The 57,191-nt window shown below is 43.1% G+C and carries 59 protein-coding genes (1 of these 59 running past the window's edge); 28 read left to right on the forward strand and 31 right to left on the reverse strand.

Going from position 1 to position 57,191, the window contains the following annotated elements; all coding sequences use genetic code 11:
- Positions 1-343: 343 nt before the first annotated feature.
- The 5 genes from VXQ92_RS13040 to rplM form a co-directional block, all read right to left on the reverse strand.
- Positions 344-991, reverse strand: a complete 648-nt coding sequence (locus tag VXQ92_RS13040) for a hypothetical protein (RefSeq protein ID WP_064102544.1) — start codon at positions 989-991, stop codon at positions 344-346.
- Positions 992-1,009: 18 nt separating this feature from the next.
- Positions 1,010-1,438, reverse strand: a complete 429-nt coding sequence (locus VXQ92_RS13045; protein ID WP_416682039.1) for a ClpXP protease specificity-enhancing factor — start codon at positions 1,436-1,438, stop codon at positions 1,010-1,012.
- A 9-nt stretch (positions 1,439-1,447) separates the two neighbouring features.
- Positions 1,448-2,101, reverse strand: a complete 654-nt coding sequence (locus VXQ92_RS13050; RefSeq protein WP_416682041.1) for a glutathione S-transferase N-terminal domain-containing protein — start codon at positions 2,099-2,101, stop codon at positions 1,448-1,450.
- A 332-nt stretch (positions 2,102-2,433) separates the two neighbouring features.
- The gene (rpsI, locus tag VXQ92_RS13055) at positions 2,434-2,820 is read right to left on the reverse strand and encodes a 30S ribosomal protein S9 (protein WP_064097058.1); all 387 of its coding nucleotides are present in this window, start codon (positions 2,818-2,820) and stop codon (positions 2,434-2,436) included.
- A gap of 13 nt (positions 2,821-2,833) precedes the next feature.
- Positions 2,834-3,262, reverse strand: coding sequence for a 50S ribosomal protein L13 (gene rplM / locus VXQ92_RS13060; RefSeq protein ID WP_004281682.1), 429 nt, complete (start codon positions 3,260-3,262; stop codon positions 2,834-2,836).
- Between the two features lie 302 nt (positions 3,263-3,564).
- Here rplM and pdxA point away from each other — a divergent pair, with 302 nt between their 5' ends.
- The 3 genes from pdxA to VXQ92_RS13075 are packed head-to-tail and all read left to right on the forward strand — an operon-like array spanning position 3,565 to position 6,234.
- Entirely contained in the window at positions 3,565-4,536 is a 972-nt protein-coding gene (gene pdxA / locus VXQ92_RS13065; protein WP_416682043.1) for a 4-hydroxythreonine-4-phosphate dehydrogenase PdxA, read from the forward strand.
- A gap of 33 nt (positions 4,537-4,569) precedes the next feature.
- Positions 4,570-5,382 carry a 16S rRNA (adenine(1518)-N(6)/adenine(1519)-N(6))-dimethyltransferase RsmA gene (gene rsmA / locus VXQ92_RS13070; RefSeq protein ID WP_064097060.1) on the forward strand — a complete coding sequence of 271 codons (813 nt, stop codon included), beginning with the start codon at positions 4,570-4,572 and terminating at the stop codon, positions 5,380-5,382.
- Between the two features lie 6 nt (positions 5,383-5,388).
- Positions 5,389-6,234 (forward strand): symmetrical bis(5'-nucleosyl)-tetraphosphatase, encoded by an 846-nt coding sequence (locus VXQ92_RS13075; protein WP_416682044.1) that lies wholly within the window; start codon positions 5,389-5,391, stop codon positions 6,232-6,234.
- Positions 6,235-6,287: 53 nt separating this feature from the next.
- On the opposite strand, the gene VXQ92_RS13080 is transcribed toward VXQ92_RS13075, so the two are convergent.
- From VXQ92_RS13080 to VXQ92_RS13115, 8 genes are all read right to left on the reverse strand, one after another.
- The gene (locus VXQ92_RS13080; protein WP_064102538.1) at positions 6,288-6,734 is read right to left on the reverse strand and encodes a DUF2147 domain-containing protein; all 447 of its coding nucleotides are present in this window, start codon (positions 6,732-6,734) and stop codon (positions 6,288-6,290) included.
- 140 nt (positions 6,735-6,874) lie between these two features.
- Entirely contained in the window at positions 6,875-7,324 is a 450-nt protein-coding gene (locus tag VXQ92_RS13085; protein WP_064102537.1) for a DUF2147 domain-containing protein, read from the reverse strand.
- A gap of 61 nt (positions 7,325-7,385) precedes the next feature.
- Positions 7,386-7,835, reverse strand: coding sequence for a DUF2147 domain-containing protein (locus VXQ92_RS13090; protein WP_416682045.1), 450 nt, complete (start codon positions 7,833-7,835; stop codon positions 7,386-7,388).
- 198 nt (positions 7,836-8,033) lie between these two features.
- Positions 8,034-8,480 carry a DUF2147 domain-containing protein gene (locus VXQ92_RS13095; protein ID WP_064097065.1) on the reverse strand — a complete coding sequence of 149 codons (447 nt, stop codon included), beginning with the start codon at positions 8,478-8,480 and terminating at the stop codon, positions 8,034-8,036.
- 86 nt (positions 8,481-8,566) lie between these two features.
- Positions 8,567-9,241, reverse strand: coding sequence for an LrgB family protein (locus tag VXQ92_RS13100; protein WP_064097066.1), 675 nt, complete (start codon positions 9,239-9,241; stop codon positions 8,567-8,569).
- 9 nt (positions 9,242-9,250) lie between these two features.
- Positions 9,251-9,622 (reverse strand): hypothetical protein, encoded by a 372-nt coding sequence (locus tag VXQ92_RS13105; protein ID WP_064097123.1) that lies wholly within the window; start codon positions 9,620-9,622, stop codon positions 9,251-9,253.
- 34 nt (positions 9,623-9,656) lie between these two features.
- A complete protein-coding gene (hflX, locus tag VXQ92_RS13110) occupies positions 9,657-10,997 on the reverse strand; it encodes a ribosome rescue GTPase HflX (protein ID WP_144725323.1) in 1,341 nt (446 codons plus the stop codon).
- Between the two features lie 77 nt (positions 10,998-11,074).
- Positions 11,075-11,206: a hypothetical protein gene (locus VXQ92_RS13115; protein WP_263600648.1), complete on the reverse strand. Its 132-nt coding sequence runs from the start codon at positions 11,204-11,206 to the stop codon at positions 11,075-11,077.
- A gap of 190 nt (positions 11,207-11,396) precedes the next feature.
- Between VXQ92_RS13115 and VXQ92_RS13120 the strand changes: the two genes are divergently transcribed.
- Positions 11,397-12,206 carry a lysophospholipid acyltransferase family protein gene (locus VXQ92_RS13120; RefSeq protein ID WP_416682047.1) on the forward strand — a complete coding sequence of 270 codons (810 nt, stop codon included), beginning with the start codon at positions 11,397-11,399 and terminating at the stop codon, positions 12,204-12,206.
- Positions 12,207-12,242: 36 nt separating this feature from the next.
- Here VXQ92_RS13120 and VXQ92_RS13125 read toward each other — a convergent pair whose 3' ends face one another.
- Positions 12,243-13,877 (reverse strand): phospholipase D family protein, encoded by a 1,635-nt coding sequence (locus VXQ92_RS13125; protein WP_416682049.1) that lies wholly within the window; start codon positions 13,875-13,877, stop codon positions 12,243-12,245.
- Positions 13,878-13,979: 102 nt separating this feature from the next.
- Between VXQ92_RS13125 and VXQ92_RS13130 the strand changes: the two genes are divergently transcribed.
- Complete coding sequence (locus VXQ92_RS13130; RefSeq protein ID WP_064097069.1) at positions 13,980-14,990, forward strand: metallophosphoesterase; 1,011 nt, start codon at positions 13,980-13,982, stop codon at positions 14,988-14,990.
- 24 nt (positions 14,991-15,014) lie between these two features.
- Here VXQ92_RS13130 and VXQ92_RS13135 read toward each other — a convergent pair whose 3' ends face one another.
- The 3 genes from VXQ92_RS13135 to trhA form a co-directional block, all read right to left on the reverse strand.
- On the reverse strand, positions 15,015-15,416 hold the full coding sequence (locus tag VXQ92_RS13135) for a hypothetical protein (protein WP_064097070.1): 402 nt from the start codon (positions 15,414-15,416) through the stop codon (positions 15,015-15,017).
- A 130-nt stretch (positions 15,417-15,546) separates the two neighbouring features.
- The gene (locus VXQ92_RS13140; protein WP_064097071.1) at positions 15,547-16,854 is read right to left on the reverse strand and encodes an MFS transporter; all 1,308 of its coding nucleotides are present in this window, start codon (positions 16,852-16,854) and stop codon (positions 15,547-15,549) included.
- 142 nt (positions 16,855-16,996) lie between these two features.
- Positions 16,997-17,641 (reverse strand): PAQR family membrane homeostasis protein TrhA, encoded by a 645-nt coding sequence (gene trhA / locus VXQ92_RS13145; RefSeq protein WP_081406389.1) that lies wholly within the window; start codon positions 17,639-17,641, stop codon positions 16,997-16,999.
- 103 nt (positions 17,642-17,744) lie between these two features.
- Here trhA and VXQ92_RS13150 point away from each other — a divergent pair, with 103 nt between their 5' ends.
- Together VXQ92_RS13150 and VXQ92_RS13155 are read left to right on the forward strand one after the other, a co-directional pair.
- Positions 17,745-18,968, forward strand: a complete 1,224-nt coding sequence (locus VXQ92_RS13150) for a class I SAM-dependent methyltransferase (protein WP_064097073.1) — start codon at positions 17,745-17,747, stop codon at positions 18,966-18,968.
- A complete protein-coding gene (locus VXQ92_RS13155) occupies positions 18,962-19,393 on the forward strand; it encodes a GNAT family N-acetyltransferase (protein WP_064097074.1) in 432 nt (143 codons plus the stop codon). Before VXQ92_RS13150 ends, VXQ92_RS13155 begins: the two co-directional genes overlap by 7 nt.
- A gap of 69 nt (positions 19,394-19,462) precedes the next feature.
- On the opposite strand, the gene VXQ92_RS13160 is transcribed toward VXQ92_RS13155, so the two are convergent.
- From VXQ92_RS13160 to VXQ92_RS13175, 4 genes are all read right to left on the reverse strand, one after another.
- Positions 19,463-19,810, reverse strand: a complete 348-nt coding sequence (locus VXQ92_RS13160; RefSeq protein WP_064097075.1) for a hypothetical protein — start codon at positions 19,808-19,810, stop codon at positions 19,463-19,465.
- A 162-nt stretch (positions 19,811-19,972) separates the two neighbouring features.
- Positions 19,973-22,108, reverse strand: a complete 2,136-nt coding sequence (locus VXQ92_RS13165) for a 3-hydroxyacyl-CoA dehydrogenase NAD-binding domain-containing protein (RefSeq protein ID WP_416682052.1) — start codon at positions 22,106-22,108, stop codon at positions 19,973-19,975.
- 11 nt (positions 22,109-22,119) lie between these two features.
- Complete coding sequence (locus VXQ92_RS13170) at positions 22,120-23,325, reverse strand: acetyl-CoA C-acetyltransferase (protein ID WP_064097077.1); 1,206 nt, start codon at positions 23,323-23,325, stop codon at positions 22,120-22,122.
- Positions 23,326-23,520: 195 nt separating this feature from the next.
- The gene (locus VXQ92_RS13175; protein ID WP_064097078.1) at positions 23,521-24,531 is read right to left on the reverse strand and encodes an AraC family transcriptional regulator; all 1,011 of its coding nucleotides are present in this window, start codon (positions 24,529-24,531) and stop codon (positions 23,521-23,523) included.
- Between the two features lie 213 nt (positions 24,532-24,744).
- Between VXQ92_RS13175 and VXQ92_RS13180 the strand changes: the two genes are divergently transcribed.
- The 3 genes from VXQ92_RS13180 to VXQ92_RS13190 all read left to right on the forward strand — a co-directional run bounded on the left by VXQ92_RS13180 (position 24,745) and on the right by VXQ92_RS13190 (position 28,242).
- Positions 24,745-25,866, forward strand: coding sequence for a CaiB/BaiF CoA transferase family protein (locus VXQ92_RS13180; protein WP_416682053.1), 1,122 nt, complete (start codon positions 24,745-24,747; stop codon positions 25,864-25,866).
- 254 nt (positions 25,867-26,120) lie between these two features.
- A complete protein-coding gene (locus VXQ92_RS13185; protein WP_416682055.1) occupies positions 26,121-27,764 on the forward strand; it encodes a nitrite/sulfite reductase in 1,644 nt (547 codons plus the stop codon).
- Positions 27,757-28,242, forward strand: coding sequence for a DUF934 domain-containing protein (locus tag VXQ92_RS13190; protein ID WP_416682057.1), 486 nt, complete (start codon positions 27,757-27,759; stop codon positions 28,240-28,242). The genes VXQ92_RS13185 and VXQ92_RS13190 overlap by 8 nt, the downstream gene beginning before the upstream one ends.
- A 64-nt stretch (positions 28,243-28,306) precedes the next feature.
- On the opposite strand, the gene VXQ92_RS13195 is transcribed toward VXQ92_RS13190, so the two are convergent.
- From VXQ92_RS13195 to VXQ92_RS13205, 3 genes are all read right to left on the reverse strand, one after another.
- The gene (locus VXQ92_RS13195; RefSeq protein WP_416682059.1) at positions 28,307-28,756 is read right to left on the reverse strand and encodes a VOC family protein; all 450 of its coding nucleotides are present in this window, start codon (positions 28,754-28,756) and stop codon (positions 28,307-28,309) included.
- Positions 28,757-28,913: 157 nt separating this feature from the next.
- Positions 28,914-30,089, reverse strand: a complete 1,176-nt coding sequence (locus VXQ92_RS13200) for a thiolase family protein (protein ID WP_416682060.1) — start codon at positions 30,087-30,089, stop codon at positions 28,914-28,916.
- Between the two features lie 112 nt (positions 30,090-30,201).
- The gene (locus VXQ92_RS13205) at positions 30,202-30,723 is read right to left on the reverse strand and encodes a GspH/FimT family pseudopilin (RefSeq protein WP_064097082.1); all 522 of its coding nucleotides are present in this window, start codon (positions 30,721-30,723) and stop codon (positions 30,202-30,204) included.
- A gap of 376 nt (positions 30,724-31,099) precedes the next feature.
- Between VXQ92_RS13205 and omp38 the strand changes: the two genes are divergently transcribed.
- Both omp38 and VXQ92_RS13215 read left to right on the forward strand, forming a co-directional pair.
- A complete protein-coding gene (gene omp38, locus VXQ92_RS13210) occupies positions 31,100-32,227 on the forward strand; it encodes an outer membrane protein Omp38 (protein WP_064097083.1) in 1,128 nt (375 codons plus the stop codon).
- 103 nt (positions 32,228-32,330) lie between these two features.
- Positions 32,331-32,864 (forward strand): peptidase C39, encoded by a 534-nt coding sequence (locus tag VXQ92_RS13215; RefSeq protein ID WP_416682062.1) that lies wholly within the window; start codon positions 32,331-32,333, stop codon positions 32,862-32,864.
- 55 nt (positions 32,865-32,919) lie between these two features.
- Here the strand turns inward: VXQ92_RS13215 and VXQ92_RS13220 are convergent, their stop codons facing one another.
- From VXQ92_RS13220 to VXQ92_RS13230, 3 genes are all read right to left on the reverse strand, one after another.
- Positions 32,920-34,383, reverse strand: a complete 1,464-nt coding sequence (locus tag VXQ92_RS13220) for an amino acid permease (protein ID WP_416682064.1) — start codon at positions 34,381-34,383, stop codon at positions 32,920-32,922.
- Positions 34,383-35,417: a methyltransferase gene (locus VXQ92_RS13225; RefSeq protein WP_144725347.1), complete on the reverse strand. Its 1,035-nt coding sequence runs from the start codon at positions 35,415-35,417 to the stop codon at positions 34,383-34,385. The genes VXQ92_RS13220 and VXQ92_RS13225 overlap by 1 nt, the downstream gene beginning before the upstream one ends.
- A gap of 66 nt (positions 35,418-35,483) precedes the next feature.
- Complete coding sequence (locus VXQ92_RS13230; protein ID WP_416682066.1) at positions 35,484-36,854, reverse strand: uracil-xanthine permease family protein; 1,371 nt, start codon at positions 36,852-36,854, stop codon at positions 35,484-35,486.
- Positions 36,855-37,028: 174 nt separating this feature from the next.
- On the opposite strand from VXQ92_RS13230, the gene typA reads away from it, so the two are divergent.
- The gene (gene typA, locus VXQ92_RS13235) at positions 37,029-38,867 is read left to right on the forward strand and encodes a translational GTPase TypA (protein ID WP_416682068.1); all 1,839 of its coding nucleotides are present in this window, start codon (positions 37,029-37,031) and stop codon (positions 38,865-38,867) included.
- Between the two features lie 179 nt (positions 38,868-39,046).
- Positions 39,047-39,490 carry a large conductance mechanosensitive channel protein MscL gene (gene mscL / locus VXQ92_RS13240; protein WP_416682070.1) on the forward strand — a complete coding sequence of 148 codons (444 nt, stop codon included), beginning with the start codon at positions 39,047-39,049 and terminating at the stop codon, positions 39,488-39,490.
- A gap of 178 nt (positions 39,491-39,668) precedes the next feature.
- Here mscL and VXQ92_RS13245 read toward each other — a convergent pair whose 3' ends face one another.
- Positions 39,669-39,953, reverse strand: coding sequence for a peptidylprolyl isomerase (locus VXQ92_RS13245; protein WP_064097089.1), 285 nt, complete (start codon positions 39,951-39,953; stop codon positions 39,669-39,671).
- Entirely contained in the window at positions 39,950-40,810 is an 861-nt protein-coding gene (gene mutM / locus VXQ92_RS13250) for a bifunctional DNA-formamidopyrimidine glycosylase/DNA-(apurinic or apyrimidinic site) lyase (RefSeq protein WP_416682071.1), read from the reverse strand. Before mutM ends, VXQ92_RS13245 begins: the two co-directional genes overlap by 4 nt.
- Positions 40,811-41,207: 397 nt before the next feature.
- On the opposite strand from mutM, the gene VXQ92_RS13255 reads away from it, so the two are divergent.
- From VXQ92_RS13255 to VXQ92_RS13265, 3 genes are all read left to right on the forward strand, one after another.
- The gene (locus VXQ92_RS13255; RefSeq protein WP_416682073.1) at positions 41,208-42,476 is read left to right on the forward strand and encodes a carbohydrate porin; all 1,269 of its coding nucleotides are present in this window, start codon (positions 41,208-41,210) and stop codon (positions 42,474-42,476) included.
- A 93-nt stretch (positions 42,477-42,569) separates the two neighbouring features.
- Positions 42,570-43,679 carry an NADH:flavin oxidoreductase/NADH oxidase gene (locus tag VXQ92_RS13260; RefSeq protein WP_416682074.1) on the forward strand — a complete coding sequence of 370 codons (1,110 nt, stop codon included), beginning with the start codon at positions 42,570-42,572 and terminating at the stop codon, positions 43,677-43,679.
- 60 nt (positions 43,680-43,739) lie between these two features.
- Positions 43,740-44,666 carry an AEC family transporter gene (locus VXQ92_RS13265; protein ID WP_144725341.1) on the forward strand — a complete coding sequence of 309 codons (927 nt, stop codon included), beginning with the start codon at positions 43,740-43,742 and terminating at the stop codon, positions 44,664-44,666.
- A gap of 80 nt (positions 44,667-44,746) precedes the next feature.
- On the opposite strand, the gene VXQ92_RS13270 is transcribed toward VXQ92_RS13265, so the two are convergent.
- Positions 44,747-45,544: a tetratricopeptide repeat protein gene (locus tag VXQ92_RS13270; protein ID WP_191731276.1), complete on the reverse strand. Its 798-nt coding sequence runs from the start codon at positions 45,542-45,544 to the stop codon at positions 44,747-44,749.
- Between the two features lie 266 nt (positions 45,545-45,810).
- Here VXQ92_RS13270 and VXQ92_RS13275 point away from each other — a divergent pair, with 266 nt between their 5' ends.
- On the forward strand, positions 45,811-46,056 hold the full coding sequence (locus VXQ92_RS13275) for a hypothetical protein (protein WP_064097127.1): 246 nt from the start codon (positions 45,811-45,813) through the stop codon (positions 46,054-46,056).
- A gap of 63 nt (positions 46,057-46,119) precedes the next feature.
- Here VXQ92_RS13275 and VXQ92_RS13280 read toward each other — a convergent pair whose 3' ends face one another.
- Entirely contained in the window at positions 46,120-46,845 is a 726-nt protein-coding gene (locus VXQ92_RS13280) for a YgfZ/GcvT domain-containing protein (RefSeq protein WP_416682076.1), read from the reverse strand.
- A gap of 505 nt (positions 46,846-47,350) precedes the next feature.
- On the opposite strand from VXQ92_RS13280, the gene acnD reads away from it, so the two are divergent.
- The 10 genes from acnD to VXQ92_RS13330 all read left to right on the forward strand — a co-directional run.
- Positions 47,351-49,969 carry a Fe/S-dependent 2-methylisocitrate dehydratase AcnD gene (gene acnD, locus VXQ92_RS13285; protein WP_416682077.1) on the forward strand — a complete coding sequence of 873 codons (2,619 nt, stop codon included), beginning with the start codon at positions 47,351-47,353 and terminating at the stop codon, positions 49,967-49,969.
- A 76-nt stretch (positions 49,970-50,045) separates the two neighbouring features.
- Positions 50,046-51,650: an AAA family ATPase gene (locus VXQ92_RS13290; RefSeq protein WP_416682079.1), complete on the forward strand. Its 1,605-nt coding sequence runs from the start codon at positions 50,046-50,048 to the stop codon at positions 51,648-51,650.
- Positions 51,651-51,783: 133 nt separating this feature from the next.
- Positions 51,784-51,927 (forward strand): zinc ribbon-containing protein, encoded by a 144-nt coding sequence (locus VXQ92_RS13295; RefSeq protein WP_004645925.1) that lies wholly within the window; start codon positions 51,784-51,786, stop codon positions 51,925-51,927.
- 164 nt (positions 51,928-52,091) lie between these two features.
- Entirely contained in the window at positions 52,092-52,313 is a 222-nt protein-coding gene (locus VXQ92_RS13300; RefSeq protein ID WP_004785142.1) for a hypothetical protein, read from the forward strand.
- A gap of 111 nt (positions 52,314-52,424) precedes the next feature.
- Positions 52,425-52,688 carry a hypothetical protein gene (locus VXQ92_RS13305; RefSeq protein ID WP_416682082.1) on the forward strand — a complete coding sequence of 88 codons (264 nt, stop codon included), beginning with the start codon at positions 52,425-52,427 and terminating at the stop codon, positions 52,686-52,688.
- Positions 52,689-53,214: 526 nt separating this feature from the next.
- On the forward strand, positions 53,215-53,463 hold the full coding sequence (locus VXQ92_RS13310; protein WP_416682083.1) for a DUF6868 family protein: 249 nt from the start codon (positions 53,215-53,217) through the stop codon (positions 53,461-53,463).
- A 121-nt stretch (positions 53,464-53,584) separates the two neighbouring features.
- Positions 53,585-54,298, forward strand: a complete 714-nt coding sequence (locus VXQ92_RS13315) for an SIMPL domain-containing protein (RefSeq protein WP_064102518.1) — start codon at positions 53,585-53,587, stop codon at positions 54,296-54,298.
- 82 nt (positions 54,299-54,380) lie between these two features.
- Complete coding sequence (locus VXQ92_RS13320) at positions 54,381-55,046, forward strand: pseudouridine synthase (protein WP_416682085.1); 666 nt, start codon at positions 54,381-54,383, stop codon at positions 55,044-55,046.
- Positions 55,047-55,630: 584 nt separating this feature from the next.
- Entirely contained in the window at positions 55,631-56,563 is a 933-nt protein-coding gene (locus VXQ92_RS13325) for a DUF4041 domain-containing protein (protein ID WP_064097102.1), read from the forward strand.
- Positions 56,564-56,809: 246 nt separating this feature from the next.
- Positions 56,810-57,191, forward strand: partial view of a ribonuclease E inhibitor RraB gene (locus VXQ92_RS13330; protein WP_064097103.1) — the 5' portion only. 8 nt of this gene lie beyond the right edge of the window; 382 of the gene's 390 nt are visible here — the first part of the coding sequence; it begins with the start codon at positions 56,810-56,812; the stop codon falls past the right edge of the window.

Consider the following 57,191-nt stretch of genomic DNA (forward strand, 5'->3'; position numbering starts at 1 on the left):
ACCCATGTGAGAGTAAGTCATCGCCAGCTCATTATTCGAAACACCCCCGGTCTAAAGGCCGGGGGTGTTTTTTTATGGGGGGAATTTAGTCGAAAGCTTAGACACTTTTTAGATGTATAAAAGGTACTGGAGCGGCTAGAGCTTCCTGAAAGGAATAATCTAAGGGAGAGAGCGTGTTTCAAAACCCGATAACATGGCTTTGGGCACATGATTACGGGGCTGGTCCTAAGTTGAAATGATTTGGCTTATAAGAGCCTACCAAGCCTGCAAAGTATAGATGCCGCTGTTGAAATGCAGGAAATAAAAAAACCAGCGATTCGCTGGTTTTTTACTGCTGGCTATTTTAGCCAAATACACGCATAACGGCTGCAATCAACACCCAGAGAATTGCAATGGCTACGATTGGTTCAACAATCTTTGCCCATGTTGGGGTTTCTACAAGAATAACATCTTCGACATCTTGATGCTGCTGATTCTGGCTTACCATTTGATTAAACTCCTTCATTGATGCTTCCAATGATAGCTCTTCTTGTACAATTGGTTTAGAGCCTTTTAGTTCTATTAGCTTATTTGTTGTCCAAATCCAGTCATCTGCTTGACCGGATAAATGTTCAATTTGTCCTTTAAGAAGTTCTTGAATACTATTCAGATTATGATTGCCGGTATCATTTAACTGTTTCAGCTCATTGAGCTGGAAATGAAAGATTTCTGAGGTGACCTGCTCAAGTTGCGGTCGTGGCAAGGCTGACTTGTTTTCAACTTGGGTCGTCAGGTGGCGGGCAATTTCCAGTATATATAATTCATCTGGATGCTTGATTTCATTATAAATTTTTTGCGGATTGTGACGCCACTCAGTAATAAGTTTACCTAAAGTTAAAGCATTGATTTCGCAGATATATTTTCGCCTTTCTTCTTTTGTATACTCTTTTAGAAGCTCAGGCTTTTGAGTTTCTATCTGTTCAACAAAATATTGTACTAAATCAAAAGCCATTCACTTACTCCATTATTTTTAATCTAATAGTCTTAAAGTTGTTTTTTTCTTTGGTGGTTCAGCTGGTTCTTCAGTGCTTGATTTTAAAGCATCTTCATCATTTTGTGTATGCTCATATTCACTTGGATCAAAGAATAAACCTTGTCCATTTTCACGTGCATAAATACCCAGTACTGCTTCTATAGGTACATAGATATCCCGAGATACACCGCCAAATCGGGCCGAGAAGCTAATCGCATCATTGCTTATATGCAGCGCATAGACGGCATGGGGTACGATATTCAGAACAATTTGTCCATCTTTAACAAACTGCTCCGGAACCATTGTATTTGGACGTGTAGCATCCACCAATAGATAAGGCGTCATATTGTTGTCGCAAACCCACTCATAGATTGCACGTGCCATATAGGGACGGGTAGGGCTAAGGTTGAATTCTTGTTCGGACATGAGGTTTCTCTACAGATGCTTGAGTTGCGCTGAATAACGGTTCTTTTCCTGCAATGTCATGGATTTTACAAAAGCAGGACGACTGAATATTCGCTGGCAATACAGGTGAAATGGACGGCATTGCTGCTGTGGTAATTCGACACCCATGTGTTTCAGACGGATAAAAATTGGTGCCAGCATGCAATCTAGGATACTAAATTGTTCGGACATAAAATAGGGAAAATGCTGGAATAAGGGTATAAGTGAAATCAGAATGTCCTGTAGCTGTTTCTGTGCCTTAACTTTGGCTTTCTTATCCAGGGTATCAGGATGACATAGCATGATATCAGCCAGTTTCAACCAGTCATTTTCAAAGCGCCAGATATATTGGCGTTGTTCTGCACGTGGCATTGGAGCATCGGCATAGAGTTTATTCTGGCGATAACGATCATCTATATATTCAGAAATAATCGGCGTATTGAATAATTTGAGCTCATTTTCAATCAGCATCGGCAATTGATTATAAGGATTGAGACTGGCCAAATCCTCATCATCAGTATCTACCAAAATCAGGTTATATTTAATCTGTTTTTCGGCAAGTACGTAGCGAATCCAATGGGAACGAAAGTCATCGGCATGACTATAGAGAGTAATTCCTTGAAGAGGCGCGCTTTCGACTGACATAAATCCTGATAAGCTTCTAATGAATAGACTAGGATACTAAAATTCAACCCAAAAAGCACTAATCATCAAAAGTCACTCCTTTTGAGTCGGGGTAGATTATAAGAAAAACAACTGGAGGAAAATAAAATGCTGATCAAGCTTCCTATCATTTTGCTGTTTATCTGTATTGGGATTGCAAATTATTATTTAATGAAGTCATTCTGGTGCCATGAAGGGGTATGGGGTAAAGATGTGCATGAACAATAAAGAGAAAATCTTTCCATCTACTCGACTAATATACCCATAAAAAACCCTGGAAAATCCAGGGTTTTTTGTCCGATTCGGTAAACGAATTAACGTTTAGAGAATTGAGGACGTTTACGAGCTTTACGTAAACCAAGTTTCTTACGTTCAACTTCACGAGCATCACGAGTAACGAAACCAGCTTGACGAAGAGCAGGTTTTAAAGTTTCGTCAGAAGCGATCAGTGCACGAGTAATACCGTGACGGATAGCGCCTGCTTGACCACCGATACCACCACCAGCAACAGTGATGTAAAGGTCATATTTGTTAGTCGCTTCAAGAAGCTCAAGTGGTTGGTTAACAACCATACGAGCAGTTTCACGACCGAAATACTGTTCAAGAGTGCGGTTGTTAATTACGAGTTTACCAGTACCAGCTGATAGGAAAACACGTGCAGTTGCGGTCTTACGGCGACCTGTACCATAATTAGTAGCCATGTGCTGTTATCCCTTAGATGTCCAAAACTTGTGGCTGTTGAGCAGCGTGTGGATGCTCAGTACCTGCATACACTTTCATTTTCTTGATCATTGCATAACCAAGAGGACCTTTAGGTAACATACCTTTAACAGCTTTTTCTAGAACTGCTTCTGGTTTGTGAGCGATTAACTTTTCAAAGTTAGTCTCACGGATACCACCAGGGAAACCAGTGTGGCGATAGTATTTCTTATCTTGTGACTTTTTACCAGTCACAGTGATTTCTTCAGCATTGATAACTACGATGTAGTCGCCAGTGTCAACGTGAGGAGTATAAGAAGTTTTATGCTTACCGCGTAAACGACGAGCGATTTCAGTCGCAAGGCGACCTAAAGTTTTGCCAGAAGCATCAACAACGTACCAGTCGTGTTGAACTTCAGCTGGCTTAGCGCTGAGAGTTTTCATTAAACCACTACCTATTATAGTTGGTTTGGACTATGGAATCTGTCCAAACTAAAGGAGACGCGATTCTAAACGAATACGTGAAGAATCACAAATGAAAATTAAAATTTCAAGCGCTGTATTTTATCTAATCTCCTTGGTGAAAGAAAGACCTAAGCCCTTATATGCTGCAAAAACTGCAACTATATTTGTAACCACAGTTTCAATCGTATCAAAATATTGATTTATAAGTACTCTTTGCAATGATCACTACAGCGTAGTCGTGATCGGGTTATAATATTTCTCAGCTTTGCCAAATTGAGAAGATGATGCTTCCTTTATATGTCACCAGTGGAGAACCTGCCGGAATTGGTCCTGATATTTGCCTGAGTCTTGCAGAGCGTGTTGATGAGCGCCCAATTGTGGTATTAGCAGATATGGATATGCTCAAGCAACGTGCTCAGACACTTAAATTGCCGGTTGAGCTGATTCCGTATCACGGGCAGGATGCATCTTCAGGTATCGGTGAGCTTTTTGTAGAGCATGTACCTTTGCAGCAAGAGGTGGTATTGGGTGAATTGAATCCGAACAATGCTGCTTATGTACTGGAGCAACTGCGTCGATCCGCAGACTACGCCATGTCAGGAAAAAGTGTCGGCGTTGCGACTGCGCCTGTACAAAAATCTGTAATTAATGAAGCAGGTATTTCTTTTAGTGGCCATACCGAGTATTACCAGGAATTTGCTGGTGTTCCACGTGTGGTCATGATGCTGGCCACCAAAACCTTACGTGTGGCTTTGGCTACCACACATCTTCCTTTACGTGCCGTGGCAGATGCAATTACCCCTGAACGCTTGCATCAGGTAATTGATATTCTGATTCACGATCTGAAATCCAAATTCAAGATTGAACAGCCGAAGATACTGGTTTGCGGTTTAAATCCGCATGCGGGTGAGGGTGGTTACTTGGGGATGGAAGAAATTGAAGTGATCAATCCGGTACTCGAAAGCTATCGTGCGCAGGGTATCAACATGAGTTTAAGCCTACCTGCTGATACTTTGTTTACCCCGGAAAACCTAAAAGATGCTGATGCTGTTCTGGCGATGTATCACGATCAGGGTTTACCTGTGTTAAAATCACAGGGCTTTGGTGAAGCCATTAATATTACCCTGGGCTTACCGTTTATTCGAACTTCTGTTGATCATGGCACAGCACTCTCCCTTGCGGGAACGGGACTTGCGAAAAGTTCCAGCCTGCACGTTGCTGTCGATTTAGCCCTCGATCTGGCGCGCCACTGATTATTGTTCATCACTCACGTTGGAAATGTTTTTATGTATCAAATTAATGCCTTAAACCCAAAAGATGAAGGGCATCAGGCTCGAAAAAGATTTGGTCAAAACTTTTTACATGACCAGCGTGTCATTGCCAAAATTGTACGCTCAGTCAATCCGCGTCCAGGTCAGAACATTCTGGAAATTGGCCCGGGTCTGGCCGCTTTGACTTCACCTTTAATTGGTGAATGTGATGCCTTAACTGTACTTGAGCTGGATCGTGATCTGGCTGCTGGTCTGCCGGGCCGTGTACCGCATCCCGAACGTTTAACCATTATTGAAGCCGATGCCTTGAGATATGATTATTCTCAATTGTTTCAGGAAGGTCGTCCATTACGTGTCGTTGGTAACTTGCCCTATAATATTTCAACGCCACTGTTATTCCATCTCCTGGAATTTGGTGACAAAGTGCAAGACATGCATTTCATGCTGCAAAAAGAAGTCGTGGATCGCATTACCGCATCACCGAATACCAAAGAATATGGCCGTCTGTCGGTGATGATTCAATATTTCTGTAAACCGACTTTCCTGTTCGAAGTACCACCAGGCTCTTTTAATCCGCCTCCAAAAGTAACTTCAGCGGTATTCCGTTTAGAGCCTTATAAAGTTAAACCGATTGTGGCGAAGAATGAAAAAGCGCTGGCACGTCTGGTATCTCATGTCTTTACCCAGCGTCGTAAAACCTTGCGTAACAGCTTGAAGGGTATGCTGGTAGAAGATGGTTTTGAAAAAGCGGGTGTTGACCCGATGGCGCGTCCAGAAACCCTGACCCTTGAACAGTTTGTTGCACTTTCAGATCAAATGGTGGCTTAAATTACGATGAACCGTACTGCTCGATATAATTATGTGATTGGTGATGTTCAAGGCTGTTTTGAGGCTTTGAAAGCTTTACTTAAAGAAATCAAGTTTGATGCAGATCAGGATTTTATCTGGTTTGCCGGAGATTTGGTGGCACGGGGTGAAAACTCAATTGGCGCACTGCGGTTTATCAAGAAACTGGCTGAGCAGGGTGCGGCTGCAACTGTCTTGGGAAATCATGATTTAACGTTGCTGGCCTATGCCCGCGGCATCAAGCCAGTAAAAGCAAAAGACAATGTTCAGGATGTCATTGATGCGATCGACAGCGATGAACTGATTGACTGGTTACGTAAACAGCCACTTTGTTTATTTCCCAATGAGCAGACTATTCTGACCCATGCCGGGATTCCGAGTCTCTGGAGTGCAGAAAAAACTGCACAGCTGGCACAGGAAGTAGAAGCAATTATTGCTCATGATGACTTTGATGTGCTGGATAATTTTCTAAAAGAGATGTTTGGGAAAGAGCCGGCACTTTGGTCAGATCAACTGCAAGGTCAAGAACGTATCCGCTGTATCGTAAACTATCTCACCCGAATGCGTTTAACCGATGTAGAAGGACGTCTGGAATACAGTTTTAAAGATGGGCTGGATGATCCGATGCCGGAAGGCTTTAAACCCTGGTTTGATTTTGAGTCCCAGGCTGCGAAAAGTCATCAGATCCTGTTTGGTCACTGGGCAGCTTTAAATGGTAAAACCATTTCAGACAGGATTCAGAATGTCGATGGTGGCTGTGTTTGGGGCAATCAGCTGATGGCATTTCGTCTGGAAGACCAGCAGATGTTTGCAGTTAACAATCCGGTGATGTAAGTAAAGCTATTAAAAAAGCCACGTGATTACACGTGGCTTTTTTAATTTTAAATTTAGTCTGCCCGAATCCAGGTCTGGTTTCGGCCCAATACAGAAACACCAATACTGGCACGTAAAGTTAAGCGTTTCCCCGTGTTGTTCAGACGCATTTTTGCATCATAAATTTTACCTACCAAGGGATCAATAACTTTACCTTTTTCATAGTTATTGGTGCCTTCTACATGTTTTAGGCCCCTGATAATGGTCATTCCCAGAATAGGCTGATTGGTATAGGGCGCGGGGCAATTATTGCATTTTTCACGTGGCGTATAACCCGGGCGAGGAGTGATCTTTACAATTTTGCCTGAATAGGTGTTGTTGTCCTCTTTGAAAATGACAATGATGGCTTTTGCTGCACCACTTTTATCATCAATCTGTTGCCAGATCCCGGTAATATCTTTTGCCCAAAGGTTGGTCATGCATGCTGCTAGCAGTATGACAAGCAATATTTTTCTAAACATAGAGGCTTATTCCACAGAATTTTTATCAGCGCCGCTCATGTTAGAAATCTTACTAAAATAGTCAATAATTATTTGAAAAAATCTAGAATGAATGCACTAAAAAGCTGCCAATTCGGCAGCTTTTGTATACTCAGAATTTATTAGTCCTGACGGATCCAGGTCTGGCTACGGCCTAAAGCGGAAACCCCAACATAACCACGCAAGGTTAAACGTTTGCCATTCGCACTCAAGCGTACCTTGGCATCATAAATTTTACCTGATAGTGGATCAATCACTCTACCTTTCTCGTAGTTATTGGTGCCTTCCACATTTTTTAAACCAGTCAAAACGTCCATGCCTAAAATAGGTTGATTGGTATAAGGGGCCGGACATTTATTGCAGGTTTTCTGAGGCGTATAGCCTGGACGTGGAGTCACTTTGACAATTTTTCCAGCAAAAGTCCCATTGTCATTTTGACGAATTTCAATAATCGCTTTTGGTGAGCCGGTTTTGTCATCAATTTGCTGCCAGGTGCCAGTTAAATCCTGTGCATAAATCATCCCGCTCATCATTGTCACGAAGAACATTAATACTAATTTAAATTGTTTCATTATATTTATCTCTTTTTTTATGGATGAAATAAAAGATCCCCAACACCGAAGTGCTATTTTATTAATCCTGACGGATCCAGGTTTGTGTACGCCCGATAGCAGATATCCCAATATATCCACGTAAGGTCAGTCGTTTCCCATTGGCGGAAATCCGCCCCTTTAAATCATAAATTTTGCCGGTGAGTGGATCGAGTACCTGGCCATGTGCAAAGTTATTTCTGGTGGTGGGCTTCAATCCTTTAATGACATCTAAACCCAAAATCGGTTTATCTGTATAAGGTGCCGGACATTTGATGCATTTTTCCCGTGGTGTATAACCCTGGCGGGGTGTGACTTTAGTAATCGTTCCTGTATAGGAGCCATCTGCTTCAGTTTTCATTTCAATCAATGCTTTAGGTGAGCCAGTTTTATCATCAATCTGTTGCCATAGGCCAGACAGTTCCTGAGCAAACGCCATAGAGCCAGTAAATAAAGAAGCTGAAATAATAGTTAAAGCTGCAATTTTATGCATGTTATATCCTTATTTTTTTAATTAACGTTCACCCAATTCCATGTGGTGAACGTTGCTGCACATTACCCTAATACATTTTCATAATCTTTATTGCATGAAAAAGCATGTGTCTAATATTCATACAACTTAATGTATAAAAATGCAAGCTTCTATCTACTAAAGCATAAATTAATCACATTTTATGTGATTAAACCTGACTTATTCATATTTGATCCAGGTCTGACTACGGCCCAGTGCTGAAACCCCTACATAGCCACGCAATGTCAGACGTTTACCATTGGCACTCAATTTCGCTTTGGTATTGTAAATGTTGCCTGATAATGGATCGAGAAGTTTGCCCTGACTGAAACTGTTATTGCCTGTGTATTTCAGGCCTGTCAGTACATCCAGTCCTAGAATTGGCTTATTGGTATATGGAGCGGGACAGGATACACAGGTTTCTTTTGCTGTATAACCAGGGCGCGGAGTGATTTTCGTAATTTTAGCTGTATAGACGCCTTCTGATGTCTCACGAATCTCCAGGAATGCTTTAGACGAGCCGGTCTTGTCATCAATGCTTCGCCATGTCCCTGAAAGGTCAGAGGCCAAAGCCAGATGGCTGAAAGAGGCTAAAAGTAAAGTTGAAAAAAATTGAACCTTTTTCATATATCTGTTCCTAGGTGAGATTAGTGTTCTTACTCTATAGTAAGAACGGTTACCACATAAAACAAACAATTAATTTGATTCACTAGTCACATTTTTTGCAGATACAGTATAAAAGTTGGCAACCAGATTGCAGTAAAGACTGCATTTACCGCCATGCCAAAAGCAGCATAACGTCCCGCAACACTGCCACGCTGCCAGGCCTGTGCTGTGCCGATGGCATGTGCTGCCAGTCCCAAGGCGAGTCCGGATGCACGTTCATCATTAATATGTCTCAGAATAAACGGAGAAAAAGCCGCACCAATCACACCAGAGAGAATCACAATCAGAATAACCATACTGATAGGTGCATCCAGCAGGGTGGCAATATTAATTGCAATTGGCGTAGTGACGGCACGAGTAGCAAAAGCCAAAATGTCGGCAGAAGCCATATGTAGCAGATAAGCCAGACCCATCGGTAAGGCAACCGCACTGATACTGGCAAAGACCAAAATGCCGATAATGGCTTTGAGCGGCAAATCATCATAGCGCATGGCAGCCAGAGGAATAGCCAATGCGACTGTCACATAGCCGAGTAAATGGTTGAAAAGTGGATTTACTTCATCCATGTAATTTTCATAGGGAATTCCGAGTGCAAATAAAAGTGCCAGCACAAAAAACATGCTAAACACGATGACGGGAATTTGCGGAATGATCCGGTTACAGGGTTTGGCAATCAGATAGGCGATGAGTGTGACCGCGAAGCCATACAAAATAGATAACATGCGGAACTCCTATAACCAGCGCTTGGCCATTTTGGCATACACCCATAAAGGAATTAGGGTGCTAAAAAACATGATGAACAGAAAAGCCGGAATTTTCTGGCCCATATGTACCAGCATCATTAGGGCACCTGCACTGACAGGAAGGAAAGCAAAGGCACTTTCCTTCATCAGTTTGTTATTGGTATCCACCAGGCGAGCGGGGAGTTTGCCGAAATAGCGCCAAGTAAAAAGTGCAATTAATAGGCTTAATAACCCGACCAGATTACCCAGTTCAGGATGATTCAGCTGGGTCATTAACCAGACCGAAGCTTCCCGAAAGATAACAATAAGTAACAGGGTGCCGATCCATGCTGGCCAGTCAATTTGTTTTATCCAGTTCATTACTCTGATCATTAATAAGTTTACTTATCAAGTTTTACTCGATCTTTGACTGGATTTCAAACGCTTCCAGTGGACGTTGAAACTGCTGCGCCTGTTTTCCCAAAATTTCGTCTAAAGGTAAATGCGCCTGTTTAATCAATTGTTCCAGTTTTTGTGGTGCAATTCGAATGTGCAGATGCAGTTGGCCTTCATCATCATAATGTTCAGACTGAATCACATTCAAGCTGTACAGCTGGTTGCGCAGCTTGCCATAGGCGGGTTTAAGAATTAAATCGAAGGACTGCAGTTGCCCCATCAAGGATTCATGTACCGCTTTACGCAGCAGGTCGATACCTTCGCCAGTATGTGCCGAGACATAGACCCGTTCCGGTTCACCCGGGCGTCGATAAATAATTTTGGCTTCTTCACCGCTACAGTCAATTTTATTGTAAACCTGAAGGATGGGAACATCGGCCCCAATTTCTTTCAGCACTTTTTCAACGGCTTCAATCTGTTCCAGCATCTCTGGACTACTTGAATCAATCACATGCAGTAACAGTGTGGCTTCAACGGTTTCTTCCAGCGTTGCCTTAAAGGATTCCACCAGTGAATGGGAAAGATTACGGACAAAACCGACCGTATCGGCCAATACCAGATTGCCGATACCATCCCATTCCAGACGCCGTAAGGTAGGGTCCAAAGTGGCAAACAGCTGATCGGCTGCATAAACATCGCTGTTGGCGAGTAAGTTAAACAGGGTCGACTTGCCGGCATTGGTATAACCGACTAAAGATACTGTTGGAACAGCCGCTTTTTGACGGGCTACACGACCTTGCATCCGGGTCTGGCGGACTTTATCAATACGTGCCTTGAGTTGCCCCATACGGATACGTAGCAAGCGCCGATCTGTTTCCAGCAGGGTTTCACCCGGACCACGCAAACCGATCCCGCCTTTCTGGCTGTCAAGATTGCCACGACTACGAATCAAGCGCGAAGATAAATGCTGTAATTGTGCCAGTTCAACTTGCAGCTTGCCTTCGTAGGTACGTGCACGCTGGGCAAAAATATCCAGAATCAGTTCGGTACGATCTACCACGCGGCATTTGATTACCTGTTCCAGGTTCCGGGCTTGAGCAGGGGTTAAGGCATGATCAAAAATGACCAGATTGGCATCTAGTTCTTTTACACGTTCGGCAATTTCTTCTGCCTTGCCGGAGCCGATAAAAAATTTGGCATCAGGTTTAACCCGCTGAGCATGAATATGTTCCAGAATTTCGGCATCTGCAGACTGTGCCAGCAAACGAAACTCTTCAGCATCAAGGTCATCCAGCATTTGTACGCTGACACTCACCAGAATGACGCGCTCTTTCCCTCGATGTTGTTGTAAATACTCCACTCAGGCCGATCTCCACTTAAAAACTTAAGTGTAGTAGAAAACGGACTATACAGATACTGAATTAGTGCGGCTTAGGTTTAAAGTGCGCTAATAAATAGTTGTGCAAGTGTTACCAGTACTACGGCATAGATAAGGGTACCACCCAAAATATATTTGAGCACTTGTAGAGGCTGAAGTGTTTCTTTCGCGGGCTGTATTTGATCTGGCATGGCTGCGATCCTTCTCAATCTAATATTTCGATAGTTTTATTTTGAATGATTTTTTAATCCAATTAAAATTGTAGATATAGATGTTATTGGCCGATTTTTATTATCAATGCAAGTTGCGAATGAACAGTATAGAATGAGTTTAATTCGTGGATATTCCCTGTATCTAGCTTAGGATTTTAGTGACGTTTTTATGAACCCGACTGTACAAGATCAAACATCCGACATACATGGCTTGTCAAAATTCTTCCTCTATACAAGAAAAATTGGTGCCTTGCTGGCAGCCATTAGTAACGGATTTTATCTGGTTTTTCGTCATGGCTTATATAAAAATCCGAATAATCCCTCCAATACCCGTTATGTACAATATTTTTGCCGCCAATTGTGTCAGGTTTTTAATATTAAAGTGCAGGTGCATGGGGAGATTCCACGGGAACCCGCCTTATGGGTAAGCAATCATATCTCTTGGCTAGACATTGCAGTGCTGGGATCAGGAGCACGCGTATTTTTCTTGGCCAAGGCCGAGATTGAAAACTGGCCTGTTTTTGGAAAATTGGCCAAAGGCGGCGGTACCTTGTTTATTAAACGTGGTTCTGGAGATTCTGTCAGAATTCGTGAACAAATTACTGATTTTCTCAAGCAGGATATTCCGGTGCTGTTTTTTCCTGAAGCCACGACTTCAGATGGCCGTTTTATTAAAAAGGTTCATGGCCGGATTCTAGGGGCTGCGATTGAAGCTAACCGTCCAGTGCAAATCTGTTTGATCTGTTATGTGAATCAGCAGGGTGAGCTGGATCTGGTCGCGCCGTATGTCAATGATCTCAGTTTTGCTGCCCATGTCAAAAAAGTACTGGAAATGCCACAAGTTACTGCACATTTAATGGCTTTGCCTGCAATTTCTTCCGAGGGGCATACGGTAGACAGTCTGACTCGTGAGGTACAGGAAAAAATGCAGGAAGGCTTACATGAGTTGCAATCCCGAGTATTAAAAAAGCCTCGGTAAACGTAGTTTTTTAGAAATAAAATTTATGCGTCGGCCTTACATAAAGCCTTCAATTGGCAACCACGACAACAGTTTTAATCCGGTTTTCTGATACCATTTTATTCCTGGCTCTTTGCTAAAGGTTTTTATTTCGCCATTGGCTTTCCTGATTTTCCAGTTAATGTTCTGGTTCGCATCCAAGACCAGTTTATAGGCATATTTACTCAAATTCTGATCCATGGTTTCGTGTACGGCTTTTGCCAGAGCAGGGCTGTTTAGCAACACACCAATTTCAGTATTCAGATAAGCTGAACGCGGATCAAAGTTAAATGAACCGATGAAAACCTGTTTCTGGTCCAGTGCCATCAGTTTGGCATGCAGACTGGAGCGACTCAGGCCTTTCAGGCTAACTTTCGCTTTTTTGGCAATCTCTTCTGTATTGACGTTTAAGTTGTGTGAATCCGGGGCAGCCAGAAATTCATATAGCTGTACATCATTTTCCAGCAAGTCCTTTCGATATTTGGCATAAAAGGCATGTACTACAGAAACGTCATTGGCTTTAAATGAGTTGGTTAATACCCGAACCTTGATATTCTCATTCACCAGTTTTTTCAGACGGTCTGCACCGGTTTTTTCCGGCACGAAATAGGCAGAGACAATGTCTACACTCTGTTCAGGCTTTTCCAGATGCTGTAATAACTGGAAATTGAGATGTTCTTCAGTTTTGGCTTTGGCCTTGATTTTACTGGGTGGATCTTTGACGACTTCTGCTTCAACCCAGTCTAGCTGAATCTTCTGTTCTAACCATTGATCAAAGGCCAGAGAACGATTCGCCAGATCCAGATAATTCTTTGTGGCTGGATCCTGACTATGGGCTTCAAGCTGTTGCCTCAGGCTCGGGAAACGTAACCCGTGATGGTGCGGATTGACAATTTTTTGTACCGGATAAGCATAATCATCATTCCAGTACTCATCGAAGGAATGGATGATTTCATCCGAAGCCGCACCGACCAGCATGACATCGACATCCGAGAACTGATAGTTTTCACTGACATTATAATACTGGTTGCTCATATTACGCCCGCCAATCAGTGCAATCTGGTTGTCAGCAATAAAGCTTTTATTGTGCATGCGGCGATTGATTCGCTTTAAATCCAGCACCATGTCCATGGCGCGATATTTACGAAAGCGATAAGGGTTGTACAGTTTCACATCGATATTCTGATGCTGGTTCAAGGCCAGATAAATCCCTTCCATTTTCTTGGCATTGTTATCATCCATCAACAGGCGTACTTTTACACCACGGTCCGCTGCCTGAATAATGGCATGCAGGGCGAGGGCGCCAATGCGGTCGTTATCCCAGATGTAATATTGCAGATCCAGACTGCGTTCTGCTTTATGGATCAGCTGCATACGTGCAGCCAGTGCTTCCAGTGGATCATAAAGCACGCGATAACCGGTCAGACCGATATTCTGTTCACGTAAAGGTTCAATAATTTGAGCCAGACTGGTTTGCGAGGTATCAGTTTCAAATGCCATCTGGCTTGGCTGTTCAGTTTGCTTGGGTAAGGTGCTACATGCAGGAAGTCCCAGTACCAGACTACAGCTTAGTAAAATGCCGGCTTTATAACGATGGGTGCGGATAAAACCTGAGGATTGAAGATAGATTTGATCGCTGGAAGCATTGGCCATATAAGTCGCAGAATGAAAAATTAGAATTGAGTATAATTGCCAGCTATGAAAAGATAAATATAAAGCCAGTGATATACTGCTTGACTGAAACAAGGCGAATATATGTGGGATTCAAATTCCGTACTTTTTTATTGTTATCTCGGCATGGCCATTCTCGCTATCTGGGCTGTGTATCAGGCCTGGTCGAGTCAAACCCGCACCGAGACCATTCACCCATTTAAAGCATTCTGTCATTTACTGGCTTTTTATCTTTCCTATTTATTAATCCCATTGGTGTTCTTCAGTATTTTTGCTGGATGGACGGGTCATTATTCGCTACATGAAGCTGTTTTTGTATTTCTACTCAGTGCGGTTTTAAGTTATGCACGCTTTATTGAGCCGCATCTAATTCAAGTGAAAACGACACAGTATCAGATCAATGCGGATAAACGTTTACAGAAACCGGTCAAAATCGCCCTGATTGCAGACTTGCATATCGGTCTGTTTTCAGGACATGAGCGGCAGTTACGACAAATTGTACATAAATTAAATCATATTCAGCCTGATTTGGTGGTGGTCGCCGGCGACTGGACCTACGAACCGGAAAATAAACTGGCTCAAGAGCTGGCAGTTCTAAAAGAGATTCACGCTCCGGTCTATTCAGTCAATGGTAACCATGACGAGCAATATCCTGGCCCCCCGATTCAGGAATTGTTGCATTATGCACTGCAAGTCAATCAGGTCATGGATATTGAAGGTCAAATTGTCGAATTTGATGAGTTCCGTCTCTTGGGCGTAGGCGACCTCTGGGCTGGAAAAGCTGATATGCGCAGTTTGCCTGATCTCCCTCAGGACAAGCCCTGGATCATTCTTTCGCATAACCCGGATACGGTCGATATGGTTCCAAAACTGCCAACGCGTCCTTTGATGCTGTCCGGGCATACCCATGGCGGGCAGGTGGAGCTGCCTTGGCTGACCGATTATGTGATGAAAAGAGTGTCCATTTTGGGACATAAGAAAGGCATGTACCGTCATGAACATGCAGATGTGTTCGTGACAGTTGGAACGGGGCTGGTTGGTGTACCTTTTCGCTTCCGGGTACCACCTACCATTGATATTATCGAACTGATTTAAAGTCAGTTCGCCTTCTGTGCAGGATTAACTGATCAGCCAGATCAGAATCAGCAAGATGACAGCGACTGTTGCTATTATCCAGATTTTCTTTTCGATTTTTCGGGGCGGTACATTTTCACGTAATTGTTGTGCAGTGATTTCAGCTTCTGTAGGTGCACTCAAACTAGGATGATTGGGAATTTCCAAGGGAGGCGTGACCAGGTCAATATCATCAGCATCATCACTAAAACGTGGGCCGGTACTTTCATGTTTCATGACGATGTCGTGTTCACGCACAATCTCTTCAATTACTTGCAGCGCCTGAACTTCATCTAAAGGGGTATTCCCGGTGATATAGCCAACAGCTTCTTTTTTCTTATCATCTTCCAGTAAAATAATGATATTGACCAGCTGTTCCTGTGATAAGGATTCGATGAAATCTTGCATACCCGTGCCTCATTTTTTGAATTGAGTCCATTTGATTGTTGAGCAAATTTAACGAGATAAGTAGCAGAGTTTTGTTGTGAAATCATAAAAAAGCCAGCATCGAATGCTGGCTTTTCATCCATCTAAAATCTTAGATCTGGTTATTTACATCATCATTCTTGGTTTCACGAATCATCAGAAACGCGACTAGGGACAGGATCGATGCTGCGGTCAGGTAGTAACCGACTGCAGACAAACCATAAGTAGTCGCCAGTTTGGTGGCGATTAACGGAGCAAATGATGCACCGAAGATACCTGCCAGGTTAAAAGTCAATGCAGAACCGGTATAGCGGACTGAAGTCGGGAAGATTTCAGATAATACGGTACCGATAGGCCCATAGGTTAAGCCCATGATTGACAGACCAATACACAAAAACAGGAACACCACCAGGGTACTGCCAGATTCAAGCATATCTGCAAAGAAAATACCGAAGATCGCAGAAACGACACATACCGCAATCGAAGTAGTCTTACGGCCAAATTTCTCTGCCAAAACTGCTGAAAGCGGGATGAATGCAGCAAAACACAGGGTTGCAACTAACTGCAATTGCAGGAATTCTTCACGAGAATAACCAAGTTGTTTGGTTCCCCATTGCAGCGCAAATACCGTAGTCAGGTAGAACACGACAAAGGTGCAGATTGCAGCAATCGTACCCAGAACCAGCATGCGGGAATGCTTTTTGAATACCTGAACAAAAGGAACATTCACTTCTTTTTGTTTATCCAGTACTTTCTGGAAAGCAGGGGTCTCATGCAATTTTAAACGGATCCATAAACCCATAATTACCAACAAGGCACTTGAGATAAACGGAATACGCCAGCCCCACGCCATAAAGTCAGCTTCAGACATGAAAGCGCCAAGCGTCAGGAAGGAACCTGTCGCCAGAATAAAGCCGATTGGGGCACCCAGTTGCGGGAACATGCCATACCAGGCACGTTTACCTTCAGGCGCATTTTCGGTCGCAAGCAGTACCGCACCTGACCATTCACCACCCAGACCCAAGCCCTGACCTAAACGGCACAGTGCAAGCAGGAGTGGCGCAGCAATCCCGATTTGTGCATAAGTTGGCAGCAAGCCAATCGCAACGGTTGAAATTCCCATGGTCAGCAAAGCCGCGACCAATGTCGCTTTTCGTCCGATCCGGTCACCTAAATGACCAAATAATGCAGCACCAATCGGGCGGGCAATAAAGGCAATGGCAAAAGTCGCAAGAGACTGAATGGTTGCGGTCATCGGATCTGTACTTGCAGGGAAGAACAGATACGGGAAAATAATAACAGCAGCGGTGGCATAAATATAAAAATCGAAGAACTCGATTGTGGTACCTACCAAGCTCGCTGTTAAAACGCGAAATTTTGAATTTTGTGCTGGCTGAGCAGCAGAATTAGACGACGCCATGGAAAACCTTACACTTACTAAAAATAAAAAAACTTAGTTTTAAAAGCGTAATCTTTTTAAAAAAGGCGTAATTTTTTAAAAAAACAACTGCAATCTTCTCGCTTAAACTCGCTCAGGGTCACTGAAATGAAAAAGGAGATGATTAAATCACGTAAAGATAGATAGCCAGAAAATGTGATCCTGCGCCTATCAATACAAATATGTGCCAGATAGCGTGGGTATATCTTACTCTTTTTAAAGCGTAAAACAATGCACCCACGGTATAAGCCAATCCGCCAATGATGAGAAAGGTTAAAGATTGAGCACTTAGATATTGCTGCATATCATCCATGACCAGCAGTGCCAGCCAGCCCATGGCCAGATAAGCAGCCAAAGAAAGTTTCTGGAAACGATGAATGAAAACGAACTTGAAAAGTGTACCAAGGATGGCAATCACCCACAGCGCAATCAATAAATAATGGGCTTTAGGGGTGGGAATGGCGATTGACAGAAACGGGGTATAGGTTCCGGCAATCAAATAATAAATCGCGGTATGATCGACTTTTTTGTAAAAATAACGACGGTCTGCTGTGGTGGCCATATGGTAAAGCATGGAAGCAGAAAACAGCAAAATCATGCTGAGCGCATAGACCCAAAGCCCAATCCATTGTCCGGTACTTAGATAAGAACCTTTAATAATTAAAAGAATACCGGCAACAACGGAGAGTCCGGCACCTATACCATGACTGACATAGTTAATCCGTTCCTCATTCTGATCATAATCTGGAACCAGTGGAGCATTCTGCATCATTGTCATTCTTTCTTCAAATATACACTTGTATAGTAATTCAATTTTGCTTTTAGGTTAAGAAGATTTAAACTTAATATGCAATTCATTTCAGGTTTTATCTATGTCAACATTGGCAACTCTCTCGGACCAGGAACAGCAATTCCTGGATACATTTCAGCAAACTGTTGAAAGGAATCAGTTTGATCGTCTGATCTTAAGCCAGTATAAGGGTGAGCTGCAGGATTTAGAGAAAATGACCTGGCGAGTCATTACATTAAATGAACAACGGGTATTGAGCTGCCTGTATCGCTACAAGACGCAGGATGTCACTAAAAACTATCCTTTGGAAGAAGCGTTATCGCAGGTGACTACATTGCTAGCATGTTGCAAGCAGGCCAATCTGATGACAGTAGATGAAGAATTACAGCTGAAAAAAAACAAGAAAAAAGCCATGTTGACACGCAACAAACATACAGGATCTGCTACTCAGGCAAAGCCCGCTGAACAAAGTCATGACCGGATGAAACAGCGGTTTGTGGATCAGGACAGTATTTTTCTCCAGCATCTTGGCATTACCGATCAAAAAGGGCAAATCATTCCGAGCATGGCGCGCAAATGGAAACAGATTAACAAGTTTGTGGAAATTTTCTCAGGCGCGCTGACGCAGATCAAGCCACAGGCTGAAGGCCTGCGCGTGGTAGATTTTGGTTCGGGCAAAGGCTATCTGACCTGTGCTTTATATGACTATATGCAAAAACATGGTCAAACGCCGTATGTCACGGGGGTAGAGCTTAATCCAAAAATGGTCGAGTTCTGCCAGAATGTCGCGCAGCAATCTGGTTTTGATCAACTGGACTTTTTCCAGGGGGATGTGCGTACTTATGCGCCAGAAAGACTGGATGTAATGATTGCCTTGCATGCCTGTGATGTAGCAACAGATTTTGCGATTCATAGTGGCATTCGCCTGAATGCACAGATAATCATGTGTGCGCCATGTTGTCATAAGGAGTTACGTCCACAGTTACAAGCACCGAAAGTTCTGAGTCCGATGTTGCAATTCGGTATTCATGCGGGACAGCAGGCCGAAATGCTGACTGATACCATTCGTGCTTTATTGCTCAAAGCTTATGGTTATGAAACCAAAGTTTTTGAATTTGTGGCGCTAGAACATACCAGTAAAAATAAAATGATTCTGGCAACAAAACGCAAAGACTATCAACAACCTGATCAGGCGGTTCTGGCAGAAATTCAGGCCTTAAAAGAGATGTATGGAATCCAGAAACATTCACTGGAATTGTTGCTCAATGATCAATGGGATCAGCAGGGAATTGGTTCTAAATGCTAAATAATCCAGAATTGAAAATAGTGTCCGGCAGCTGGAAAGATTTGGGAGTGTATGCCAAAGTGATTCGTGAAGCCGTATTTATTCAAGAACAGTATATTGCAGCTGAAGATGAATGGGATGCTGAAGATGCGGTTGCTGTACATTTCATTGTTTTTCAGCAGGATCAGGCGATAGCCACTGCAAGATTGCTGACAAATAACAGTGTAGGTCGCATTGCAGTTTTAAAGTCACATCGTGGTTTGAAGATCGGGCAGCGCCTGATGCAGGCCGTGATTGACTATGCGCGTGCCGAGCAGCGCGAGTTGGTCAAGCTGTCTTCGCAAGTGCATGCCATTGGCTTCTATCAAGCGCTCGGGTTCGAAGCTCAGGGCGAGGAATATCTGGATTGTAGCATTCCCCATATTGATATGTATTTAAAGCTTTAATTTTCAGCCATTCAAATATAAAAAAGCGAGGCATTGACCTCGCTTTTTTATGCATAGACTGAATCTGGATCAGTGGCCATGTGCTGGATTTGAGCTGTGCTCGGCATTATCCATGTTGGCATGTTCTTCAGCTGACATATGATGCTCAGTGGCTGTCGTATCTGTAGGAGCCACATTGGCAGCTTCACGTGCTTCACGATCTGCCTGAGCTTTGGCAAGCGCTTCTGGAGACATCGTTGGTGCATTTTTAAAAGCGTGTTGCTGGGTGTTCTGTTTATTTTGCTGGCTTGGCATATAATCCGGTTCATTACTTACTGCAAGCCAAAAAATAAGCATGAATAATCCACCTAAAATACAGAAGATAATAAGTGCTTTCCAACCCCAAGGAGATTTTTCAGGTGAACTGTGATCAGTCATAGGTCTTACCCACGTGGATACCAAACTTATGTAACTTTATAACATAAATTAATCAAAAAGCAGATCGAAATCTGTCATCACATAACTCTGTTCCGTGCTTGAAGCAAATCTGAAAGATAAAAAAGAGGAAACACGTTCCTCTTTTTTATTTAAGTGGCCACACTATTGAATCGGCTGGGCATGTGCTGCGCGATCTTTGAGGAGTTGCGGAGCTTTGAAGCGTTCGCCATACTTATTTTCAAGTACTTTGGCACGGGTCACAGCTTTGGCCAGTCCATACTGATTCAAGAATTGTACAGCACCGCCCGTCCAGGCAGCAAAGCCAATACCAAAAATAGAACCCACATTGGCATCGACTACAGATTCAAGGACACCTTCTTCCAGACAGCGTACGGTATCCAGTGCCTGTACAAACAGGAAGCGGTCAATCATTTCCTGTTCAGAAATATCGTTGTCTTTTTTCCAGTGGCTGAGACCAGACCAGAGCTGCTTTTTGGCATCAGCCGGATAATCATAAAAACCTGCGCCTGCAGCCTTACCTTTACGGTTAAATTCGTGAATCATGCTGTGAATCACGTCATCCGCAGGTGAACGAGAAATTGACTGTCCCTGTGCCTGCAAGGCTTTATATCTTTCATTGGCCACATGTTCAGACAGGGTCAAGGACACTTCATCCTGAATCGCCAACGGACCCACCGGCATACCGGCTTTGAGTGCAGCCATTTCAATTCGCGCCGGGTGTACACCTTCTGCCAGCAGGCATAAACCTTCCTGTACAAAGGTACCAAACACGCGGCTGGTAAAGAAGCCACGGCTGTCATTTACCACAACCGGTAATTTGCCAATTTGCTGCACGAAATCGAAAGCTTTGGCCAGCGTTTCTGCCGAGGTATTTTTACCTTTGATAATTTCCACCAGCTGCATTTTATCGACCGGACTGAAGAAATGCAGGCCGATAAAGTTCTGATCATTTTTTGAAGCCTGGGCTAATTCTGTGATCGGCAGGGTCGAGGTATTCGAAGCCATTACGCCGTTGCTGGCAAGATATTGCTCTGCCTCTTGCGTGACTTGAGCCTTGAGCGCGGGATTTTCAAAAACTGCTTCAATGATCAGGTCGCAACCGGCTAGATCTGCATTAGATGCAGTTGTTTGAATCAGGCTTAAAACCTGATCTCGTTTCTCGGCTGATAAACGCCCTTGAGCGACTTTTTTATCCAGCAGTTTCTGGCTATAGGCTTTGCCTTTTTCAGCCGCTTCGATTGAAATATCTTTTAATACCACAGGAATGCCTGTGCTGGCAGTCGCGTAGGCGATCCCAGCCCCCATCATGCCCGCACCTAGAATACCGACTTTCGTGGCTTTCCATCTTTCAATACCTTGAGGGCGACTGGCACCGGACTTGATCGTATTCAGGCCATGCCAGAAGGTGCTAATCATATTTTTAGAAATTTGACCGATGGCAAGATAAGTAAAGTAACGTGATTCAATGGTCAGGGCTGTATCGACATCGACCTGTGCACCTTCTACCGCAGCCGACATGATCGCTTCAGGTGCAGGGTAGCAGCCTTTGGTTTTATCGCGCAGCATCGCCGGAGCAATAGCCAGCATCTGGGCAACTGCTGGTGTCGAAGGGCTACCACCTGGAATTTTATAGCCTTTTACATCGAATGGCTGCTGAGATTTTGGATTGGCTTTGATCCAGGCAATGGCCTTTTCCAGCAATTCATCGGTACTGTCTGCGACCTCATGAATCAAGCCTAAAGATCTGGCTTTATCCACACCAAACTGTTTGCCTTCCATCAATAAAGGAAGGGAATTTTGCAGACCGAGCAGGCGGACGCTGCGGACGATACCACCGCCACCTGGTAATAAACCCAGTGTGACTTCAGGCAGGCCAAATTTGCTTTTAGGGTCATTCAGGGCAATACGATGATGGGCACACAGGGCAATTTCCCAGCCACCGCCAAGCGCCGTACCATTCAGAGCAGCAACCACAGGAATACCGCGAGTTTCGATATAGCGTAGTTTGACTTTCATCTCTTCAATCATATTGAAGAATTCAGTTGCATGTTCCGGAGTGGCTTGAATCAGTTCGTCCAGATCACCACCAGCAAAGAAAGTTTTTTTCGCTGAACGGAAAATAATCCCGGCAATATCTTCATCTGCTTGTAACTGGGCAACGACTTCATCCAGTGCCGTGCGAAAGTCGGCATTCATGGTATTGGCAGACTGGTTTGGAGAATCAAACGTTAAAATAACAATATTATCTTCATTTTTTTGATATTGAATTGCGCTCATTATTTTTCTCCTTATACCAGTTCAATAATGGTTGCGATGCCCATACCGCCACCCACACAAAGTGTAGCCAGACCCCGCTTTTTGCCCTGGCGTTCTAGCTCGTCCAGTAATGTCCCTAAAATCATCGCACCAGTCGCACCGAGTGGATGTCCCATGGCAATTGCGCCCCCGTTAACATTCACCTTGGCAGGATCAACCTTCATCTCATTAATAAAGCGCATCACCACGGCAGCAAAGGCTTCATTAACTTCAAACAGGTCAATATCATCAATTGTTAAACCGGCTTTCGCCAAGGCCTTACGAGCAGCCGGGGCAGGGCCGGTCAGCATAATGGTCGGATCTGCACCGACCAGTGCCGTCGCCAGTACTTTGGCACGTGGCTTGAGACCTTGTTCTTTTACTGCTTGTTCCGATGCGATCAAAACCACAGCCGCGCCATCGACAATGCCTGAAGAATTCCCGGCATGATGCACATGATGGACAGCACCCACTTCAGGATATTTTTGCAGGGCAATCGCATCAAAGCCCATTTGCCCCATAGTGGCGAAACTTGGATTGAGTTTGCCCAAGCCTTCTGCAGTCGTTGTCGGTTTGATAAATTCGTCTTTGTCCAGAATTACTACACCAGCTTTGTCTTTTACCGGGATAACAGAGGCGTTGAAATAACCATTGGCTTGAGCGGCAGCTGCTTTCTTTTGTGATTGTTCGGCAAACTGATCTACATCTGCACGGCTATAACCGTCAATGGTAGCAATCAAATCTGCACCAATACCTTGTGGAATAAAGTCACAGGCCATATTGGTTTCAGGGTCCAGTGCCCAAGGACCGCCGTCTGAACCCATCGGCACGCGGGACATGGATTCGACTCCACCTGCAACAACCAGATCTTCCCAGCCTGAACGGACTTTTTGTGCGGCCAGATTGACAGCTTCCAGACCGGAAGCACAAAAACGGTTAATTTGCACACCCGCTACATCATTGTCCCAGCCGGCAGCGATGGCAGCCGTTTTGGCAATATCGGCACCCTGATCACCAATCGGGGTGACACAGCCGAGCACGATATCATCCACTTTTGCGGTATCAAACTGATGACGCGCCTGAAGTTCGTTGAGTAAGCCAGTCAGTAAGGAAATGGGTTTTACCTGATATAAAGATCCATCTTTTTTGCCTTTTCCGCGTGGGGTACGAATGGCGTCAATAATATATGCCTCGCTCATAGCTTGTCCCTTTTATTGATTTGATGAAATTTATTCTAATGACTCGAGTGTAATACTTAATTTTTGAAGTGCAATGACGAGAACGGGCCAGATCATTTGAGCGATTTAGCCAATTTTAACTATAAAAAAAGCCTAAGCTAGGGAGCTTAGGCGGAGAGAAACGATTTTAATTTTTATCGGTTCGGGAGTATCAGCTTAATGATAACCGTGTAATTGACGATACAGACCCGGAGTCACACCTGTCCATTTTTTGAAAGCACGGTGGAAGGTACTGGTTTCACTGAAACCGACCTGTTGCGCGACATCTTCAAGGGTAAGATCAGGGTTAAGTAACAGGTGAATTGCGGCATCACGGCGCAAGGCATCTTTCACACCTTGATAGCTTTTGCCTTCGGCTGCCAGACGGCGACGCAAGGTTTGCGGTGATAGATATAACATCGATGCCACATCATTCAAGGTTGGCATTTCTTCACCAATCTGGCTCTTCAGCACATCACGGATTCTGGAGGTCAGTGAATTGGTATTTTTGAATTTCACCAGCAGTTGGGCCGGCGCTGCTTTCAAAAACTCTTCCAGAGTTTCTTCATTCTGGCGAACGGGCAGGTCCAGATAGTCTGCAGCAAAGGTAATTTCAGTGCGTGGCATGTCAAACTGCATCACTGGTGCAAAGAATAAAGCATCATATTCATCGGCATGGGCTGGACGCGGATAGCTAAAGTGTACGCGTTCCAGCGGTACACGACGCTCAATAAGCCAGGAAGCCAGACCGTGCCAGATCATTAGCATACTTTCGGTAATAAAATGATCCGGATCCATTGCATTTGGAATCAATGGCACCAGACGTGCTTCATGCTTGTCACGTTCTAGGGTCACCGACCAGTCATCACCGAAGAGTTTGTAGAACTGGGAAGAAAGTTCCAGTGCATCACCGAGGGTTTTGGCATGAATAATCAGCTGGCACATGATCGCAAACGTACCCAGACGGCGTTGCTGTTTGTCAAAACCGACATGCTCGTCCTGAGTCACCATCCACAACATTTTTATAAAGCGGGTATATTGTTCAGGTGAAATACGCGCTTTGGGTTGATGCAGCAGTTCTGCTTCAATCCCGACGTGAGACAATAAAGTATCGACATCCATGCCCAGACGTTTAACGCCAGATAGAGCTGCGTTGACGAAATGGATACTGATCGTATCACGACTCATGTTTAATCCTTCAGTCTCTTTAATGTTCACTAATAATTGACCTAAATGACGAAAAATAATAAAGCAATGGCAATTTACAAGAATACCTTTGCCATTTTCTTACATATTAGATTGCCGAAACTATCAAGGTAAATGGCTGAACATGACATTGTTTTTGTGCATTTATATTCTTATGATGCTAAAAAAAGCAATAGAAGTAGAGCAAATACTCCAATGTCATATGCATTAAAAGGATTGAAAATCCTAGACTTTTCTACACTTTTACCCGGCCCGTTTGCCACCTTGTATCTTGCTGATTTAGGTGCAGAAGTTGTGCATATTGAATCACCAACCCGACCGGACCTGCTACGGTTAATGCCACCTTTTGCCAATGGGCAGGCCACCTCACAGAGTTATCTGAACCGTAACAAGCAATCGGTTGCTCTGGATCTGAAAGATTCTGCAAATATCGAACTGATCAAAGCCAGGATTGCAGATTATGACATTGTGATTGAGCAATTTCGTCCCGGTGTGATGCAACGTCTAGGGCTAGACTATCAAACCTTAAGCGAAATTAATCCTAAACTGATTTACTGTTCCATTACCGGTTATGGTCAAACTGGCACATATAAAGATAAGGCAGGCCACGACATTAACTATCTGGCTTTGTCCGGAATTGCCGGACACAGTGGCCGGATTGAAAATGGTCCACCAGCTTTGGGAATTCAGGTTGCCGATGTTGCAGGTGGTTCCATGCATGCCGTAATTGCAATTTTGGCTGCCGTAATTGAACGTCAGCAAAGTGGCAAAGGGCAATATATTGATATATCCATGACCGATTGCGTGGTGACGATGAATAATCTGGCCGCATCTGCCAGTCTGGCTGGCAATCAGCATCAACGACCGGAATCGGGCTATCTGAATGGCGGGACTTTTTACGACTATTATGAAACTCAGGATGGACGTTATTTGTCGATTGGCAGTCTGGAACCACAATTTATGCAGGGGCTGGCACAGGCCTTAGAGCTGCCAATTATTCTGGAAAAGGGCAATTCTTTTGCTGAAGAAGATCGTGCTGAGGTGAAGCAGGCGATTCAAAATAAAATCAAGACCAAGCCTTTATCTGAATGGCAAACACAGTTTGCCGCGCTGGATGTCTGCGTCGAACCGGTACTCAAACTTGAAGAAGCCTTGCATTCTGATCTGGCCCAGCAGCGAGGCTGGATGGTACAGGTGCCACTTAAAGCCCGCAGTCAGCAAACTGAAGCACAACTGGCTTGTCCGATTAAATTTTCACGTTCCACGATACGTTATGAATTTGTAGGGCAGCAATTGGGAGAGAGCCAAAATTGGTAGCATTTTTCAAGTGTTAATAGATTAGATAACGAAAGTAGAGATAAATCTTTCTATATGAAAATAAGTAATAATGATTGAAGATTTTCATCATTATTACTTTAAATTTAATCCAATGCTGTAAATACAGAGATCCGTGAAATTTTGTCAGGCTTATCAATAAAACCGCTATGAAATATGTATAAAAAGCATTTTATTGATAGGTTCAATCTCGCTATCCTTGCCGGCGATATAATAGAAACTACTAGCTGTACGCCATGTATTTATATACTGATTTTGATCAGCAACTGATTAATGAACGTGTTGCACAGTTCCGAGACCAGACGGAACGTTATTTAGCCGGTAAACTCACTGAAGATGAGTATCGTCCGCTTCGTCTGCAAAATGGTTTGTACGTACAGCGTTATGCGCCAATGTTACGTATTGCCGTGCCATATGGTTTGATGAATTCAAAACAACTTCGTAAAGTGGCTGATTTGGCAAAAGAATATGACCGTGGCTACGCGCATATTTCGACTCGCCAAAATATCCAGTTTAACTGGCCTGCACTGGAAAATGTGCCGGATATGCTGGCTGAACTGGCGACGGTGCAAATGCATGCGATCCAGACCTCAGGGAACTGTATCCGTAATACCACGACGGACCAGTATGCAGGTGTGGTTGCCGGTGAAGTTGCCGATCCGCGTCCGACCTGTGAATTGATCCGTCAATGGTCTACCTTTCATCCGGAATTTGCTTTCTTGCCACGTAAATTCAAGATCGCAGTTTCTGCGCTGGAAGAGATTGACCGTGCAGCCACTGCATTCCACGATATTGGTGTATATATCGTGCGTAATGAAGCAGGCGAAATAGGCTATAAAATCAAAGTGGGTGGGGGTCTCGGCCGTACGCCAGTGATTGGTAGCTTTATCCGTGAGTTCTTGCCGCGTGAAGACCTGATTGCTTATCTGGAAGCAGTACTTCGTGTATATAACCTGCACGGCCGTCGCGACAACAAATATAAAGCGCGGATCAAGATTCTGGTAAAAGCCTTAACACCAGCTGTATTTGCCGAGAAAGTTGAAGCTGAATTTGAGCATACGATTAAAACACTGAAAATCGATGCAGACACCTTGGCAAAAATGGATGAGAACTTTACGCCATTCGATTACCAAGATTATGCAGATGAAGATTTCACTGAATTGTTCGCGCAATATCCAAAATTCAAACAGTGGTTCAACATCAATACCAATGCACATAAAGTGAAAGGTTATCGCATCGTGACGATTTCACTGAAACGTGCCGGAATTGCACCGGGTGATGTCAGCACTGAAGAAATGAACCTGATTGCAGAGCTTGCAGACAAGTATACTTTTGGTGAGCTGCGTACTACACATGAGCAAAATATTGCGCTTGTGGATGTACCGCAAAAAAACCTGTTTGAGTTATGGCAGATCCTTGATCAGCATAACCTGGCACGTGCACACATTGGTTTCTTGACCGACATTATTTGCTGCCCGGGCGGTGATTTCTGTTCATTGGCCAATGCCAAATCCATTCCAATTTCGGAAGCAATTTCACGCCGTTTTGATGACCTTGATACCATTTACAATTTAGGCAAACTGGATCTGAATATTTCAGGTTGTATGAATGCCTGTGGTCATCACCACGTGGGTAACATCGGTATTTTAGGTGTAGACAAGAAAGGTGCAGAATTCTACCAGATCACTTTAGGCGGTAATGCCGATCATGATGCTTCGATTGGTGACATTCTTGGCCCATCATTTGCAGCCGAAGTAGTGCCGGATATTGTAGAAGAAATTCTGAATACCTATCTTGACCTGCGTCAGGAAGGTGAAGAGTTTATCGATACTTATCGCCGTGTCGGCATTCAACCATTCAAGGAGCGTGCATATGCTTAATACCGCACTACAAGTGCTCTCTAAAGATGGCACGATTGCAGACAATACATACCAATTAATTGGTGAAGACGGCATTTTACCAGAGGGCGATGTCGTTCTGACTGTTGAACAGTTAGACCAGATTGCCAATGTGGTAGGTAAAAAAGCATTGTACTTAACTGTAGATGCTTCGCCGGAAAACCATGAATTTCCACTGGACCAGCTAGACACAATCTTTATCGAGTTTGCAGGTTTTAATGATGGCCGTGGCTATTCATTTGCAGCGCTGCTTCGTCGTCAAGGTTTCCAAGGTGAACTGCGTGCGACAGGTGATGTATTCAAAGACGTATTGAACTACATGAAGCGTTCTGGTTTCGACACTTTCGTGATTAAAGAAGGTAAAGATATTCAGGAAGCTGCTGCCGGTTTGAATGATTTCAAAAATCCGTATCAGGCATCGACTGCGGTTGCACAGGCACATTATCAAACAGGTGCATAATTTAAATTATGCTGCTGTAAAAAGCCGGATTGAGTCCGGCTTTTTTATGTCTTGATTAAGATACTCAACTTTCTTCAAGTTGACAGTTGATCATCCAGTGAATTCCAAACTGATCGCTAAAGGCAGCATAAAGTGCGCCCCAAAAGGTCTTTTCTAGCGGCATCTCAATTTGACCATTCACCGATAAAGCATCAAAGAGTCGTTGTGCTTCAGCTTGTTCGCTGGCGTCTAAGTTAATGGAAATATAGTGGTTATTACCTTGCATGAACACGGTATTGGTTTGCGTGCAAAATTGATCATTCGTATCGGATGCCATCAGTTCTGTAAAATCGTTAATGGGAAGTGAGATATGCAGGATTTTATTTTTATCCGCTTCCGACAGTGTGACACCTTCTTCAACTGGCATTTCACCATAACGACTCAGACTTGAAAATTCGCCTCCAAAAACTGATTTATAAAAGTTAAAGGCTGCTTCAGCCTGACCTTGGAAATTGAGGTAATGATTCAGTTGCATGGGAGAACTCCCTTTTTATTTTGCTTGCTTTAATCTACGCCACTTTGTGATATTTTGCGCGAACACGCTTTATCAAGATGTAAGCGAAAAAATCCTCCAGATCAGGAGGATTTTTAACTCCCTCTCCTTATGGGAGAGGGATGGGATGAGGGAAGAATTAAAGTAATTCAATCGCTACAGCAGTCGCTTCACCCCCACCAATACACAGAGCTGCAATACCTTTCTTGCCACCGGTACGTTTTAGTGCATGAATCAAAGTCAGGATAATACGTGAACCGGTAGAACCCACAGGATGGCCGAGAGCACATGCACCACCGTTGATGTTGACTTTTTCAGGGTCTAGCTTGAACTCATCCATTGGGCACATGGTCACCATGGCAAAGGCTTCATTGATTTCCCAAAGGTCGACATCAGAAGCGGCCCATCCAGTTTTATCGAACACTTTCTGGATTGCACCGACTGGAGCAATTGTAAACTCAGATGGATGTTGAGAATTCGATGCATAGGCAACAATTTTAGCCAAAGGATTCAACCCTTTTGCTGCTGCATTGTCAGCCGAGGTAATTACTAAAGCTGATGCACCATCCGAAATCGAGCTGGCATTAGCCGCCGTAATCGTACCGTCTTTAGCGAAAGCAGGACGCAAAGTTGGAATTTTATCGATGTTGGCATTGAACGGCTGTTCGTCTTTATCAACGACCACATCACCTTTACGGGTTTTAACTGTTACAGGCACGATTTCATCAGCAAAGTAGCCTTCATTGACCGCAGTTTGCGCACGCTTTAATGAGCGAATCGCAAAATCATCCATCTGCTCGCGGGTATAACCTCTGGTATTTGCCATATCTTGGGCAAATGAACCCATCAAACGACCTGTTTCAGCATCTTCCAAGCCATCCAGGAACATATGATCCTTGATTTCACCATGGCCCATACGGAAACCACCCCGTGCTTTTGGCAATACATAAGGCGCATTGGTCATGGATTCCATACCGCCGGCAACCACGATATTTGCAGAACCAGCTTTAATCATGTCAGCCGCTTGCATGACGGCTTTCATGCCTGAACCACATAATTTATTAATGGTTACCGCACCAGTAGAATCTGGAAGACCAGCTTGACGCATCGCTTGACGTGCAGGACCCTGCTTTAAGCCTGCAGGGAGTACACAACCCATAATGACTTCTTCAATATCCGTTGGTTGCAGACCCGCACGGGCAATTGCTTCCTTAATAGTGACAGCACCCAGTTCCGGTGCAGTTACACTGGCCAGACTGCCCTGAAAGCCACCCATGGCTGTACGTGCACCATTTACAATTACGATGTCAGTCATTGTTGTATCTCCCTATCAGTTTTGATCGTTTTATCTTGAACTTAAGCAGTATATTGAAAAAAACTGACGATTGAAGCTTTAATCGTACCGAAGCATAAACTGGATAGTTCTATTAACATGAGGGAAGACTTTCCCTCCGGATATGCCCCATTTTGCTAAGTACAATACGCTGTTGGCTAGAAAACTGGGCAGAACAGTAGTAGAAACTGCCATTTGAACCAATTGGCAGACCTGTTTGTGCCTGATAAGTGACACTCGGTAAGCTTAAAGCTCCTCGCCAACTCAGGTTACCGTATTTGAGATTAACTACATCAATATGTAAAATGGTCTCGCCTGTATCCACTTGCCTGTTTTTATTTTTATCAATGAAAACCAGCATAGTCTTGTTCCATTGATTGGCTTGGCAAGTGAGAGAATCCTGGCTTGGGCAGATCACTACATTCTGTCGCAAAATTGCAGCCTGACTGCGTGCATAACGATTAATTGTAGATAACTTGATCGGTATGTTTTGAGCTTCCTGTCTGGCTCGGTACTCGTGATAGTAGGGAAGTGCGATACTTGCGAGAATTGCAATCATTGCAATACAGATAATTAACTCAACAATAGTAAACGCTCTTGTTATTTTTTTATACATAGAGTTACCTGATTTATATATTATTTTTCTTATAAGGGTGCTATTAATTATATGTTTTTTATGCTTTATTGAGCGTGTAATTCATTGCTTACTTAAGTTTAAAGAAAGCTGTTAAAAATAATTGGCAATCACAATAGGTCATTCAGAATAAAAAATTGAGTAAAAAGTTACCGAATTACAACGGAAATTGTAAGTAATTTTGTCAATAATTTACTTGATTAGATTAATCAAGCACTTGGAAAAATAATAAAGTGTTTGTATGATGCCATGTGAATAGCTTAAGAATAATACTGGGGTAATAAAAAGCCTATCTCAGGATGGCCTATTTATAAGGCTTGAGCTTGAACAACAATTGTTATCTCTGGAGGATAAATCCATGAAAATGAGTCGTATTGCTTTAGCTATGCTTGTAGTTGCACCTTTTGCTGCTGCAAACGCAGGCGTAACTGTTACTCCATTAATGCTAGGTTATACTTGGCAAGACACCAAACATAACAATGGTCAGTCCCACTTGTTATCTGCACAACTCGGTCAAGGCGAAATGCAAAACGACTTGTTCGTTGGTGCAGCACTTGGTGTAGAACTAACTCCATGGTTAGGTTTCGAGGCTGAATATAACCAGGTGAAAGGTGATGTTAACCAATCACTTCGTTACATTACTGATGGTCGTCCATCACAAGTTGAACCAGGCGCTGAGTATAAGCAAACTCAAATCAACGGTAACTTCTATGTTACTTCTGATTTAATCACTGGTAATTATGACAGCAAAGTTAAGCCTTACCTATTGGCGGGTGCGGGTCACTACAAATATAAATTTGATGGTTTAACTCGTCTTAACAGCCCAACAGCTCCAGTACGTCGTGACCGTGGTAATACTTCAGAAGGTACTTTAGCAAATACAGGTATCGGTGCTTTCTGGCAGTTAAATGACGCGTTATCACTACGTACTGAAGCTCGTGCTACGTATAACTTTGATCACGAGTTCTGGAACTATACAGCACTTGCTGGTCTTAACGTAGTTCTAGGTGGTCACCTGAAGCCAGCTGCTCCAGTAGTTGAAGTTGCTCCAGTTGAGCCAGTTGCTCCAGCTCCACAAGAGTTGACTGAAGACCTGAACATGGAACTTCGTGTGTTCTTTGATACTAACAAGTCAAACATCAAAGATCAGTACAAACCAGAAATCGCGAAAGTTGCTGAGAAGCTAGTTGAATATCCAAACGCTACTGCTCGCATCGAAGGTCATACTGATAACACTGGTCCACGTGCATTGAACGAACGTTTGTCTCTAGCTCGTGCTAACTCTGTTAAGTCTTCACTTGTGAACGAATACAACGTAGATGCATCTCGTTTGTCTACTCAAGGTTTCGCTTGGGATCAACCGATTGCTGATAACACTACTAAAGAAGGTCGTGCTATGAACCGTCGTGTATTCGCGACAATTACTGGTAGCCGTACTGTTCTAGCTGAACCAGTTATGCAACAACAAGCTCCTGCTGCTCAATAATTCGTTATTGAACACAGACTGAAAAAGCGACTCTAAGGAGTCGCTTTTTTTATAGCTGTTTTTTGCATACACTTGCTGCTCTAAAATGATTTTGAGTAAAGGCATGAGCATAGAACTTCCTCAAGACTTGCTGAGTCTGGAAGCCAATAGTGGTATTTATGCAATTTGGATGATCTTTCATCATTATGGTATCGATCTACATATTCCTGATCTGGTGCAATTGACACGGCACAATGATGAGATGGGAACTTCAACTATTGCGCTCGCAGTTGCGCTCAAAACCTTGGGGCTAGATGCTGAATTTTTTACAGAAGTTGATCCTGATAAACAGCCTGTTGAAGTGGAATATTATCAAAAGGCCCAAGAACTCAAATTACCTGTTTATGAATCTCCTCTTTCATATGCAGAAATTCAAAAAAAGGCAGGTGAAGGTCGTTTTGTGATTGTGTTCTATGACACTTTAGACAGGGTAGGGAATCACTCGTTAATTTATACTATTGATGAGCAGGAAATCAGTTTCTTTGATAGCTTTGAGGCAATGCCGGCGCATGTGTTTGAGCAGCAACGTCGGGTAGATGGAATCTGTCAGCAAGCGATTGTGATTGATGACCGTAACTTTGTAATGCGAAATAGCTAAAATAGAGAGATTAAAAAAGCAGTCCTGAGACTGCTTTTTTTGATTATTGACTGGGTTATTCCTGATCAAGCTTCATGGGCTGTACATCCATTTCCTGATAAGACACCAGTTTGGTTTTTTTCTTCCATTTGTAGCCGAACCAGATGGCCAGGAATAGCGGAATACTGATATAGGTCGATAATACGCCCATCCAGTGACCGGCCAAAACATCCTGATAGTTCTGACCCAGAACGACAATCGTACACAGAATAAATGCAAACCAGGGAGCAAAAGGAAAAAATTTGGCACGATAAGCCAGATCTTCGAGTTTATATCCTTGTGCCAGATAACCTTTACGGAAGCGGTAATGGGAAATGGCAATACCGAGCCAGACGATAAAGCCGCACATTCCTGACATGTTCAGCAGCCAGTTAAAGACTTCCTGCTCACCAAAGAAAGTGGTCAGAAAGCACAGAGCTGCGATTACAGTCGTGGCATAGAGTGCATTCATTGGCACACCACGCGGGTCTAGACGCGCAAACATTTTAGGTGCACTACCTTTACGTGCCATATCAAACAGCATACGGGTAGATGAATACATGCCCGAGTTACCTGCAGATAGAATAGCGGTCAAGATCACCGCATTCATGATGCTGGCAGCAAAGGCAAAACCAGCTTTTTCATACAATAAGGTAAATGGAGAAAGCGCAATATCATCGGTTGCAGCTGCCTGTAACAAACGCGGGTCATTATAGGCAATCAATGTGCCGATAATAAAAATACACACGATATAAAACAACAGGATACGCCAGAATATCTGTTTAATGGCTACCGGAATGGTTTTCTTTGGATCTTTCGATTCACCTGCCGCGACACCGACCATTTCGGTACCCTGAAAGGAGAATCCGGCAATCATCGCCACACCAATTAATGCCTGAAAACCACCGACAAAAGGTGCATCGCCAATGCTCCAGTTGGCAAATGCTTCTACACCCGGAGTCAGCATGATCTTCACGATCATCCAGATTCCGATGATAATAAAGGCAATGATCGCAAGGACTTTAATCAGCGAAAAGAAAAATTCAGATTCGCCAAAGCCTTTTACTGTCAGGGCATTAATCCCAAAAATAATAGCAAGAAAAATTGCGCTCCAGTACACGCCCGGTATATCGGGAAACCAGAATTTCATAATGAACTGAACGGCAACCAGTTCAAAAGCCACGGTAATGGCCCAGTTGTACCAGTAATTCCAGCCTAAAGCGAAACCAAAACCACCTTCGACATATTTGGTGCCGTAAGTGAAAAATGCACCTGAAGTCGGATTGTGCGTGGCAAGCTCCCCCAAGCTGGTCATCAGGAAATAAATCATGATCCCAATCAGTACATATGCAAGCAGTGCACCACCTGGTCCAGCATTGGCAATGGTCGCACCTGAGGCCAAAAATAAACCTGTACCAATGGATCCGCCAATGGCGATCATATTCAGATGACGAGCACCCAGCTTACGCTGCAGCTGCATCGTATTTTGCGTTTCGCTCATCATGATTCCTTAACATTTTTTTGAGTGCTGGCGAAGAGCACTTTAAAGCCTTGTTGATCCGCTTTCACTGTGCAGCGACCAAAGTTTTGTTCAATCAGGGTAGGATAGTTCAAGAAACGGTTGGCCACGATCCAAAGCTCGCCGCCTGATTTTAAATGACGACGCGAGGTTTTACATAAGGTTTCACTTGCCGTGTAATCGGTCTCGATTCCCATATGAAAAGGCGGATTACTGACAATGGCATGCAGGAACAAGGGTGCATCCTCAATGCCTGTAACCGCTTTGATTTCAATCTGTTCAGGAGTAAGCTGGTTTTCTTCAAATGTCATTTGTGTAGAAGCCAGTGCAAAGGCATCAACATCCATGGCAAAAATCCGGTTTTTCGGATTCAACTTTGCCAGATACGCGCTAATCACCCCCGCACCACACCCAAAGTCGGCAATTTTACCTGAAGTGACTTGTGACAAATAAGGTAATAGTGTGGCAGTTCCTACATCCAAACGGTTTTGACTAAAGACGCCTGGAAGTGCACAAATATTCAGATCACCATTTGGTGTAGATACGGTATAACGCTGTGCCCAGTCTGCAAGTGCTTTTTTCTCGACCGTATGGTCTAGAACCAATTGCCAAAGCTGGCAATGACGTGCGCTGTCAAGTTTGAGAGTTTTACCAAAAGGCTGCAACTGTTTGGCTGCGCGTTCTATCCCGCCTTTCTTTTCACCGACCAAAAAAATACTGCTGCCCGGTTTAAGCTGCGCTGCCACAGTGTGCAGTAAATAATTCAACAGTTCTTTAGACTTGGGTACAAAAATAACTGCCTGATCAAATTCAGCTTCAGGCATTTCTGCACCAAAATGCACATCTGCTTGTTGTGACTGGAAATATTGAAAATCGTTAAAATTCCATGTCCAGACAGCCGGATTGATAGAGGCATCGAATTCAGCGAGCAGATTATCTGTCGGTGCATTAATCAGTAAGATGCGACCCGACAAAAAATCATATTGTCTTAATAAAACTTCGCTTTTAGGATCCATAGGTATCTCTCCAATATAAAGAACACTGCCTAAGCCTGACCTAGACAGTGTTCTTTGGACATGAAATTACTTCTTTGTTTCAGGAAGTACCACATTCAGAATAAGGGCAGCGATACCACCAGTGGCAACGCCTGAGCTAAAGATATTACGGAATAACTCAGGAAGATGCTCAAGAATTTGTGGAACTTGTGCAACACCTAAACCCAGTGCCAGTGAAATCGCAATAATCAGCAGGGCGCGACGGTCCAGATGGACACCAGACAGAATGTTAATACCAGAGGCTGCGACTGCGCCAAACATGACCATGACTGCGCCGCCCAGTACCGCTTGTGGAACGGCCTGAATAATACCAGCAACTGCAGGCAACAAACCAAGAATAACCAGCAAAGCAGCAATCCAGATGCCGACATAACGACTTGCTACGCCCGTCAACTGGATTACACCATTATTTTGTGCAAATACTGAACTTGGGAAGGTATTAAAAATACCGGCAAGGAATGAATTCGCGCCATTGACCAGTACACCGCCTTTAATGCGCTGCATCCATTTTGGACCATCAACTGGCTGGTTGGAAAGCTTTGAAGTCGCAGTGATATCACCAATCGCTTCTAAAGAGGTCACCAGGTAAATAAATGCCATCGGAATAAACAGGCTCCAGGAGAAGCTTAAACCGAAATGCATGGGAGTCGGAATCTGTACCAGAGGTGCATCTTTTAAGCCGGAAAAATCCAGATGGCCCATAAAGCCCGCCAGGATATAACCACAAACCAGAGCGATCAAAATGGCAGAACTTTTTACCCAGGTAATCCGGATACGGTTCAGAATAATAATCAGTGCCAGGACGGTACAAGACATGATCAGGTTGTCGGCATTGGCAAAAGTTTTATCGCTCATGGCCTGATAACCACCACCCATGCTGATTAAACCTTCTTTAATCAGGGTCAAGCCAATCAGAAGTACGACAATTCCGGTGACCAAAGGGGTAATCAGTTTTTTGATCCAAGGCAGAATTTGTGACACGCCCATTTCAATGAATGCACCTGCAATCACTACACCAAAGATAGACGCCATGACTGCTTCTACAGGTGTACCCGCAGCCACCATGGCTGACCCAATACCAATAATTGGACCGATGAAGTTGAAACTGGTTCCCTGAACGATCAGCAGACCGGCACCAAATGGCCCTACTTTTTTAGACTGTAAAAAAGTCGCGATACCCGAGATCACCAGAGACATGGATAAAATCATGTTGGTGTCTTCTTTGGAAACACCAAGCGCCAGACAAATCAGTAGGCCAGGGGTCACAATCGGGACAATAATCGCTAATAAATGCTGGAAAGCAGCTAGAAAAGCAATCAGGGGTTTTGGACGATCATCCAGACCATATATCAGGTCAAGTTGATCTTTAGAAGGAGGAGATTGATTAAAATCAGACATGTGTCAATGCAAAATAAGGCTGGATGGCGCTATTCTAATCGAGTTACACGTCTTTACAAAATCAAAAAAGCCTCGACCAGACAAAAAAAGTTGAGGAGTAGGGCTACAGTGACTATAAAAGTTTTGTATTTTTCTGTATAATTTGCCCTCAAATTACACACGCATTGAATTTACATGTCAGATATTAAAACTCTCCGTAACATCGCCATTATTGCGCACGTCGATCATGGTAAAACCACTCTTGTAGACAAACTTTTGCAACAATCAGGTGCTCTCGGTGATCGCGCGGGTGAGATCGAGCGTGTCATGGATTCCGGTGCTATTGAAAGTGAACGTGGTATTACCATTCTTGCAAAAAATACTGCAATCAAATGGTTAGATGAACGTACCAATACTGAATACCGCATTAACATCGTGGACACCCCGGGACACGCCGACTTCGGTGGTGAAGTTGAACGTGTAATGTCGATGGTTGACTGCGTACTTCTTCTTGTAGATTCACAAGAAGGCCCGATGCCACAAACACGTTTCGTAACGCAAAAAGCATTCGCACGTGGTTTAAAACCAATCGTAATTATTAACAAAGTTGACAAGCCAAGCGCGCGTCCAGACTGGGTAATTGACCAAGTATTTGATTTGTTTGATAACTTGGGTGCTTCTGACGAACAGTTAGACTTCCCGGTTGTTTATGCTTCAGGCCTTCGTGGTGTTGCTGGTCCTTCTCCAGAAGAACTTGCTGAAGACATGACTCCGTTGTTCCAAACGATTGTAGATATCGTTGAACCACCAAAAGTTGACGTTGATGGTCCATTCCAAATGCAAGTGTCTTCACTTGACTATAACAGCTTCGTTGGTGTTATCGGTATTGGTCGTATTCAACGTGGTTCAGTAAAATTGAATACACAAGTCACTGTAATCGATAAAGAGGGCAAAACACGTAACGGCCGTATCTTAAAAATCATGGGTTATCATGGTCTAGATCGCGTTGACGTTGAAGAAGCTTCTGCAGGTGATATCGTTTGTGTAACTGGTATCGATGCACTGAACATTTCAGATACAATCTGTGATCCTAAAAATGTTGAAGCGCTTCCAGCACTCTCTGTAGATGAACCTACAGTGTCTATGACTTTCCAGGTGAACAACTCTCCGTTCGCTGGTAAAGAAGGTAAATTCGTAACTTCACGTAATATCCGTGAACGTCTAGACCGCGAATTGATTCACAACGTAGCACTTCGCGTTGAAGATACTGACAGTCCGGACCGTTTTAAAGTGTCTGGTCGTGGTGAACTTCACCTTTCAGTTCTGATTGAAAACATGCGCCGTGAAGGCTTCGAGATGGGTGTATCCCGTCCGCAAGTAATCATCAAAGAAATTGATGGTGAAAAACAAGAGCCATACGAAAACGTAACGTTTGACGTTGAAGAACAGCATCAAGGTGCTGTAATGGAACAAATGGGTTTCCGTAAAGGTGAAATGACCAATATGGAAGTTGACGGTAAAGGCCGTATCCGTATTGAAGCAACTGTTCCTTCACGTGGCTTGATTGGTTTCCGTTCTGAATTCCTGACCATGACTTCTGGTACAGGGATCATGACGTCAAGCTTCTCGCATTACGGTCCAATGAAACAAGGTACTGTTGCGAAACGTCAAAACGGTGTATTGATTTCTATGGTTCAAGGTACTTGCCTGGGCTATGCATTGTTCACGCTTCAAGACCGCGGTCGTCTATTCGCTAAACCTCAGTTAGAAGTTTACGAAGGTATGATCATCGGTATTAACTCTCGTTCAGACGACATGACAGTTAACCCGACTAAAGCGAAACAGTTAACGAACGTACGTGCCTCTGGTACAGATGAAGCGTTGACCCTTGTTCCAGCAATTGAATATACGCTTGAACAAGCGCTTGAATTCATTGAAGATGATGAGTTAGTAGAAGTAACACCTAAGTCAATCCGTATCCGTAAGCGTTTCTTGACTGAAAACGAACGTAAACGTAACCGTTCAGGTAAATAATCTGTAGATTATTGGCCCGCTTACTAAAAACCGTAATCTTTTCGAAGATTACGGTTTTTTTATATTTACGCTATGCTCACATCGTAATTTATTAAATCGTATTAAACTAAGTCAAAATTAGAAGTTTCTAGTCAGGTATAATTTAGCCCAAAACTTGAAAATAAAATATGGGAGCAGACATGAGTATTATTCAAGAATTTAAAGAGTTTGCCATCAAAGGCAATGTGATGGATCTGGCGATTGGTGTCATCATTGGTGGTGCATTCAATAAAATCATCGACTCGATGGTCAAAGACATTGTTATGCCGGTAATCAGCTGGATTTTAGGCGGAGATGTTGACTATTCCAACTGGTTCTTGGTACTGGGGGATAATCCGAATAATGTCACCACACTCGCTCAGGCCCAAGCGGCTGGCCTAAACGTTTTTGCTTATGGTAACTTTTTGACTATTCTGATCAATTTCTTGTTATTGGCTTGGGTGGTATTCCTGTTAGTTAAAGCGATGAACAAGTTGCGCCGTAAGCAGGAAGCAGAACCTACTACGGAAGAGACACCGGAAGATGTCGCATTGTTACGTGAAATTCGTGACGAGTTAAAAAAACATCCTGATCCTGAAGCTTAAGTTCCAGGGATTAAAAAACGGCGCCTATTGCGCCGTTTTTTTAATTTCCCTCTGCGGCCAAGAGATGAGACACATTGTTTCGCAAAGGGAGAGCTTAAATATAATCTAATTTATTTAAATATCTCGTTACCCTTGCGGATTATATTCCTCACCGCTTAAAAGAAGAAAAGAAAAATATTTAGAAATCTGCCCGAAACTTAATTTCGACTAAATGGAAACCAAACTGGCTTTTGACCGGGCCATGCAATACCCGTTCTGCTGCAGTAAAAACCAGTTTATCAATCACTGGAACCAGCTGGCCTTTTTTGATTTCACCCAGCTCACCACCACGTTTGGCAGAATTACAGGTCGAATACTGTTTGGCGATTTTATTAAAGTCTGCGCCACTTAAAATCTTCTTTTTAAGCTGTTCTGCAGTTTCTTTGTCTTTGACCAGAATATGACGCACAATGGCTGTTTTCATGACTTTTTCCCTCGTACAGTTGCCATTTTTTTGACAGGGAGCTGGCGCTTTTTCAAAGGTTGGCATTCAGGACAAAAAACGGAAGCCCGTTGCCCCAATTTAATATTTTCAAGCGTAGTTTCACAGTTCACGCACATTTCACCAGCGCGGCCATAAGCCAGCAAGGTTTGCTGGAAATAGCCATTTTCGCCCATGGCATTGGTGTAGTCTCTTAGGGTTGAGCCACCCAGATCAATTGCCTGTTTTAAAATGCGCTTAATTTCAACGACCAGTTTTTCAATCTGCTCAAAACTCAATGTAGAGGCAGGTTGTGCTGGATGAATGCCCATATTAAACAGGCTTTCAGTCGCATAAATATTGCCTACGCCCACCACCACATGGTTATCCATAATTGCAACTTTGGTGCCAACATTTTTATTCTTCAGTTTTTCAAACAAATACTCGGCATTAAAGCTCTCACTTAAGGGTTCTGGTCCCAAGGTATCAATCAGTTTGCTTTGGGATTGGGCATCTAGCCAAAGAATACAGCCAAAACGGCGCGGGTCGTGATAACGCAGTTCGATATCTTCAAACTGGATAATCAGATGGTCATGTTTGCGTAATTCTTCCGTGCTCTCGCATAGACGGAAACTCCCAGACATGCCCAAATGCCAGAGCATCGTCTCATGTTCAAACTCTGCCAGAATATATTTGGAACGGCGACTAAGCTTGAGCAATTTCTGTCCCACCAGCCTGTCTATATTTTCCGGAATAGGCCAACGTAAACTTGACTGGCGCACTTCAACACGTTTCACGCGTTGTTCCAATAAGGGTAATAAACTGATTTTAGTGGTTTCAACTTCTGGTAATTCAGGCATAACACATCGCTGGCGAGGGAGATGCAGCTAATATTGGGTGAATCGGCCAGGATTGCAAGCATTAATCTAAAGGAAATAATTGGAAAATGACTGGATATTCCATATTTATTTAAGCTGTATTTTGTTTGAAAAATGAACTTTATTTTTAGGCCTTTCTAGCAGAATTTTAGTTGAATAAACCTCACGATAAAATTGAGTAAATTATAAAATTTTGAAAAATATATAAATAATTTAAAGTATCAAAATAAAAATTATATTTTTATATTTAAAGCATAACTAAAAGTTTAATCAATAATAAAAAAAATGCTGAGAATTTATATGAAAATTTATGTAACTTCATGTGCCTGAAAGCAATTTTAAAACCTTGCTTGTTTTTCTCCTTATGTTCGGGTTTTACATGAAATATTTAGGTCTAGCTCTATTGCCTTTGTTGGCTGCCATGACAACCGCACAAGCGGAAACTGCATTTGATCCACAAGGTCAGTATTTACTGGGGGACTGGAATGGTCAACGTACAAAACTGGCCCAACAGGGGATCAAATTTGAAGCCAATCTGTTAACCGATACCGCATATCTTGCTGATGGTGGCCGTAATGAGGGTGCAGATCCATTAACTTCTGCCCAATTATGGCTGGGTAGTCAACTGGACATGGAAAAACTGGCAGGATGGGAAGGTATCACTATACGTGCCGCGATGACTGCACGTCAGGGGCAAAGTACCTCTATTCGTGATCTGCAGGATACTAATGCCCCACAGTTGGCAAATGTACAAGGCACTTTTGGACGCGGTAATCAGGATAGCCGCCTGAGCGAGCTGTCCATTGAGAAGAATTTTAAAGACCAGGGGCTCAGTATTAAGGCAGGCCGTCTTGGTCTGGGCATGGATTTTAATGTCATGGCCTGCGATTTTGCCAGTACGGCATTCTGTGCAGCGCAAATGGGCAAATGGCAGGGCAATATCTGGATGAATACGCCAGTTGCACAATGGGGTGCACGGGTGAAGCAGCAAGTGGCCCCTGAACTCGCGATACAAGTTGGTGTCTACGAGTTTAATCCAGATAATGGTAATGGTGCCAAAGAAGGTCAAGGCTGGAGTCTGGATACCGACCATGCCGATGGCGTAACCATTCCTGCAGAAATCGTATGGACACCGAAATCATTGGTGAATGGCTTGCCGGGCAGCTACCGTATTGGCGGGATGTACAATACTGCCGATGAAGTTGCCAACCAGAAAGATATTGCCCATCCTGCAGATGCCAAAAACCGTACCTTTGCAGGCTGGTTAGCAGTGGAACAACAGCTCACTTCAACAGGCGCAGGTCGCAAAGGTTTACACAGTTTTGCCAACTTTACCTGGCATGACCGCGATACTAACAAAGTGGATAATTCACAACAAATTGGTGTGAAATATATCGGTTTGGTTGACACTCAGTCAAATGATATTCTGGGCTTGGCGGTTAACCGTGTGCATGTCAATCATCGCTTCGCAGATTCGCGTCCAGCTTTGAATGCAGATGCAGAATACAATATCGAACTCAACTATAGCTATAATGCAACAAAGTGGCTGATGTTACGTCCAAACCTGCAATATGTGGTGAATCCAGGGTCAAGCAATAACGTAGATAATGCGCTCGTGCTCGGTTTAACCAGTCGCCTGATCTTCTAAAAAGTGATGCTTCACGTTATAACTAAACAGGCTTATTAAAGCCTGTTTTTTATTGCCCGATCATACTTGACATGAAGAAAGAGGGAATGCCACGTGACATTATTATTTCAACCGCTACAGTTTGGTTCATTATCACTCAGCAATAAAATTATTATTGCACCGATGTGTCAGTATTCAGCCACAGATCAGGGTGAAATCACCTATTGGCATGAGCAGCAATGGGCAAGTTATGCGCTCTCTGGTGCTGGTCTATGTATTGTGGAAGCGACTGCGGTACAGCCAGAAGGCCGGATCAGTTATGCCGACTTAGGCTTATGGAATGATCAGCAAGCTGCCCAAATAAAAGCATTACTGACCAAGGTCAAATCTATATCGCCAATGCCATTTTCGATTCAGCTCGCACATGCCGGACGTAAGGCTTCTACAGATAAACCCTGGTCAGGCAAAGGGCAGATCGCGCCAGATCAGCCCCATGGCTGGCAAACCGTTTCTGCAAGCAATCTGCCGTTTCAGGCAGACGAACATCCACCCAAAGCCCTAAGCCATTCAGAAATTGAGCAAGTCATTGCCGACTTTGCAAAAAGTGCCAAACGTGCAGTGGATGCCGGCTTTGACATGATTGAGTTGCATGCAGCACATGGTTATTTATTGCATCAGTTTATGTCACCGCTTTCAAATAAACGCGATGATCAGTATGGTGGTTCACTGGAAAACCGGATTCGTCTGACACTGGAAGTATTGCAAGCCATGAAGGCCGCAGTTCCGGAAGGCTATCCGATCGGGGTACGTATTTCGGCCAGCGACTGGATGGATCAGCCAGACAGCTGGACTATTGATTCTTCAATTGAATTGTCTAAAGCACTGGAAGCTGCTGGGGCTGCCTATATTCATATTTCCAGTGCCGGTCTGCATGTCAAACAGCACATTGATGTGAAACCGAATTATCAGGTGCCTTTTGCAGATGCGATCAAGAAAGTGGTGAGTATCCCTGTAATTGCTGTGGGATTGATCACTGAAGCAGAACAGGCAGAAGATATTCTGCAAAAAGGCCAGGCCGATGCCATCGCCATTGCCCGTGCCATTCTGTACGATCCACATTGGCCTTGGCATGCAGCCGCAGCACTTGAGGAAAAAATCAAAATTTCACCGCAATATCTGCGCAGTGCCCCACATGGGTTGAATCATTTATTTGAGCCTTTTTAACACTGCTTTAGTGTCAGAAATTCTTATAATAGGAAATCGATGGCAAGAGGATAGTGTATTATGATTTTTGCGGTCATTGTGCCCATATTTTTATTATTGGCACTGGGTTATCTGACTGTAAAGAGTCAAGTATTAAGCAAGGAACAGGTAGGTACGGTCGGTGCTTTTGTCATTAAAGTGGCCTTACCCTTGCTGTTCTTTCAATCCCTTGCCTCCAAAGACCTGCATGAAATCTGGTATTTTGAATACTTTGCAGTGTATAGCAGCGTGACCTTAGTGCTCTATGGCAGTGGCTTCTGGATCATGCGCCAGTATTTTCAGAATACGCATTCGCAAAGTGCTGTCCTGTCTCTAGGCGCCGCAATGTCAAATACCGGTCTGATTGGTACGGCTGTGCTGAGTCTATTGATGGGACAGCAGGCGATGACCTATACCTCTCTGGTGGTGATCATTGAAAGTGTATTGCTGATTCCGCTGGTGCTGGTACTCGCGGCAATGGGAACACAACATCAGGCGAATCTGGGTTCCATTTTAAAAAGTGCATTGCTCACCTTGCTAAAAAATCCCCTGTTTATGGGGGTGATGCTCGGGATGGCCTGTGCTGTATTCCAGATTAGAATTCCGGTCTATCTCGATCAGATGTTTGCCTTGATTGGTCAGACTGCCTCACCGCTGGCCCTGTTCGCAATTGGCGGTGGTATCGTGGGAATGAGCCTGAGATATGTCAACCTGCAAAGTTTTTATCTGGTATTTTCCAGCAATATTATCATGCCACTCTTGATGTATCTGGGGCTAAGCCAGTTGACGGACTTAAATCAGGAAATGGTTCGTGCCGGTACATTGATTGCAGCTTTGCCAATGCCCACGATTTTTGGCATGTTGGGGCAGGCGTATGGGCTGAATGATCGAGCCTTAACCCCATTGTTGATGAGTACTATTGCCGGTTTTATGGTGACCAGTGGTTTAATTGCTTTATGGTGGGGATAATCTTTTAGAAGATGAATGCTCTGTCATTAAAAAAAGCCCCCGATGTGTGGGGCTTTTTTATTTAAATTTATTGATTCAACTTAACTTTTTTTCGCAGGTGCTTTTTTCTGCTCAGCCAGCATTTTATCTACTGCTGCCAAAGATTCTTTGGCCTGCGGAATATTTTGCTGCGCCAGTGCGGCAAAGATTTTTTTCGCTTCTGGCAGGTTTTGCGGCACGATACTGCCATTCGCAAACATATTACCTACTGCCATCAGCGCCGGAATATAGCCTTTTTTTGCCAGTTCCTGAATGCTGCTTAGGCCTTGCTGAATCGGTTTTTCATCTTTGTTTTTGAAACCGCTGCTGATGTCATATAAGGCTTTTGCATGAATGGCCTGCATATTGCCTTTGCTGATTAGCGGTTGCAGTTTTTGCAGACCGGCTTTATTGGAGGCTGGCGTATTTTCAGAAAATAGCAGTACCGCCAGATCTACGCTGGCATCTTCAAAATTGGCTGCCGAGGCACGTTCCAGATGCTGTTTGGCTTTGGTCAAATCCTGTTTGAGACCGAGCGTGCCAGCTGCGTAGTTTTTACCCAATACATAATTGGCCACCGGATAGCCTTTGCTGGCAGACTGCTCATAGAGCTGAATGGCTTTTTTCTCGTCTTTGACGGTACCTTGGCCAGTCTGGGTTAAATAGCCTAAGTTATATAAAGCCTGGGCATTGCCTTGGCTGGCTAGCTTGTTTAAAGCTTCATAGGCGCCTTTAAAATTATTGGCTTTCACCATAGCTTCAATTTTTTCAAATTGCGGATCGATTTGATCTTGTGCAGTATTTGCCAGAGCGAATGATGCAGAAGCGGCGAGAGCTACCGCGAGGATTAACTTTTTCATGGTTCCTATAACCTTATTATTGCTGGCACCTTATTCCTTGGTGCGGTTTTAATCATTTTTACTTACATCATCATAAAAGGATTTTATGCTTTGTAAATATGTAATTTGTCACTAAATACAAATCATCAGGACATAATTCACTGGTTTAATCGATGCATGATAGGGACAGGTTTTCGCTCAATTCCAAAGATATTGAAAGGATTACTTTAATTCAGCTATTTTCTCTGATTAAATCTCGCTTTATATCAGACTCCCAGGATTTCCCCATGTTTGTCAAAACCATTAGACGTCACTATGACAGAATCAACGCAGATGACTCGATTGCCGATGAGGACAAGATTGATGCGTTATTGATGAAACTTGGGGCAGAGTTTTTGATTAGCCAGGAAGACCGGGTATATATCTTTCAAAAAGGCGAACTCACGGCAAAGTTTGATGCCAAGCATGCGCGAGCCTATCATTTCAAAGACTATGTCGTGAAAGACATGAACAAACTGTTCCACGGTTTCTAAAATTCCAAAATAAAAAAGCCAAGAATTTCATCTTGGCTTTTTTTTTCATGGGCGGAACCTGAATTATTGCGGACGCGCGACATCACCACTCAATGCTTCCGGAAGTTCCAGCACTTCTAGGCCCAATTCGGTTAATGCCTCAGGCTTTGCGACCACCAGCGCTTTGTAACCGGCATCCGTCGTGATGCTATTGACGACTTCTACATCATTATTCAGTTTTGTCGCCACAGCAGGGGTGACACCTGTACCTTGAACCAGATGTAACCAGTGTTTTGGCTTGGCTTTAAACCATAAGCGCGCAATCACTTCCTGCCCCAGATAGCAGCCTTTATCATAGTGAATGCCGTCGCGTTGATGTAAACGCAATTCCTGAGGTTGAAACAGATTGGCGGTAGCTGCCTGAATCCAGGCCTGACCTGATTCAATGGCTTGCTGCTCCCACAGGGCGACATTGGTTTCAGTCGCAACAAAGTCAGTATAAATACCATTGATGACCGGATATACCGGACCGACCAGTTCCAGTTTCATTTTTGAAAAAGCACCAAATTTCTTAATATGATTCGCCAGTTCTGTTGCCTGATCTTCAGTGCTTACGATTTCAAAGCTTTCCTGACTGATCTTTTTAAGCCATAAGCCAAATTGAATCCGTCCTTTCAGGTTACAGATCGCAGTATAGCGGGTCTGGTTTTCTGCCAAAGTTTCAGTATTCAAAGTCACCTGACCTTGAAGGAATTTTTGTGCATCGACACCATTTAGACTAAACAATGTGAAAGCAGGAGACGTTGCCATAATAAGCCCCAGTTTGAATACTATAAATCAATGCAGTTATTGTGCAGCATGCATCAGACAGAGGCAAACAAAAAAGCCAACAATCTAAATCAAGAGGTTTTTGGGGTAATTGGGAGGTAGAGATGATATGTTTCTAATGCAGATCAATGACAATGAGCTTACCTTCAAAAATACTTACTGTTTTTCTCAAGCACTGATTTTTGGGGGCGGGGATAGAACAAAGATTCTGCCTGAAATTTGATGGTTTTTTATGCTTTCATTAATTTCTCATACTAAAGAATGAGAAAAATTCAGGTCAATTTTTAAGAAAAATCACAATTTAGAGTCAAAATTCTAAAGTGTGAAGCGTAAATTACTGTAAAAAGGCTATATTTCATATTTAAAGCTTTGAAAATTATAAGATTTGGGAAATGGACTTTCGACAGCGTACAATGCCTTGATTAAAAAACAAGTCATCAAGAAAATTTGATGAATAAAAAGAGTAATGAATGAGGGCAGGTAAGCTATGAATAACAACTACCGTAAACCACTACAAGGCACCCAGTTAGAATACTATGACGTGCGTCAGGCCGTTGAAGATATCCAGCCAGGCGCATATGCCAAACTCCCCTATACCTCCAAAGTGCTGGCTGAACAGCTGGTCCGTCGTTGTGATTCTGCCATTTTAGAACAGTCTTTACGTCAGCTCATCGAACGTAAACAGGACCATGATTTTCCCTGGTATCCGGCACGTGTAGTCTGTCATGACATCTTGGGTCAAACTGCACTGGTTGACCTTGCAGGCCTGCGTGATGCCATTGCCGACCAGGGCGGTGATCCTTCTAAAGTCAATCCGGTGGTGCCGACCCAGCTCATTGTCGATCACTCTTTGGCTGTAGAATATGGCGGCTTTGATCCTGATGCTTTTGAGAAAAACCGTGCCATTGAAGACCGCCGTAATGAAGACCGTTTCCATTTTATTGAATGGACCAAAACGGCATTTGAAAATGTCGATGTGATTCCGGCAGGTAACGGCATCATGCACCAGATCAATCTGGAAAAAATGTCACCGGTGATTCAGAATCGTGATGGTGTGGCATTTCCTGATACCTGTATCGGTACAGATTCGCATACACCACATACCGATGCCTTGGGCGTAATCTCGATTGGTGTCGGTGGTTTGGAAGCTGAAAATGTGATGCTGGGCCGTGCCTCGTGGATGCGTCTGCCAGATATCATTGGGGTAGAGCTGGTCGGGCAACGTCAGCCGGGCATTACTGCAACGGATATCGTCTTGGCATTAACCGAATTCCTGCGTAAGGAACGTGTGGTTGGCGCATATTTAGAATTCTTCGGTGAAGGCGCAGACAGCATGTCAGTCGGTGATCGTGCCACGATTTCTAATATGACCCCGGAATATGGTGCAACGGCAGCCATGTTCTATATCGATCAGAACACCATTGACTATCTGACTTTGACCGGCCGTGAGCCTGAGCAAGTCAAACTGGTTGAAACTTATGCCAAAGAGATCGGACTTTGGGCATCGGAGATGACTCAGGCTGAATATCCGCGTGTGCTGCGTTTCGATTTATCCACCGTAACACGCAACATTGCCGGCCCATCCAATCCGCATGCACGTGTATCTACGGCAGATCTGAAAGAAAAAGGCATTGCCGGTAATCTGGAAGCTGCACGTGCACAAGAAGCAGAAGGTTTAATGCCGGATGGTGCGGTGATTATCGCTGCGATTACCTCATGTACCAATACCTCCAACCCGCGTAATACCGTAGCAGCCGGTTTGCTGGCACGTAAAGCCAATGAACTTGGTCTGACCCGTAAGCCTTGGGTGAAATCATCTTTCGCGCCGGGTTCTAAAGCGGCAGCCCTGTATCTGAAAGAAGCAGGGGTTTTAAAAGATTTAGAAAAGCTGGGCTTTGGTATTGTGGCCTATGCATGTACCACCTGTAACGGTATGTCGGGCGCATTAGATCCAAACATCCAGCAAGAAATTATTGACCGTGATCTATACACGACTGCAGTATTATCAGGTAACCGGAACTTCGATGGCCGTATCCATCCCTATGCGAAACAGGCTTTTCTGGCATCTCCACCGCTAGTAGTTGCTTATGCGATTGCCGGAACCATCCGTTTTGACATCGAAAAAGATGCTCTGGGCACAGACAAAGACGGTAATCCGATTTACTTAAAAGATATCTGGCCTTCGGATGAAGAAATTGATGCCTTGGTCAAAGAGTCGGTCAAGCCGGAACAGTTCAAGAAAGTGTATATTCCGATGTTTGATCTGGGTGAACGTAAAAAGGCAATAAGTCCGCTGTATGACTGGCGTCTGCAAAGTACCTATATCCGCCGTCCGCCGTATTGGGAAGGTGCACTGGCTGCACCGCGTACCCTCACCAACATGCGTCCATTGGCTATTCTTGGCGATAACATCACCACCGATCATTTATCCCCATCGAATGCGATTGTGCGTGACTCGGCAGCAGGTGAATATCTGGCGAAAATGGGTGTGCCTGAGGAAGACTTTAACTCTTATGCGACGCATCGTGGTGATCACCTGACTGCACAGCGTGCAACCTTGGCGAATCCAAAGCTGTATAACGAAATGGTGGTACGTTCTGACGGCACCATCAAGCAGGGTTCAAAAGCACGTGTGGAGCCGGAAGGCGAAGTGATGCGCATGTGGGAGGCGATTGAAACCTACATGAACCGCAAGCAGCCGTTGATTATTATTGCCGGTAAGGATTATGGTCAGGGTTCTAGCCGTGACTGGGCTGCTAAAGGTGTGCGTCTGGCTGGTGTGGAAGCGATTGTAGCAGAAGGTTTTGAACGTATTCATCGTACTAATTTGGTGGGTATGGGCGTGTTGCCGCTTGAGTTTAAGCCGGGTACAGATCGTAAGACTTTAGGTCTTGATGGTACTGAGCTGTATAGCGTGATTGGTAATATCGCGCCACGTTCGACGTTGACTTTGGTGGTTGAGCGTTCAACCGATGATGGCAAGAACCAGATTATTGAAGTGCCAGTCACTTGCCGTCTGGATACTGAAGAAGAAGTACATGTGTATGAAGCGGGTGGGGTATTACAGCGCTTTGCACAGGATTTTTTGGAAGGGAATGTAGCTTGATGATTTAGTCTAAAAGTTGTTGATATTGTGTGAAAAAGGCCCTACTGTAAAGTGGGGTTTTTACTTTAAGAAAAATATGAAAGTTAAAGAAATACGACTTAATGAATTTAAAAGGTTTTCTAAGTTAACAATTACCGGTTTAAGTGAAAGCACGAAATTGGTAGTAATTGTAGGGCCAAATGGGAGCGGTAAATCTTCTTTATTTGATGCCTTTTATCATTACTATAGAAATAGGGCGGGATGGGGGTGGCAGGGGGATAGCGCCTACTTTTCTAGAAATGAATTATTAGGCTTTGACAGTTTTAATTCTGTTCAAATTGATTTTTATGATTATCAAGACCTTCATTATTTACCTAAAAATGCTGTATATTTTCGATCCGCATATAGGCATGAACCTGATTTTCAAATAAATCATTTTTCGAAAATGAATCAACCATTTGATAATTTGAAAATTAGTAGGTCAATAGATGCAGACCAAACGGTATCTGAAAATTATCAAAGACTTGTGCAACAGACGATGCAGTCGTTATTTAGTGAAGATAATAATCAAAGAACTGTTAAAGATTTGAGAGATGAGTTAATTGGTAAAATTCGTAATTCATTTAATAATATTTTCCCAAATTTAATTTTAAGAAATATTGTTGATCCATTATCCGATAGTTGTTTCACTTTTAAGAAAGGAAATATTGAAAGTTATCCTTATAAAAATTTATCAGCAGGCGAAAAAGCTGTTTTTGATTTGATACTAGATTTACATGTAAAAATAGATGCTTACAACAATACTATTTTTATGATTGATGAGCCAGAATTACATATTCATACCTCCCTTCAATCTAAATTGTTAGAAGAACTATATAGAATTATTCCAGAAAATTCACAACTTTGGATTAATACTCATTCATTAGGAGTAATGCAAAAAGCTAAAGAAATTTCAGTACAAGATCCTTATTCAGTTGAATTTATTGATTTCCATGTTGAAAATTTTGATGAAGAAGCAATCTTGTATCCGACTTCGATTGATAAGGTCGTATGGGAGAAGTTTCTCTCCATAGCCTTGGGTGAAATGCAAAATATATTTTTACCTTCTAATATTGTTGTATGCGAAGGTAGTCTTTTAGGTACAGCACGAAAGAGTTTTGATGCTTCAATTTATGGAATGATTTTATCTAAAAGCTCTAAAAATATTACTTTTATAAGTGGAGGAAGTTGTAACGATATAGAAAAAGAGGATCATGCGCCTACATTAGTCTTAAAAAATTTAATGCCACAAACAAAAGTAATAAAATTATTAGATAGAGACGATCGTTCCGATCAAGAGGTTGAAGACCTTCTTCAAAATAATATTCATGTTACGACGCGACGTAATTTGGAAAGCTATCTTCTGGATGATGAAGTAATAGAGGAATATCTAAAGGTTATTAATCAACATGAAAGATTATCGGATGCGCTTAGAATTAAGTCAGAAGCAGTAAATGCAAGTGTAGCAAGAGGAAATCCTATTGATGACTTAAAGTCAGCATCAGGTGATTTTTTTACAAATTTTAAACGAGAATTTGTATTAACAAGAATGGGAAATAAGACAGATGCATTTTTAAAAGATACGTTAGCTCCAGTAATCAAGCCTGGGATGAGAATTTATGATGAAATAGAAAATATGTTTATTACGATTTTGAATAATTAAAATCTATGTAGTAATCTTAATCTAATATTGTCCTTCGCCTAAATGCCATCATCATTTACAAAAATGGACAATAGACATTCATCACCAGAGGGTTATACTAGACAGACCATTTCTAAAACCATGGAGAACAAAGATGGTTACTGCTGGCGAAAAACCCGGAACAGGCTTCTATTTTTGTGTTCAATGCGGACACCGCACCTACTTAGAAATTGGTACTGATCGTTTACCACCGTGTACCAAATGCCAAGGCAATCAATTTAACAATAAGAATGCCTAAGCAAAAAAACTCAAACAGTTACCCTCTGTTTTGAATGAAAGCCCTATTACTCGATAGGGCTTTTTGCTATCTAAACATCCCTGTTTATAGTTTGAGATTGATTGAAATTTGATCAATAAAACCCCATATAAAAGTCTGGATTCACAGTTTTTAGGATAGCTCAATTGCAACATTATCTTGATCTGAATCACGACTCAGGTGTTGCCAACTATGAGATTGGTAATGAGTTTATTCGTGTGCAATTCAAGAAAACCTCGAAAGTTTATACCTACAGCTATAGCAGTGCCGGTTATCAGCATGTCGAAAATATGAAACAGCTTGCCCAATATGGCGATGGGCTAAATGCCTATATTAATCACCATACTCGTCACCTGTTTGTACGCTAAAACTGGTCTGCTTCTTGCTTGGTTAATAGTGTGATCAAGGTAAATATTTTTAAAGAATAAATAGCTGCCTTGAAATAGTACCCGTGTATATAAAAGAGAGGACAGCCACCTATGGACATTAACGGGCATGCACCAGAATCAGGAAAATTAGATCAAAAAGCCCATTTTTATTCCGCATGGCCGCTCATCTTGATTCTTTTCGGAGGGGTGATTGGCTCACTATATGGTGTGATCGCCTATCTGCTTAATCTAAAAATCTATGGTTCTGAACTGACCAGACTCAACAAGGTTTTGGCTAATCTCCTCTGTGGGACGTCAGCCATCAGTGCCTGGTGGTTTAGTGCACAATGGATACAGAGCAATTTCTTTCAATAAAATAGAAATTTTCTACTGAATATAAATTGCAATAAAGATCATTTTTATCGAATAAAAAAGCGTAAAAAAATGGAAATAGAATTTATTTCTCTTTATTTGGGTCAATATTGAAATAAATTTTCAGATTTAATCGAAATTAAAAAAACATAGGAAATTAATTCCGTCTATCTTTGCCTAATATAACTCTCAAGGGTGTGATGGGATCGGAAAGAGTAGCATGCTGTGAGCGGCGCAAAACGCGAGTGCAGTACGAACCCAAAAGGTCTCGATTCGGCTTAGGACGCTATAGACCAAAAGTTTATAGGCTATAAGATCAGGTCTTACAAAGAATGATAGTTGAAGTAAACCATTGCGAGTTTTCCCAACACCCTAAAAAATTCTCTGCTCAATTTAAATCATAAAAATTAAAATATATAAATCATTATCTTATAATTAATCTTCATTCCAATAAGATACAAATCAATTCTTCATTTTTCAAGATGATCTGCTATTTTAAAATCATGAGTTGTCCCGCAGGGGAATCAGCATGAATCTCGATATCTGGTTTCAGTTTTTAGTGTTTTGCACACTGATCAATTATGTCATTCTGATGATCTGGTGCATGCTGTTTGTATTTGCCCGAAACTGGATAAGACAAGTGCACGGCAAATGGTTTCGGCTGTCAGATGCCAGTTTCGATGTGATTCATTATTCAGGTATGGCACTCTATAAAATTGGAATTCTGCTATTTAATTTGACGCCCTTAGTCGCAATTTATCTGATGAATCAAGGCTAGGTACTCAACTGCGATTGAATCTTCGAGCGATAAAAATAAGACTGGCTCAGCATGAGTTTATCGTGAATGTATTGCTTGGCAGGATCAATAAAAACTAATAATATTTCAAAGGAGTTGAAGCATGAATCAATTCAAATCAGCACTGATTTTAGGTGCCTTGATCGGCTTGGGGATGATTATAGCAGGATGGATTCTGGGTCATAGTGCACTGAAAATTAAAGAGTATGAGCGCATAGTTTCAGTTAAAGGCTTGGCAGAACGCGAAGTCAAAGCCAATGTGGCGGTATGGCCAATCCGTTTTAATGCCGGTAGTCAGGATCTGGCCGAACTGTACGATATCATGCAAACCAATACCCAGGAAATTCAGACCTTTTTAAAAAATGAAGGGTTTAGCGCGGAAGAAATTACCAGTGCATCACCGAGTATCACCGACAAATACGCGCAGCAATATGGCGGTGATGCCAATGTTGCGCTACGTTATACTGCCAGCCAGACCATCACCGTCTATACCCACAAAATAGATAAAGTGCGTGTAGCACAAACTCGACTGGTGGCTTTGGGCAGAAAAGGTATTGCCTTTGCGGGAGATGATTCTGGACAAAGAACAGAATATCTATTTACCAAGCTGAATGACATTAAACCGGCGATGATTGAACAAGCCACACAAAATGCCCGCAGTGTGGCAGAAAAATTCGCTGCAGATTCAAAAAGTCGTCTGGGTAAAATCAAGTCCGCCAACCAGGGGCTGTTTAGTATTGAAGATCGTGACAGCAATACGCCATATTTGAAGAAAGTACGCGTGGTCTCAACGGTCGATTATTATCTGGCAGATTAAGCTGATCTGGTCAGGAACTGTAATTGACAGCCTGAAAGCAGCTTGTTATTTTGCGCGCATTATTCCCGACGCTGTACCTAAAATGCCCATTAACCATGACTTTGTCTATCGTCCACCGCAAGAACCGCTGCGTATTATTTATGAAGATGATGATCTGGTGGTGATTGAAAAGCCGGCCGGATTATTGTCGGTTCCGGGGCGTTTACCTGAACATCATGACAGTGCCTATTTACGTGTGCTGGATAAATATCCGCAAGCCAAAATTACCCATCGTCTGGATATGGCCACTTCCGGTATTTTGATGTTCGCCAAACACCGCGATGCAGAAGTGGCGGTGAGTAAAATGTTTCAGGCACGTAGCGTACTGAAAAACTATGTTGCACTGGTACAAGGCAAACTTGAAGGTGAGGGCAGCGTCGACGTGCCTTTAATTACCGACTGGGAAAACCGGCCGCGTCAGATAGTGCATTATGAACTGGGCAAGGCCGCCAAAACCTTGTATCAGGTCTTAGAATATTTACCCCAGCAAGACATTAGCCGGGTACTACTGACTCCAATTACTGGCCGTTCCCATCAGTTGCGAGTGCATATGCTGCATATCGGTCATCCCATTACTGGTGATAAAATTTATCATCCTGAACCTCAACGCAGCCCTTTAAATCGTATGGCTCTGCATGCCAGTTATCTGTCCTTTACCCAGCCTTTGAGTGGTATTCTGGTTGAGATCAAGGCTGATATTCCATTCTGATTTATTTTATTGAATAGTTATCTCGTCATATATCCGGGTTTTAAACTCATAAACATGATGATGATCATGCCATTAACATGAGTTGGCCGAAGAGAAAAATGTGAGAATTTGTTTCCGCCACAGCTACAAAAAAGTATCTAGGCAAGCCTGTTTCAGTGAAATTCGTGTATTGATCAGTTGCCTTTTGGGCTGATGATGAATCATATAAATTTTTAATGCTCGGTATATATTTTGAGGAAATACTTAAAGATTTCTATTTTAAAAGTTTTTCCCTATACCCTTGATGCCTTTATTTCCCTAGGTGTTAATTTTTCCATCATTATTTTTAAACTTTAAGAATATATCCTTTGATATAAAAAATATCGTAAGTTGTTTTAGAAGGAAGGTGGTTTGGACTAATTATTAGCCCATCAGGAATGACATATCCTTAATAATAATTATAGAAAAATAAAATGAATGAATGACTTAGTGATGACCAATGGCTTTGATTACCTGCCAAAAATGATGCAAAATCAACCAATACTTTATAATAATTTTTTTAAATTAATAATTTAGGGCAATGCCCGGGGTTAAAGGAAAGAACGATGCTCAATATAGCTCTCTTCGTTCTCGCGAGTGTTCTGCTATTTGCTTTGTTATGGAGTTTGAAGGGACAGACTTCACTACGTAACAATATCCAGTTTTTACAGGAGAATCTGGATCATTCACGTAGCAAGCTGACAGATTATGAAACTCAAGTCGATGAATTGAATTATGAAATCACCCAATTACGGGTACAGAATGGCAGTTTAAACATTGCGCTGAATAAATACAGAAAATATCAGGATATCTGGAATATCGAGCAATACATTGTTAACCGGACCTTGCAGGCCGAAAACTTTGTTGAGGTGACCAAGCTGGATGCCTCGATCATGATCGATGATCTGAAGGCTTATATTGCAAGAGTCAAAGATTATCTTGTCCAGTTTCAGGCGCAGGCCATAGCCGAGATTGAGCAGCAAGCCCGAGAAAGTTTACAAGGCTATTATGAACAGGCCAGGCAGCAGCATCGCCTGCAGGAAGTATTGAGTGCTTTAGAGCATAAAATACAGGAGAAGCGCTTTGGTTTACAGTTTTCAGCTTCCCACCTTTTAAAGCAGTTGCTTGAGGATTATGGCGAAATAGATGCGGCTCGGCATCTGCGTCATGTCCGTGAAAGTATTCAGCAAGCCATAGAAACACAGCAGGTGGCGAACTGTAATTATGTCGATGATAACCGCCGTCGAAGTACGATAGAGATCCTCAGTCTGGCTTTCAACAGTAAAGCAGATTTATACCTCTCCCAATTAAGCCCAGACAATCTCGCCGAGATGCTGCAGGCCTTAAAGAATGATTATGTATTACTGAATTATACTGGGCAGGCACTGAGTCAGGCCATGATTCAGGAGTCCTATCTTAACCTGCGTTTAGAGGAGCTCAAGTTTGCTGCAATGCTGTTGCAACTGCGACAAAATCACCCGCATCCACAGATTGCCTAGATGATGAAGGCTACAGGTCTAAACGATTTTTCTGGAACATTCTGATGGCCACATATTGCTTTAAACCCTGATATTTTGAGGATTTTTAGTTTGAAGGAGTGGATCAGTTATTCATTTTATATGTATAAAAATCATGTGTTTATTTATGGTTAAAAGATAATATTTTTTGTCTTGTTCTCGATAATTGTACAAAAATCAGCTAATCTTAAATGCAGAATAAAACAGCATCATAATAAGGATACTTCTATGTCACGTGATTACAATCAATTTCCTGACGATGAAAATGGCAATGTACTGTGGCAAATGCATCAGGATGGCGACGACCTGCAGGAAGCACACGAGATTGAATTTTCGATTGCCTTTGCGGATGAAGCACAGGCGGATCGTTGTGCCCTGCATCTATTAAAAGAAGAGCAGAAAATCAGCCTGTTTCAGGATGAAGAAAGCGATACCCTGGAATGGATCATCACGATTTATGTGTATATGGAGCCAGCTTACGAAGATATTGTGGATCTGGAGCAATGGTTCAGTAAAATCGCTGCACAATTTCAGGGCGAATATGATGGCTGGGGTTGTATGGCCTACGTCTATGACGATGAGCTGGATGAAGAAGAAAGTAGCCTGCGCA

Source organism: Acinetobacter sp. 228 (assembly GCF_048147885.1).

Bases quoted from the DNA above. Each gene is read 5' to 3' on its own strand.
- VXQ92_RS13170 (WP_064097077.1), bottom strand. From the start codon at position 23,325: ATGAGCGAGGCATATATTATTGACGCCATTCGTACCCCACGCGGAAAA.
- VXQ92_RS13075 (WP_416682044.1), top strand. From the start codon at position 5,389: ATGAACCGTACTGCTCGATATAATTATGTGATTGGTGATGTTCAAGGC.
- VXQ92_RS13295 (WP_004645925.1), top strand. From the start codon at position 51,784: ATGGTTACTGCTGGCGAAAAACCCGGAACAGGCTTCTATTTTTGTGTT.
- VXQ92_RS13280 (WP_416682076.1), bottom strand. From the start codon at position 46,845: ATGGCAACGTCTCCTGCTTTCACATTGTTTAGTCTAAATGGTGTCGAT.
- VXQ92_RS13050 (WP_416682041.1), bottom strand. From the start codon at position 2,101: ATGTCAGTCGAAAGCGCGCCTCTTCAAGGAATTACTCTCTATAGTCAT.
- VXQ92_RS13125 (WP_416682049.1), bottom strand. From the start codon at position 13,877: ATGGCCAATGCTTCCAGCGATCAAATCTATCTTCAATCCTCAGGTTTT.
- rsmA (WP_064097060.1), top strand. From the start codon at position 4,570: ATGTATCAAATTAATGCCTTAAACCCAAAAGATGAAGGGCATCAGGCT.
- typA (WP_416682068.1), top strand. From the start codon at position 37,029: ATGTCAGATATTAAAACTCTCCGTAACATCGCCATTATTGCGCACGTC.
- VXQ92_RS13215 (WP_416682062.1), top strand. From the start codon at position 32,331: ATGAGCATAGAACTTCCTCAAGACTTGCTGAGTCTGGAAGCCAATAGT.
- VXQ92_RS13305 (WP_416682082.1), top strand. From the start codon at position 52,425: ATGGACATTAACGGGCATGCACCAGAATCAGGAAAATTAGATCAAAAA.
- VXQ92_RS13135 (WP_064097070.1), bottom strand. From the start codon at position 15,416: ATGCAAGATTTCATCGAATCCTTATCACAGGAACAGCTGGTCAATATC.
- mscL (WP_416682070.1), top strand. From the start codon at position 39,047: ATGAGTATTATTCAAGAATTTAAAGAGTTTGCCATCAAAGGCAATGTG.
- VXQ92_RS13200 (WP_416682060.1), bottom strand. From the start codon at position 30,089: ATGACTGACATCGTAATTGTAAATGGTGCACGTACAGCCATGGGTGGC.
- VXQ92_RS13315 (WP_064102518.1), top strand. From the start codon at position 53,585: ATGAATCAATTCAAATCAGCACTGATTTTAGGTGCCTTGATCGGCTTG.
- VXQ92_RS13265 (WP_144725341.1), top strand. From the start codon at position 43,740: ATGATTTTTGCGGTCATTGTGCCCATATTTTTATTATTGGCACTGGGT.
- VXQ92_RS13040 (WP_064102544.1), bottom strand. From the start codon at position 991: ATGGCTTTTGATTTAGTACAATATTTTGTTGAACAGATAGAAACTCAA.
- VXQ92_RS13045 (WP_416682039.1), bottom strand. From the start codon at position 1,438: ATGTCCGAACAAGAATTCAACCTTAGCCCTACCCGTCCCTATATGGCA.
- VXQ92_RS13220 (WP_416682064.1), bottom strand. From the start codon at position 34,383: ATGAGCGAAACGCAAAATACGATGCAGCTGCAGCGTAAGCTGGGTGCT.
- VXQ92_RS13155 (WP_064097074.1), top strand. From the start codon at position 18,962: ATGCTAAATAATCCAGAATTGAAAATAGTGTCCGGCAGCTGGAAAGAT.
- VXQ92_RS13290 (WP_416682079.1), top strand. From the start codon at position 50,046: ATGAAAGTTAAAGAAATACGACTTAATGAATTTAAAAGGTTTTCTAAG.
- VXQ92_RS13160 (WP_064097075.1), bottom strand. From the start codon at position 19,810: ATGACTGATCACAGTTCACCTGAAAAATCTCCTTGGGGTTGGAAAGCA.
- VXQ92_RS13230 (WP_416682066.1), bottom strand. From the start codon at position 36,854: ATGTCTGATTTTAATCAATCTCCTCCTTCTAAAGATCAACTTGACCTG.
- VXQ92_RS13320 (WP_416682085.1), top strand. From the start codon at position 54,381: ATGCCCATTAACCATGACTTTGTCTATCGTCCACCGCAAGAACCGCTG.
- rpsI (WP_064097058.1), bottom strand. From the start codon at position 2,820: ATGGCTACTAATTATGGTACAGGTCGCCGTAAGACCGCAACTGCACGT.
- VXQ92_RS13100 (WP_064097066.1), bottom strand. From the start codon at position 9,241: ATGTTATCTATTTTGTATGGCTTCGCGGTCACACTCATCGCCTATCTG.
- rplM (WP_004281682.1), bottom strand. From the start codon at position 3,262: ATGAAAACTCTCAGCGCTAAGCCAGCTGAAGTTCAACACGACTGGTAC.
- VXQ92_RS13325 (WP_064097102.1), top strand. From the start codon at position 55,631: ATGCTCAATATAGCTCTCTTCGTTCTCGCGAGTGTTCTGCTATTTGCT.
- VXQ92_RS13080 (WP_064102538.1), bottom strand. From the start codon at position 6,734: ATGTTTAGAAAAATATTGCTTGTCATACTGCTAGCAGCATGCATGACC.
- VXQ92_RS13120 (WP_416682047.1), top strand. From the start codon at position 11,397: ATGAACCCGACTGTACAAGATCAAACATCCGACATACATGGCTTGTCA.
- omp38 (WP_064097083.1), top strand. From the start codon at position 31,100: ATGAAAATGAGTCGTATTGCTTTAGCTATGCTTGTAGTTGCACCTTTT.
- VXQ92_RS13185 (WP_416682055.1), top strand. From the start codon at position 26,121: ATGTATTTATATACTGATTTTGATCAGCAACTGATTAATGAACGTGTT.
- pdxA (WP_416682043.1), top strand. From the start codon at position 3,565: ATGATGCTTCCTTTATATGTCACCAGTGGAGAACCTGCCGGAATTGGT.
- VXQ92_RS13130 (WP_064097069.1), top strand. From the start codon at position 13,980: ATGTGGGATTCAAATTCCGTACTTTTTTATTGTTATCTCGGCATGGCC.
- VXQ92_RS13275 (WP_064097127.1), top strand. From the start codon at position 45,811: ATGTTTGTCAAAACCATTAGACGTCACTATGACAGAATCAACGCAGAT.
- VXQ92_RS13270 (WP_191731276.1), bottom strand. From the start codon at position 45,544: ATGAAAAAGTTAATCCTCGCGGTAGCTCTCGCCGCTTCTGCATCATTC.
- VXQ92_RS13225 (WP_144725347.1), bottom strand. From the start codon at position 35,417: ATGGATCCTAAAAGCGAAGTTTTATTAAGACAATATGATTTTTTGTCG.
- acnD (WP_416682077.1), top strand. From the start codon at position 47,351: ATGAATAACAACTACCGTAAACCACTACAAGGCACCCAGTTAGAATAC.
- VXQ92_RS13205 (WP_064097082.1), bottom strand. From the start codon at position 30,723: ATGTATAAAAAAATAACAAGAGCGTTTACTATTGTTGAGTTAATTATC.
- VXQ92_RS13190 (WP_416682057.1), top strand. From the start codon at position 27,757: ATGCTTAATACCGCACTACAAGTGCTCTCTAAAGATGGCACGATTGCA.
- VXQ92_RS13175 (WP_064097078.1), bottom strand. From the start codon at position 24,531: ATGAGTCGTGATACGATCAGTATCCATTTCGTCAACGCAGCTCTATCT.
- VXQ92_RS13165 (WP_416682052.1), bottom strand. From the start codon at position 22,108: ATGAGCGCAATTCAATATCAAAAAAATGAAGATAATATTGTTATTTTA.
- VXQ92_RS13095 (WP_064097065.1), bottom strand. From the start codon at position 8,480: ATGAAAAAGGTTCAATTTTTTTCAACTTTACTTTTAGCCTCTTTCAGC.
- VXQ92_RS13090 (WP_416682045.1), bottom strand. From the start codon at position 7,835: ATGCATAAAATTGCAGCTTTAACTATTATTTCAGCTTCTTTATTTACT.
- VXQ92_RS13085 (WP_064102537.1), bottom strand. From the start codon at position 7,324: ATGAAACAATTTAAATTAGTATTAATGTTCTTCGTGACAATGATGAGC.
- VXQ92_RS13140 (WP_064097071.1), bottom strand. From the start codon at position 16,854: ATGGCGTCGTCTAATTCTGCTGCTCAGCCAGCACAAAATTCAAAATTT.
- VXQ92_RS13245 (WP_064097089.1), bottom strand. From the start codon at position 39,953: ATGAAAACAGCCATTGTGCGTCATATTCTGGTCAAAGACAAAGAAACT.
- trhA (WP_081406389.1), bottom strand. From the start codon at position 17,641: ATGCAGAATGCTCCACTGGTTCCAGATTATGATCAGAATGAGGAACGG.
- VXQ92_RS13255 (WP_416682073.1), top strand. From the start codon at position 41,208: ATGAAATATTTAGGTCTAGCTCTATTGCCTTTGTTGGCTGCCATGACA.
- VXQ92_RS13310 (WP_416682083.1), top strand. From the start codon at position 53,215: ATGAATCTCGATATCTGGTTTCAGTTTTTAGTGTTTTGCACACTGATC.
- VXQ92_RS13180 (WP_416682053.1), top strand. From the start codon at position 24,745: ATGTCATATGCATTAAAAGGATTGAAAATCCTAGACTTTTCTACACTT.
- VXQ92_RS13105 (WP_064097123.1), bottom strand. From the start codon at position 9,622: ATGAACTGGATAAAACAAATTGACTGGCCAGCATGGATCGGCACCCTG.
- VXQ92_RS13115 (WP_263600648.1), bottom strand. From the start codon at position 11,206: ATGCCAGATCAAATACAGCCCGCGAAAGAAACACTTCAGCCTCTACAA.
- mutM (WP_416682071.1), bottom strand. From the start codon at position 40,810: ATGCCTGAATTACCAGAAGTTGAAACCACTAAAATCAGTTTATTACCC.
- VXQ92_RS13195 (WP_416682059.1), bottom strand. From the start codon at position 28,756: ATGCAACTGAATCATTACCTCAATTTCCAAGGTCAGGCTGAAGCAGCC.
- VXQ92_RS13150 (WP_064097073.1), top strand. From the start codon at position 17,745: ATGTCAACATTGGCAACTCTCTCGGACCAGGAACAGCAATTCCTGGAT.